The organism is Pedobacter mendelii, from assembly GCF_014635725.1.
Classification (GTDB): Bacteria; Bacteroidota; Bacteroidia; order Sphingobacteriales; family Sphingobacteriaceae; genus Pedobacter; species Pedobacter mendelii.
The window spans coordinates 57672-115342 of record NZ_BMDJ01000009.1; the positions used below are offsets into that span (position 1 = coordinate 57672).

General features: G+C 34.7%; 50 protein-coding genes and 1 riboswitch (1 of these 51 only partly in view). Of the genes, 26 read left to right on the plus strand and 24 right to left on the minus strand.

The genetic code is table 11. From position 1 onward, the window contains the following. The 4 genes from IEV50_RS14735 to IEV50_RS14750 form a co-directional block, all read left to right on the plus strand. On the plus strand, nt 1-1456 hold the 3' portion of the coding sequence (locus tag IEV50_RS14735; RefSeq protein ID WP_188415745.1) for a M56 family metallopeptidase. It extends 71 nt beyond the left edge of the window; only the last 1456 of its 1527 coding nucleotides appear in the window; its start codon lies off the left edge, out of view; its stop codon occupies nt 1454-1456. Further along, nucleotides 1441-1932, plus strand: coding sequence for an energy transducer TonB (locus IEV50_RS14740; RefSeq protein WP_229746760.1), 492 nt, complete (start codon nt 1441-1443; stop codon nt 1930-1932). Before IEV50_RS14735 ends, IEV50_RS14740 begins: the two co-directional genes overlap by 16 nt. A gap of 2 nt (nt 1933-1934) precedes the next feature. Continuing rightward, on the plus strand, nt 1935-2597 hold the full coding sequence (locus IEV50_RS14745; RefSeq protein ID WP_188415747.1) for a SusC/RagA family TonB-linked outer membrane protein: 663 nt from the start codon (nt 1935-1937) through the stop codon (nt 2595-2597). A gap of 123 nt (nt 2598-2720) precedes the next feature. After that, nucleotides 2721-3113 (plus strand): energy transducer TonB, encoded by a 393-nt coding sequence (locus IEV50_RS14750; RefSeq protein ID WP_188415749.1) that lies wholly within the window; start codon nt 2721-2723, stop codon nt 3111-3113. 295 nt (nt 3114-3408) lie between these two features. Here the strand turns inward: IEV50_RS14750 and IEV50_RS14755 are convergent, their stop codons facing one another. Continuing rightward, nucleotides 3409-4005 carry a short chain dehydrogenase gene (locus IEV50_RS14755; protein ID WP_188415751.1) on the minus strand — a complete coding sequence of 199 codons (597 nt, stop codon included), beginning with the start codon at nt 4003-4005 and terminating at the stop codon, nt 3409-3411. A gap of 13 nt (nt 4006-4018) precedes the next feature. Then, nucleotides 4019-5623 carry a S41 family peptidase gene (locus tag IEV50_RS14760; RefSeq protein ID WP_188415752.1) on the minus strand — a complete coding sequence of 535 codons (1605 nt, stop codon included), beginning with the start codon at nt 5621-5623 and terminating at the stop codon, nt 4019-4021. 188 nt (nt 5624-5811) lie between these two features. Between IEV50_RS14760 and murQ the strand changes: the two genes are divergently transcribed. The 10 genes from murQ to IEV50_RS14810 all read left to right on the plus strand — a co-directional run bounded on the left by murQ (nt 5812) and on the right by IEV50_RS14810 (nt 17612). After that, a complete protein-coding gene (gene murQ / locus IEV50_RS14765; RefSeq protein WP_188415754.1) occupies nt 5812-6621 on the plus strand; it encodes an N-acetylmuramic acid 6-phosphate etherase in 810 nt (269 codons plus the stop codon). 187 nt (nt 6622-6808) lie between these two features. Continuing rightward, entirely contained in the window at nt 6809-7375 is a 567-nt protein-coding gene (locus IEV50_RS14770; protein WP_188415756.1) for a hypothetical protein, read from the plus strand. A 237-nt stretch (nt 7376-7612) separates the two neighbouring features. After that, the gene (locus IEV50_RS14775; RefSeq protein ID WP_188415758.1) at nt 7613-8368 is read left to right on the plus strand and encodes a Bax inhibitor-1/YccA family protein; all 756 of its coding nucleotides are present in this window, start codon (nt 7613-7615) and stop codon (nt 8366-8368) included. 117 nt (nt 8369-8485) lie between these two features. Beyond that, nucleotides 8486-8587: riboswitch (SAM riboswitch) on the plus strand. 159 nt (nt 8588-8746) lie between these two features. Then, nucleotides 8747-12592 carry a methionine synthase gene (gene metH, locus IEV50_RS14780; protein WP_188415767.1) on the plus strand — a complete coding sequence of 1282 codons (3846 nt, stop codon included), beginning with the start codon at nt 8747-8749 and terminating at the stop codon, nt 12590-12592. A 193-nt stretch (nt 12593-12785) separates the two neighbouring features. After that, on the plus strand, nt 12786-13160 hold the full coding sequence (locus IEV50_RS14785; protein WP_188415769.1) for a four helix bundle protein: 375 nt from the start codon (nt 12786-12788) through the stop codon (nt 13158-13160). Nucleotides 13161-13253: 93 nt separating this feature from the next. Then, nucleotides 13254-14207: a methylenetetrahydrofolate reductase gene (locus tag IEV50_RS14790; protein WP_188415771.1), complete on the plus strand. Its 954-nt coding sequence runs from the start codon at nt 13254-13256 to the stop codon at nt 14205-14207. Between the two features lie 6 nt (nt 14208-14213). Next, nucleotides 14214-15029: a DUF2971 domain-containing protein gene (locus tag IEV50_RS14795; RefSeq protein ID WP_188415773.1), complete on the plus strand. Its 816-nt coding sequence runs from the start codon at nt 14214-14216 to the stop codon at nt 15027-15029. A 117-nt stretch (nt 15030-15146) separates the two neighbouring features. After that, a complete protein-coding gene (locus tag IEV50_RS14800; protein WP_188415775.1) occupies nt 15147-15452 on the plus strand; it encodes a hypothetical protein in 306 nt (101 codons plus the stop codon). A gap of 82 nt (nt 15453-15534) precedes the next feature. After that, nucleotides 15535-15954, plus strand: coding sequence for a tail fiber domain-containing protein (locus IEV50_RS14805; protein WP_188415777.1), 420 nt, complete (start codon nt 15535-15537; stop codon nt 15952-15954). A 134-nt stretch (nt 15955-16088) separates the two neighbouring features. After that, a complete protein-coding gene (locus IEV50_RS14810; RefSeq protein ID WP_188415779.1) occupies nt 16089-17612 on the plus strand; it encodes a glycoside hydrolase family 10-like protein in 1524 nt (507 codons plus the stop codon). On the opposite strand, the gene IEV50_RS14815 is transcribed toward IEV50_RS14810, so the two are convergent. After that, a complete protein-coding gene (locus IEV50_RS14815; protein ID WP_188415780.1) occupies nt 17602-18336 on the minus strand; it encodes an NUDIX hydrolase in 735 nt (244 codons plus the stop codon). The two genes, IEV50_RS14810 and IEV50_RS14815, sit on opposite strands and share 11 nt — an antisense overlap. 162 nt (nt 18337-18498) lie before the next feature. On the opposite strand from IEV50_RS14815, the gene IEV50_RS14820 reads away from it, so the two are divergent. Continuing rightward, nucleotides 18499-20832: a glycoside hydrolase family 3 protein gene (locus IEV50_RS14820; protein WP_229746750.1), complete on the plus strand. Its 2334-nt coding sequence runs from the start codon at nt 18499-18501 to the stop codon at nt 20830-20832. A gap of 203 nt (nt 20833-21035) precedes the next feature. Here IEV50_RS14820 and thrC read toward each other — a convergent pair whose 3' ends face one another. The 6 genes from thrC to IEV50_RS14850 all read right to left on the minus strand — a co-directional run bounded on the left by thrC (nt 21036) and on the right by IEV50_RS14850 (nt 28644). Then, on the minus strand, nt 21036-22349 hold the full coding sequence (gene thrC, locus IEV50_RS14825; protein WP_188415782.1) for a threonine synthase: 1314 nt from the start codon (nt 22347-22349) through the stop codon (nt 21036-21038). An 83-nt stretch (nt 22350-22432) separates the two neighbouring features. Then, nucleotides 22433-23434, minus strand: coding sequence for a homoserine kinase (locus IEV50_RS14830; RefSeq protein ID WP_229746751.1), 1002 nt, complete (start codon nt 23432-23434; stop codon nt 22433-22435). An 88-nt stretch (nt 23435-23522) separates the two neighbouring features. Next, entirely contained in the window at nt 23523-25973 is a 2451-nt protein-coding gene (gene thrA / locus IEV50_RS14835; RefSeq protein ID WP_188415784.1) for a bifunctional aspartate kinase/homoserine dehydrogenase I, read from the minus strand. Between the two features lie 796 nt (nt 25974-26769). Further along, nucleotides 26770-27138 carry a hypothetical protein gene (locus IEV50_RS14840; protein ID WP_188415786.1) on the minus strand — a complete coding sequence of 123 codons (369 nt, stop codon included), beginning with the start codon at nt 27136-27138 and terminating at the stop codon, nt 26770-26772. Between the two features lie 373 nt (nt 27139-27511). After that, complete coding sequence (locus IEV50_RS14845) at nt 27512-28084, minus strand: hypothetical protein (protein ID WP_188415788.1); 573 nt, start codon at nt 28082-28084, stop codon at nt 27512-27514. Between the two features lie 110 nt (nt 28085-28194). Further along, nucleotides 28195-28644, minus strand: coding sequence for a GyrI-like domain-containing protein (locus IEV50_RS14850; protein WP_188415790.1), 450 nt, complete (start codon nt 28642-28644; stop codon nt 28195-28197). A gap of 179 nt (nt 28645-28823) precedes the next feature. Here IEV50_RS14850 and IEV50_RS14855 point away from each other — a divergent pair, with 179 nt between their 5' ends. Together IEV50_RS14855 and rsgA are read left to right on the plus strand one after the other, a co-directional pair. Further along, a complete protein-coding gene (locus IEV50_RS14855; protein WP_188415792.1) occupies nt 28824-29012 on the plus strand; it encodes a hypothetical protein in 189 nt (62 codons plus the stop codon). A 91-nt stretch (nt 29013-29103) separates the two neighbouring features. Beyond that, nucleotides 29104-30024, plus strand: coding sequence for a ribosome small subunit-dependent GTPase A (gene rsgA / locus IEV50_RS14860; RefSeq protein WP_188415794.1), 921 nt, complete (start codon nt 29104-29106; stop codon nt 30022-30024). 101 nt (nt 30025-30125) lie between these two features. Here rsgA and IEV50_RS14865 read toward each other — a convergent pair whose 3' ends face one another. Next, entirely contained in the window at nt 30126-32585 is a 2460-nt protein-coding gene (locus IEV50_RS14865; protein WP_188415796.1) for a hypothetical protein, read from the minus strand. Beyond that, nucleotides 32551-33576, minus strand: a complete 1026-nt coding sequence (locus tag IEV50_RS14870; RefSeq protein ID WP_188415798.1) for a hypothetical protein — start codon at nt 33574-33576, stop codon at nt 32551-32553. Before IEV50_RS14870 ends, IEV50_RS14865 begins: the two co-directional genes overlap by 35 nt. Nucleotides 33577-33605: 29 nt before the next feature. Between IEV50_RS14870 and dtd the strand changes: the two genes are divergently transcribed. The 3 genes from dtd to IEV50_RS14885 are packed head-to-tail and all read left to right on the plus strand — an operon-like array spanning nt 33606 to nt 35913. Beyond that, nucleotides 33606-34058 carry a D-aminoacyl-tRNA deacylase gene (gene dtd / locus IEV50_RS14875; RefSeq protein ID WP_188415800.1) on the plus strand — a complete coding sequence of 151 codons (453 nt, stop codon included), beginning with the start codon at nt 33606-33608 and terminating at the stop codon, nt 34056-34058. Next, nucleotides 34059-35597 carry an ArnT family glycosyltransferase gene (locus IEV50_RS14880; protein ID WP_188415802.1) on the plus strand — a complete coding sequence of 513 codons (1539 nt, stop codon included), beginning with the start codon at nt 34059-34061 and terminating at the stop codon, nt 35595-35597. Next, on the plus strand, nt 35587-35913 hold the full coding sequence (locus IEV50_RS14885) for a nucleotide pyrophosphohydrolase (RefSeq protein WP_188415804.1): 327 nt from the start codon (nt 35587-35589) through the stop codon (nt 35911-35913). The genes IEV50_RS14880 and IEV50_RS14885 overlap by 11 nt, the downstream gene beginning before the upstream one ends. Before the next feature lie 25 nt (nt 35914-35938). Here the strand turns inward: IEV50_RS14885 and IEV50_RS14890 are convergent, their stop codons facing one another. Further along, a complete protein-coding gene (locus IEV50_RS14890) occupies nt 35939-36241 on the minus strand; it encodes a DUF4286 family protein (RefSeq protein ID WP_188415806.1) in 303 nt (100 codons plus the stop codon). 543 nt (nt 36242-36784) lie between these two features. Next, nucleotides 36785-38608, minus strand: coding sequence for a tetratricopeptide repeat protein (locus IEV50_RS14895; protein WP_188415808.1), 1824 nt, complete (start codon nt 38606-38608; stop codon nt 36785-36787). A gap of 222 nt (nt 38609-38830) precedes the next feature. Here IEV50_RS14895 and IEV50_RS14900 point away from each other — a divergent pair, with 222 nt between their 5' ends. The 3 genes from IEV50_RS14900 (at nt 38831) to IEV50_RS14910 (ending at nt 43163) form a co-directional block, all read left to right on the plus strand. Further along, the gene (locus tag IEV50_RS14900; RefSeq protein WP_188415810.1) at nt 38831-40717 is read left to right on the plus strand and encodes a S9 family peptidase; all 1887 of its coding nucleotides are present in this window, start codon (nt 38831-38833) and stop codon (nt 40715-40717) included. Between the two features lie 3 nt (nt 40718-40720). Beyond that, entirely contained in the window at nt 40721-42394 is a 1674-nt protein-coding gene (locus IEV50_RS14905; RefSeq protein ID WP_188415812.1) for a sensor histidine kinase, read from the plus strand. 79 nt (nt 42395-42473) lie between these two features. Continuing rightward, nucleotides 42474-43163 (plus strand): response regulator transcription factor, encoded by a 690-nt coding sequence (locus IEV50_RS14910; RefSeq protein WP_188415814.1) that lies wholly within the window; start codon nt 42474-42476, stop codon nt 43161-43163. Nucleotides 43164-43266: 103 nt separating this feature from the next. On the opposite strand, the gene IEV50_RS14915 is transcribed toward IEV50_RS14910, so the two are convergent. From IEV50_RS14915 to IEV50_RS14935, 5 genes are all read right to left on the minus strand, one after another. Continuing rightward, nucleotides 43267-44511 (minus strand): metallophosphoesterase, encoded by a 1245-nt coding sequence (locus tag IEV50_RS14915; protein WP_188415816.1) that lies wholly within the window; start codon nt 44509-44511, stop codon nt 43267-43269. Between the two features lie 60 nt (nt 44512-44571). Then, entirely contained in the window at nt 44572-45321 is a 750-nt protein-coding gene (locus tag IEV50_RS14920) for an AAA family ATPase (RefSeq protein WP_188415818.1), read from the minus strand. Between the two features lie 40 nt (nt 45322-45361). Next, nucleotides 45362-46849, minus strand: coding sequence for a magnesium chelatase ATPase subunit I (locus tag IEV50_RS14925; protein ID WP_188415819.1), 1488 nt, complete (start codon nt 46847-46849; stop codon nt 45362-45364). 97 nt (nt 46850-46946) lie between these two features. Further along, complete coding sequence (locus IEV50_RS14930; protein WP_188415820.1) at nt 46947-48044, minus strand: vWA domain-containing protein; 1098 nt, start codon at nt 48042-48044, stop codon at nt 46947-46949. A 454-nt stretch (nt 48045-48498) separates the two neighbouring features. Continuing rightward, the gene (locus IEV50_RS14935) at nt 48499-49380 is read right to left on the minus strand and encodes a carbohydrate kinase family protein (protein ID WP_188415821.1); all 882 of its coding nucleotides are present in this window, start codon (nt 49378-49380) and stop codon (nt 48499-48501) included. 86 nt (nt 49381-49466) lie between these two features. Here IEV50_RS14935 and IEV50_RS14940 point away from each other — a divergent pair, with 86 nt between their 5' ends. After that, a complete protein-coding gene (locus IEV50_RS14940) occupies nt 49467-49892 on the plus strand; it encodes a YybH family protein (RefSeq protein ID WP_188415822.1) in 426 nt (141 codons plus the stop codon). A 196-nt stretch (nt 49893-50088) separates the two neighbouring features. Here IEV50_RS14940 and IEV50_RS14945 read toward each other — a convergent pair whose 3' ends face one another. From IEV50_RS14945 to hemW, 6 genes are all read right to left on the minus strand, one after another. Further along, nucleotides 50089-50703 carry a sugar O-acetyltransferase gene (locus IEV50_RS14945; protein ID WP_188415823.1) on the minus strand — a complete coding sequence of 205 codons (615 nt, stop codon included), beginning with the start codon at nt 50701-50703 and terminating at the stop codon, nt 50089-50091. A 153-nt stretch (nt 50704-50856) separates the two neighbouring features. Continuing rightward, nucleotides 50857-51735, minus strand: coding sequence for a cupin-like domain-containing protein (locus IEV50_RS14950; RefSeq protein ID WP_188415824.1), 879 nt, complete (start codon nt 51733-51735; stop codon nt 50857-50859). A gap of 211 nt (nt 51736-51946) precedes the next feature. Then, on the minus strand, nt 51947-52738 hold the full coding sequence (locus IEV50_RS14955) for a DUF3050 domain-containing protein (RefSeq protein ID WP_188415826.1): 792 nt from the start codon (nt 52736-52738) through the stop codon (nt 51947-51949). A gap of 218 nt (nt 52739-52956) precedes the next feature. Continuing rightward, nucleotides 52957-53508, minus strand: a complete 552-nt coding sequence (locus IEV50_RS14960; protein ID WP_188415828.1) for a fasciclin domain-containing protein — start codon at nt 53506-53508, stop codon at nt 52957-52959. 308 nt (nt 53509-53816) lie between these two features. Then, entirely contained in the window at nt 53817-54599 is a 783-nt protein-coding gene (locus IEV50_RS14965) for an SDR family oxidoreductase (RefSeq protein ID WP_188415830.1), read from the minus strand. 68 nt (nt 54600-54667) lie between these two features. Further along, nucleotides 54668-55804, minus strand: a complete 1137-nt coding sequence (gene hemW, locus IEV50_RS14970; protein ID WP_188415839.1) for a radical SAM family heme chaperone HemW — start codon at nt 55802-55804, stop codon at nt 54668-54670. Nucleotides 55805-55900: 96 nt separating this feature from the next. On the opposite strand from hemW, the gene IEV50_RS14975 reads away from it, so the two are divergent. Further along, nucleotides 55901-56878, plus strand: coding sequence for a DUF4271 domain-containing protein (locus IEV50_RS14975; RefSeq protein WP_188415840.1), 978 nt, complete (start codon nt 55901-55903; stop codon nt 56876-56878). A 13-nt stretch (nt 56879-56891) separates the two neighbouring features. Further along, the gene (locus IEV50_RS14980) at nt 56892-57662 is read left to right on the plus strand and encodes a uroporphyrinogen-III synthase (RefSeq protein WP_188415841.1); all 771 of its coding nucleotides are present in this window, start codon (nt 56892-56894) and stop codon (nt 57660-57662) included. Nucleotides 57663-57671: the final 9 nt, after the last annotated feature.

A 57671-nucleotide genomic window follows, 5' to 3' on the forward strand; every position in this document is an offset into this window, starting at 1 on the left:
TTTAGATAAGGAAACCTATTTTACTTTAAACCGTTTTTACCTGGTTTCCGCTGGCTTTTTATCGCTGTGCATACCTTTTATCCGTTTGGAATGGTTAATGGAACAGAAGGCTGCACAACAAGTTTATACAACTGTTAAGTGGGATGCGGTGTTGCAACAGGCTACTATTGTAACTGAAACGCAAGAAGGGATTAATTGGGCAAATTTATTGGTTTACATTTACTGTAGCGGTATTTTGTTCTTTACCTGCAGGCTAATATTTAATTTATTGGCCGTAAATAAATTGATTAAAAATGCAAAAGATGGCTCGGCTTTTTCTTTTTTTGGTAAGAAAATAATCGATGCAGAATTACCTCAAAGCAATATAATCGATGTTCATGAAGAGGCGCACATTAAGCAATGGCACACTTTGGACATCCTTTTTTTCGAAATCATTGGCATCATAACATGGCTTAATCCGGTAATTTATTTTTATAAGAAGGCCATAAAAAATATTCATGAATTTTTGGCTGATGAGCATGCTGCAGCGTATCAAGGTGATAAAACTGAATATGCAATGTTAATTTTGAGTAAGTCGTTTGGCATAAGCCCGAATGCACTTACCAGTAATTTCTTTGAAAAATCATTAGTAAAGAAAAGGATTTACATGCTTCATAAAGAGCGTTCTAAGAAGATTGCAGTAATGAAGTATGGAATTTTTATCCCGCTATTTGCACTGTTAATTGTTTTCTCTTCGGCAACGATACGTAAGAATGAAAAATTGCTATCCATTTCAGAACAAATTCCATTAGAAAAACCAATTGATTTGGTTCAGGAAATTGTAACTAAACCACTTGAGGTTGAGAATAATGCAAAACCTGAAATAAAGGAAATTGCTAAAAACATTCCGGTAGAAAAGGACTGGAAAGCATTTTACGAATTCATCAGTAAAGAAATTAAATATCCTAAAGAAGCACAGGAAAATGGCTTACAAGGTAATAGTCAGATTAAATTTACCATCAAAAACGGGCGTGTAAACAATTTAATTAACAATATTGATTTAGGTGGCGGCTGCGATGAGGAAGTAATGAAAGCAATTGTTTCTTATAATGGCTTTAAAAATGTGGATAATGGAAAATATGCAATAAAAGTAGGTTTCCGCTTGCCACAATTAGAAACCACAATCAACAATCAAAACATCCCAATTGCAAAAGGTTACAAAGAATTATCTCAATTAAATATTACTGGTCAAAGTTTAGCTCCTTCAAATACAGATGATAAGAAAATTTATGATTTTGTATCTATAGAAAAGCAACCCGAATTTGAAGGCGGAATGAAGAAGTTTTACGAATACTTGGGGAAAACAATTAAGTATCCGGCATTAGCACAAGAAAACAATATACAAGGTAAAGTTTACTTATCATTTACAGTAGAAAAGATGGCGCGCTTACTGATATTCAAATTACTAGAGGCTTAGGTAGCGGCACCGATGAAGAAGCAAAACGTGTGCTTGAAAGCTCACCAAAATGGCAACCAGGTATCCAAAATGGCAAACCTGTTCGTGTTAAATACAACATCAACATCAATTTTACATTAAATGATTTAACGGAGCCTACTAAAGCTATCGACAATGCCTCGAGTAGTCAGGGAAAGGTTACCACCAAATTAACTTATAGTGGTATTGGTAATTTGAATGGCACAAAAAACCCGCTAATTGTGTTGGATGGTGTTATTCAAGGTAGTGATGTGATAACAAATATTAAGTCAGAGTCTATAGCTTCAATTTCTGTATTAAAAGATCGTGCTGCTATAACTTCTTATGGAGCTAAAGGCAAAAATGGTGTGTTGATTGTAACCACTAAGGCTGCTGGAGGTCAAATTTTTAGAAATTTAAATGCTCATGAGTTGTTAGTTGATAAGACTTCACAAAATGAATTAAAATTAAAGTTTTAGGTATGAAAAATATATTTATTACAGTCGCCTTAATATTGGTGATGGTCAGCAATAATTTTGCTCAGCAAGCTTCTGAAACAACAAAAACAGTAAATTCAAACGCTACTAAAAAGCCAATTTATGCTGTTAATGGAATAGTGCAAAATCCAAATACAGATTTCTCAATTGCAAGCTTAAATCCCGAAACAATTGCAGAAGTTATTATATTGAAAGGTGAAAACGCAGTTATTCTATTTGGACCAGAAGCTACTTTTGGTGCTGTAGTTATAAGCACAATTTCGGGCAAAGGAAATGTAGCGAATAAATTACTTGAAAGCAAAATTGCTCTTTTAAATAATGTAAGCAAATTGAGTAATCTCGCTTATACGCCTAAAATTGATAAAGTTGAAGATACAATAAAGTCAAATAAAGATTTAAGTTTAGTATTTCGAAGTTTGAATCGCCCATTAGCAGCTAATGAAGTTTTATATATCCTGAATGGAAATAGGATAGAAAAAAAAGAAATGGATGCTCTTGATAATAAAAATATACAAGCCGTATCCATAATAAAAGATAAAACTGCAATTGAACTTTATGGTCCGTTGGCAAGTAATGGTGTAATTCTAATTACAACAAAGCCCAAACTTATATTGAAAGCTACAGAAAAGGCTTTGGATAAATACTAATCACAACAATCTACCTAATATATTTATTGTTTTATCAAAATTGACTTCGTTAAAATTCGAAGCTGAAAATGTTTTTGCCAAAAATTTAGAAATTAACATAGGTAATTTAACAAAATTAAAAAAATGAAAAGATTATTGATTTTGCCTGTCATGCTTATCGTCATGACAATATGCAACTTAGAAAGTAGAGCACAGAAGATTTATGATTTTGTTTCTGTTGATAAAGTACCTGAATATCCTGGTGGGATGAAAGCTTTCTATGAATATTTAGGAAAGAACATTAAATTTCCAGAGAGAGCTAAGAAAGAAAATGTGCAAGGAAAGGTTTGGCTTTCGTTTATTGTTGAAAATACAGGAAAATTAACAGACATTTCTGTAACAAGAGGATTGACAAAAGAAACAAACGCGGAGGCCTTGAGGGTATTAACTCAATCTCCTAAATGGAATGCGGGAATTGTTAAAGGTAAACCTGTTAGGGTAAAATATAATATTAACATAAACTTTAAACAGTCCTAAAATAACATAATTACAGAAAACACAAAGCCCCGACAAATTGCCGGGGTTTTATGTTTTCTCTCCTGTCTCGGAGCAATAAATTTATAAAATCTTTAATGTATATACAAATTTTACAGAATAAAATTTTTATTTACTCAAATATTTGATATGCTGACATATTATTTTTTCCATTTTAGCAAATTATTGTTTGCTTACTAAGTTTTTTAAGCTTTCATTTAATTTACATTTGCTTTCGATACTTTTCTACAAATTACTTCTAATTTCTTTATTTAAAAACTGGGAAATATTAGAGAAATTAAAAAACTTTAATTACCTGGCCTGTAATAATTCCCAATACGCTTTTTTCAAAAGCTTTAACTACCTTATCCATCGATACGGGAATTTCACCTGGAAAAGAATCAAAATAAGATGGAGAATCCTCTACAACATTTGGGCTTACTGCATTGATCCGGATGCCATTAGAAAACTCAGCCGATGCTGCATAAATAAAAGAATTTAGGCCTCCATTTATTGTGCTTAAAGCAGATCCAGCAGCTACAGGATGATCGGAAAGAATGCCAGAGGTTAAGGTAAATGAACCATTTTTATTAATATAATGCTGACCAATGAGAACCAGGTTGATTTGTCCTAAAAGCTTGTCCAGTAAGCCATTTTTGAAATTTTCTCCTGTCATCTTATTTAAAGGTGCGAAAGGACCTTGCCCCGCGGTACTAATCAAAGCATCAAAACTTCCAATTTTATCAAACATTTGTTTAATGGATGCTTCGTCTGTAATATCTGCCTGAATATCACCACTTGATTTACCAACGCGAATAATTTCATGTTTTTGAGAAAAAGCGAACGAAACTTTTTTGCCTAAAGTTCCTGTAGCGCCAATTATGACGATTTTCATAAAATAAATATTTTTATTGTAGGTTATTCAATGCCTGTTTAACTGCATTGTCATTTTGATTCGCAGCTTTGTAATAGCCAATATCACCGAGATAATATCGGCAAAGTAAAGCCTTCAAATCGTTAAGAATAACTGTTTTAGAATTATATAATTGGAACCTATCTATTTGTACATTTTTGCGTTGCAAAAAGCCAATGAAATCCTTAAAATCCAGGTCGTTTAAATTGAATACATTTATATTCTGTTCAATGTAACCAGAACTGTATTTATTAGTAAGTACATTAAAGACGTAATCGGATAATATCTTTTTGCTTACCAATCCGCTATAAAATTTGTTATAACCTATAGTATCTAATTTTACAAAAATATCGGGTTGTATGCCTCCACTAGTTTTTGGTTTTTTAATCTGAGATAAATTTACACCATCATTTTTATCGATAGAGTCTTTAAAAGAAGTTAAATCGCCTGTTAATTCACCATCACTCATGCGTTCATCCAATTCATGCTTGTAAGCATCATAACCCTTTTTATACGATTTTTGAATACTTTTTCCCGAAGGTGTGTAGTATCTGGCAATAGTTAAATTTAAGGCAGAGCCATCATTAAAAGAAAATTGTTCCTGTACCAACCCTTTACCAAAAGAACGGCGGCCAATAATAATTCCCCTGCCTAAATCCTGGATTGCGCCTGCCACAATTTCACTGGCCGATGCCGTATTTTCATTGATTAAAATGGCAAGTTTACCCTGTTGAAAGGTTCCGGTTCCTGTAGAAAAATAATCTGTTCGTGGTTCATGCTTACCTTGTGTGTAAACAATTAATTTATTTTCGGGTAAAAACTGATCTGCTAATCCCGTTGCTGCACTAAAATAACCACCTCCGTTATCACGTAAGTCTAAAATCAGTTTTTTCATTCCTTTCAATTTTAGGTTACCTGCAGCTTTAGTAAAATCATCATCGGTATTGGCACCAAACTTACTAATTCGAACATAACCTGTTTCAGGATTTATCATGTAAGCGGCATCAATGCTGCTGATGTTAACCTTACCTCTGGTTACCATAACACGGTTGGGTAGCTGACCACCATTGTGCATCAAAAGTACATTTACTCCGCTTCCGGCTTTACCCCTAAAACGACCACTTAATTGGTCTTTAGGTAAATTTCTTCCACTTACTATTGTTGTATCTATGCTTAAAATTTTATCACCAAGCTTAATTCCAGCTTGGTATGCTGGTCCGTCTTTTATTACACCGGTAACCATCATGGTATCATTAAGCATATAATATTCTATGCCAACTCCTTCGAAATTTCCTTCTAAATCATCCTGCATGTCTTGCGCATTTAATGGAGGTAGGTAAACGCTGTGAGGATCTAATTGATGCAAAACACTATCTATTGGTAAATTTTGTAAAGAATCTGTATTGATGTCGTCTACGTAATTTCCATTAATGATGTGTAGAATTTCATCGAGTTTATCGGAATTTTCGGCCAATCTTGTTGGCTTTTGAATGCCATAACCCTGATCTTTAATAAATTTTATACCCAAAAACATCCCGACTATTAAAATTACAGAATAGCTCAAAGCAATCAGGGCATTATTACGGGTATTCTTTTTCATGGACGTTGTGCAAATTTATGAAAATTAGCGCGTTGATTAAATTTTTAAGTTCGTTATATAGTCTTTTGTTTCTAATATTTAACAATAATTACTATCTAAAAAAGGATATTAGAATTTAGGACATATATTTTTGGGATTTTAGCGCAGTTTTTAAAAAGAAATTACCGAATTTTATCAAAATTAAATTTATGGATAGAGTTACCGAGCATGAATCCAATTACAACCACATTGAAAAAATGTCGGTTTTGGAAGTTTTGCAGGGCATTAATAATGAAGATAAAACTGTTGCTTATGCAGTTGAAAAATCTTTGCCTCAGATAGAAAAATTAACTTCAGCTGTTACGGAAAGAATGAAAAAAGGCGGGCGTCTTTTTTATATTGGCGCAGGAACCAGTGGCCGTTTGGGTGTTGTAGATGCATCTGAATGCCCACCAACTTATGGTGTACCCTTTGATTGGGTTGTTGGAATAATTGCAGGTGGCGATACGGCGATAAGAAAAGCTGTAGAATTTGCCGAAGATGATGCTGAACAAGCCTGGAAAGATTTGCTAGAGTTTAATATCAACGAAAAAGATTGCCTGGTTGGTTTAGCCGCTTCTGGAACTACACCTTATGTAATTGGTGGATTAAATACAGCAAGGAAAATTGGTGTTTTAACAGGATGTATTGTTTGTAATACGGGCGGGCCAATTGCGGCTGAATCTGATTTTCCTGTTGAAGTGGTTGTTGGGCCAGAATTTATTACTGGTTCTACAAGAATGAAATCAGGAACAGCACAAAAACTTGTTTTAAATATGCTTAGCACGACCGTAATGGTTCAGTTAGGACGTGTTGTTGGAAATAAAATGGTTGATATGCAATTAACCAATAATAAATTGGTTGATAGAGGAATACAAATGGTGGCCGACGAATTGAATATTGGGTACGATGAAGCTGCAGAACTTTTGACAACTCATGGAAGTGTACGTAGAGCCGTAGAGGCAAAGCAAATTCATTAGAAAAAATGATTGAATAGAGGAATTATAGAAAGTGAGACTGTGGCGATAGGTTTAGACAATTATTAATTCAGAATTCAATCATTCATCATTTTAAATTATAGCTTGATTGAATTAGAGAATTTAGAATGGCGCAATCGCTCGAAAACATTCACTCATTCAAAAATCATTCATTCAAAATTAAAGTTACATGCACGAAATAGAGCCTTATTACCAGTGGAGAGATGATTATATTTCGGCAGAAGATGAGCGTTCTCCTTTTTACAATACCGAATATTCAGAAATATATTTTGATAAGCAGATTTATAACTTTCTGTTACATCCTCAGTGGGATGAATTTGGCTCGAATACGCTTTATATGAAAGTGCTTTATGCCGATTACGACAGAAGTTATGCAATTATAGAATTTATTGGCGAATGGAATGATGCCATAAACAATGATATTATGCTTATGAAGCGAGATATTTTGGAACTAATGATGAATGAAGGCTTGAATAAATTCATCTTAATAGGTGAAAATGTATTAAACTTCCATGCATCCGACGATAGTTATTACGAAGAATGGTTTCAGGAAGTTGAAGATGGCTGGATAGTCGGCGTTAATTTTCAGGAACATGTTATCAGAGAATTTAAAGATAACAGTATCGATTATTACATTAACTTTGGAGGTGCTTTTGATAACATGCCTTGGAGAACGCTAAAACCACTACAATTCTTTAAAAAAGTTGAAGAGCAGTTGACAAAAAGATTAAATTAAATAATTAGATTTAAAGAAGTAGACTTGATTTCTGGTAATTATTGTTTAAATCACAATCGATTAATATTCATGTCAAAAATGCAGTTGGAAAATCAAATATTGAGATGTTAATATAACATTGGCAGGAATAACGTATTTGAAATGAAACTTATTAATCTTGCACAATTTTTGATAGAAGAAAATATATCTATTATCAACCATACGAAAAAATTAGATTATTAAATACACAAAAATAAAATGGAACAACAAAATTATAATTATCAAACAAATAGTGTTTTTGTACAAGAAGGCTCTGTTTCTAAAAAGTTCTTCGCAAATGTTTTCTTATGGATGTTTGTGGCATTAAGTTTATCAACTATTGCAGCATACTTATTTGGAACAAATGAACAATTAATGCAATACTTAATGACAATCAATCCAAATACAGGTAAAGTTGGTATGTCGATATTTGGTTACATAGCGATGTTTGCACCACTTGGCTTAGTTTTGCTAATGGGATTTGGTCTTAGCAAATTATCGCTACCTGCATTAATTGGTGTTTTTGTACTCTATTCAGTATTAACTGGAATAAGTTTGAGCTTTATTCTTTTAGCATATACTTCCGGTTCGGTAGTAAGCTGTTTTGCTGGTGCCGCCGGTATATTTGGAATTATGGCCGTTATGGGTTATACCACAAATGTCGATTTAAGTAAATTTGGACCAATTTTAATGGTTGGTGTAATTGGTTTAGTTATTGCAACTATAATCAACATGTTCATCCAAAGTGAAGGTTTTAGTTTATTTATGGCATACATTGGTATTGCAATTTTTACTGCATTAACTGCTTATGATGTACAAAAAATTAAACGCATTGGCGAAGGTATTGAAGCAAGTGGCGAGCAAGTTTTAGCTGTAGAATCTAAAAAAATGGCTATTGTCGCAGCATTATCTTTATACCTGGATTTCTTAAACATCTTTCTTTTCTTACTTCGTATATTCGGAAGTAGAAAATAATCGAACAAAACAGAACAATATTCTTAAGGCCATGCATTATTGCGTGGCCTTTGTAATTTTATTTGGTAGCAAAGCGATAAATTTTGGAATTGATAATGCTTTGTTGCATTTTTGTATCGCTTATAAAGAAAGACGGAGGGATTAGACCCAACGATGTCTTAGCAACCTGTGCCAACAAGGTGCTAAATTCTATCCCGATTTATCGGGAAAAGATAAGTTTAGGATTACAATCATTTTCCAACTTTTTAATAAGCTTTTAAGAATCAGGTATAAAGTATAATATATCGAGACAGATTTGTCTTATATTTTTTGCTAATCACCTACAGTTAGGTCGTTTAAGGGAAAATCTTGATACTGACCACTTGCTACTACAAACAAATGAGCATAAGAGAAGAATTAGAAAAACGTATTTTAGTGATTGATGGTGCGATGGGTACCATGATTCAGCGTTATACATTAACGGAAGAAGATTTTAGAGGGGAAAGATTTAAGGACCATCCCTGCGATGTTAAAGGCAACAACGATTTGCTAAACATTACTCGTCCTGATATTATAAAAGCCATACACCTTGAATATCTTACTTCTGGAGCAGATATTATTGAAACCAATACCTTCAGTACACAAAGAATTTCCATGGCCGATTACCAGATGGAAGATCTTTCGTATGAGATGAGTTTTGAAGGTGCCCGTGTTGCCAAAGAAGCTGTAACCGAATTTATGGTTGCAAATCCGGATAGAAAATGCTTTGTTGCAGGTGCAATTGGTCCCACAAATCGTACCTTATCTATGTCGCCAAATGTAAACGACCCTGGTTATCGGGCGGTTTATTTTGATGAACTGGAAGCGGCTTATTACGAACAGGTTCGTGGCTTGGTAGATGGAGGCTCGGATGTACTTTTAATCGAAACAATTTTCGATACGCTAAATGCTAAGGTTGCCATTGTAGCCATAAAAAAATATGAAGAAGTAATCGGGCGGAAGTTAGAAATTATGATTTCTGGCACCATAACCGATGCTTCGGGAAGAACATTATCCGGACAAACCGCTGAAGCTTTTTTAAATTCTGTTATGCATGCTAAGCCATTAAGTATTGGTTTTAACTGCGCTTTAGGTGCTAAAGAAATGCGCCCGCATATCGAAGAATTGGCTGCAAAAGCGGGTTGTTATGTATCGGCTTATCCAAATGCGGGTTTGCCAAATGAGTTTGGTGCTTATGATGAACAACCGCATGAAACTGCACACTTAGTAGATGATTTTCTTGAATCTGGTTTTGTGAATATAGTAGGTGGTTGCTGCGGTACCACACCAGAACACATTAGCTGTATCGCTAAAAACGCTAGAAAAACATCGCCAAGAAAAATCCCTAAAATTGAGCCATTTATGCGCTTAAGCGGATTAGAGCCTGTTACCATTACGCCTGAAAGCATTTTTGTAAATATTGGTGAAAGAACAAATATTACGGGCTCGCCTAAATTTTCTAAATTAATTTTAGGTGGCGATTACGAAGCCGCTTTAGCTGTTGCTTTGCAGCAGGTAGAAGGTGGCGCACAAGTAATCGATGTAAATATGGATGAAGGTATGCTTGATTCTGAGGCAGCCATGACCAAATTTTTGAATCTTATTGCTTCAGAACCTGATATTGCAAAACTCCCAATCATGGTCGATTCATCTAAATGGTCGGTGATAGAAAATGGTTTGAAATGTTTGCAGGGGAAAGGAATTGTAAACTCAATTTCTCTTAAAGAAGGCGAAGATAAATTTAGAGAAAGTGCACGTAAAATTATGCAATACGGCGCTGCGGTTGTCGTAATGGCTTTTGATGAGCAGGGACAAGCGGATAATTTCGAGCGTAGAAAAGAAATTTGTAAAAGAAGTTATGATATTTTAGTAAATGAAATTGGCTTCCCGGCAGAAGATATCATTTTCGACCCGAACATTTTAACCGTTGCAACGGGATTAGAAGAGCATAATAACTACGCAGTAGATTTTATAAATGCCACAAGGTGGATAAAAGAAAACCTTCCTTACGCAAAAGTAAGTGGTGGTGTTTCAAACATATCATTCTCTTTTAGAGGAAATAATACCGTACGTGAGGCCATGCACTCTGCATTTTTGTACCATGCCATTCAGGCAGGGTTAGATATGGGCATTGTAAACGCCGGCATGTTGGAGGTTTATCAGGAAATTCCACCTGAGCTTTTGGAGAGGGTTGAAGACGTTTTGCTTAACCGAAGAGATGATGCTACCGAACGTTTGGTAGAATATGCTGATACCATAAAAAGTAAAGGCAAAGAAATTGTTCGGGATGAAGAGTGGAGAAAAGGAACTGTTGAGGAAAGGCTATCTCACTCCCTAGTGAAGGGAATTGTAGAATATTTGGATGATGATGTTGAAGAAGCCCGACAGAAATATGCCCGTCCAATTCAGGTTATCGAAGGTCCGTTGATGGATGGAATGAACATTGTTGGTGATTTATTTGGTGCCGGAAAAATGTTTCTTCCGCAGGTTGTAAAATCGGCAAGGGTTATGAAAAAGGCTGTAGCCTATTTATTGCCTTTCATCGAGCAGGAAAAATTAGATAATCCAGACCAAAATCAAAGTTCATCGGCAGGGCGGGTTTTAATGGCAACTGTAAAAGGCGATGTACACGATATTGGGAAAAATATTGTCGGTGTAGTTTTGGCTTGTAATAATTTCGAAATTGTAGATATGGGCGTGATGGTTCCTGCTCAGGAAATCATCAAAAAAGCCAAAGAAATTAATGCAGACATTATTGGTTTAAGCGGATTAATTACGCCTTCATTAGATGAAATGGTTCACTTTGCCAAAGAAATGGAACGTGAAGGTTTTACCATTCCATTAATTATCGGCGGTGCAACAACTTCTCGCATTCATGCCGCTGTTAAGGTTGCGCCAAACTATTCAGGGCCAGCAATTCATGTTTTGGATGCTTCCCGTAGTGTTACCGTTTGCAGCACTTTAATGAATCCTGAAACGAAGGGTGATTATGTTGCAGGCATTCGAGCCGAATATGATAAAGCCCGTGAAGCACATTTAAACAAACGTTCTGATAAGCGTTTTAAAACAATTGGCGAAGCGCGGGAAAATAAATTTAAAATAGATTTTCAGCAAAACCTTCCCGTTCCTGAATTTACTGGAACAAGGGTTTTTAATAATTATCCTTTGGAAGAATTGGTTCCTTATATTGATTGGACACCATTTTTTCATACCTGGGAACTTCGTGGAAGTTATCCTAAAATATTTGATGACAAAAATGTAGGCGATGAGGCTAAAAAACTTTTCAATGATGCGCAAACATTGTTGAAACGTATTCTGGATGAAAAATTATTAACAGCCAGAGGTGTAATCGGTTTTTGGCCAGCAAATGCAGTTGGAGATGATATTGTTTTGGATGTTTCAGATGTTGTTGATGGAAAAGGGAAGATGGAAGATGGAACTGAAAACCCATTATCCAATTCACAAGTTTTGGACGTAAAAGGTAAAATGGGAAGTGGACTTGAAAATCCATTATCCGATGCTAAAGTTTTGGATGTAAGAGGTAAAATGGAAAATGGAATTGAAAACCCATTATCCATTTCACATCTTCCATCTTCCATCACCATTCATACCCTTCGCCAGCAAGCAGAAAAAGTAGATGGTCAGCCATATTATGCATTATCTGATTTTATCGCCCCGAAAGAAAGTGGTATTCAGGATTATTTTGGTGGATTTGCTGTAACTACAGGGATTGGAATAGATGCACTCGTTGAAGAATTTGAAAGCAACTACGATGATTATAACAGCATTATGGCTAAAGCACTTGCCGATAGGTTGGCAGAGGCATTTGCAGAGCGTATGCATGAGCGGGTGCGTAAAGAATATTGGGGTTATGCAAAAGATGAAAACCTATCCAATACCGAATTAATTAAAGAAGAATACGCAGGTATTCGTCCGGCACCAGGCTATCCGGCTTGTCCTGAACATACTGAGAAAGGTACTTTGTTTAATTTGCTTGATGCCGAAAATCAAATTGGCTTACGCTTAACCGAAAGTTACGCCATGTATCCAACAGCTGCGGTTAGCGGGTTTTATTTTGCCCATCCCGAATCAAGATATTTTGGTTTAGGAAAAATCACAAAAGACCAGATTGATGACTATGCAACCAGAAAAGGAATGACAATAGAAGAAGCGGAAAGATGGCTTAGTCCGAATTTGGCGTATTAGTTTGTTGTCGGTTTTCTGTTGTCAGTTACTGGTTTGGAAGTTTAGGAAGGTGTATTAGTTTGTTGTCGGTTTTCTGTTGTCAGTTACCGGTTTGGAAGTTTAGCAAATCGTATTAATTTGTTGCCTGTGATTGGTGAATTTTTAAGACTACATAAACGACCAAAACATAGTTAGATGCTGTGAAATTAAAATAATGGAAAAAGAAAAGAAGGCATATACAGATTTAGACGTTTGGAAAGAAGCGAGAGTTTTTGCCAATGAAGTTTATAATGCCACGAAATTATTTCCTAAAGAAGAAATGTTCGGCTTAATAAGTCAAATGAGAAGATGTGCTGTATCCATCGCGTCGAATATTGCAGAGGGCTGCGGAAGAAACCATTCTAAAGATAGCATTCAATTCTTTTTTGTTTCCAGAGGCTCTTTATATGAATTGGAAACTCAGATTTATATCCCATCTGACCAGAATTATATAAATGAAACATTGGGGAAAGCTTTGCTATCGAAAGTAGAAATCACAAGAAAATTATTGAGTGGCTTCATCAAATATTATCAAAATCTTGCTAAATAATTTTTTTATTAGCATCTATAAAAGAAATAAAAATCCATAACAGTGTAACTAAGCATCCTGACAGGCAACTAAAAACTGGCAACCCACAACAGAATGAAAATCACCGAACATATAAAAAACGCAAAGGGTAAAACCTTATTCTCTTTCGAGTTATTACCACCAATAAAAGGCCAAAGCATTCAATGGATATATGATGCTATTGATCCGCTTTTGGAATTTGAACCACCATTTATTGATGTAACATCATTAAGAGAAGATTACATTTATAAAGAACAGGAAAATGGCTTACTGCAAAAAGTTTCTTACCGAAAACGCCCTGGAACCATTGCCATTTGCGCCGCAATTATTCATAAATACAAAATCGACGCCGTACCGCATTTAATTTGTGGTGGATTTACTAAAGAAGAAACCGAAAATGCTTTAATCGATTTGCAGTTTCTAGGCATTGATAACGTTTTGGCTTTGCGTGGAGATGCACGTGCTGCCGACAATTCTTTTGTGCCAACTAAAGGCGGTCATTGTTATGCTACCGATTTAATTGAACATATAAAAAACCATAATGAAGGTAAGTTTCTGCATGAAGATATAGAAACCTTTAAAAGCGATTTCTGTATCGGCGTTGCCGGATATCCCGAAAAACATTTTGAAGCACCAAACCTAAACACAGACTTCAAGTTCTTGAAGAAAAAGGTTGAAATGGGTGCCGAATTTATTGTAACGCAAATGTTTTTTGATAATCAGAAATATTTCGATTTTGTAAAAAAATGTAGGGAGAATGATATCAATGTGCCTATTATACCAGGTTTGAAACCCATAAGTACACTTTCTCAATTAAATGTATTGCCAAAAATTTTCCATATCGATTTACCTGAGCCATTATGTGATGCATTATCTCATGCAAAAAACAATAGCGAAGCTAAAGAAATCGGTACCGAAGCCATGATAAAGCAATGTAAAGAACTTATGGATTTTGGCGTTCCGGTGCTGCATTTTTACACTATGGGCCGACCAGAACAAACCAAACAAATTGCAAAAGCTATATTCTAGCTAATTATGGAACGAGATGAAATTACGATAATATCAGATGATGGAAATAGTGTTATTATAAATAGAAATTTAAGTAGGTACTCTCGAATAGATGAACATTTATTAGATAGTTTAAGTAATAATTATTTATGGTTCTCCAATCCTCTAGATTTTAATGATCCATATGATTGTAATTTAGGTTTACAAAGCGATTGTTCATTTATTGATTTATTCAGGTATCTAATTTCTGAAAATATATCAAATAATTGGAATAAAAGTATTGCTTTTATAGCCAATAGATCACAAGAACTTTTCGAAAATCCACTAAAGAGATTAGCGTTATTAAAGGAAACGGATAAAAATACAGTATCAAAAATTGGAATATGTTGCTTTTCTGAACGTGCTGACTCATTATTAATGTGGTCTCATTACGGATCTAAACATACTGGAATTTGTCTATCTTTTGATATAACAAAAGATCCCGATTTATTTTCAAGACTCTTGTATAAAGTAGAGTATCCAAATAGATACCCAATTTATAATTGGCCGAATGATAAAGGTAAATTTCAATTATTCAGATTGTTGGTAGCAACAAAGTCTAAAGAATGGGAATATGAATCGGAAATCAGACTAGTAAGGGAAAATTTAGTATTTCCTTGGAGAGGAAAGGTAAATTTTAAAAGAAAGGCGCTCGTTTCAATAAAATTTGGGTATAATAGTTCTGAACCTGACCGACATAAAGTTCAACAACTTGTTAGAAAAATTGATGGCTATGACAATGTTAAATTTTATGTTGCCAAGTTAAAGGAGAAGGAATTTGGAGTTGAGTATGAAGAGATTTGAAAATTAATTAATCCATGTTTATTAGTTTCAAATGAGCAAACTATTTTGCATAAAAACCTGACACAACTTTAACGAATTTTTTTTTGCTTACAGGAAGTTGATGTTATATTTGTTGGAATGAAATCAGATTTTAAATATGTTTTAATATGTTTTTTTGTAGCAATGCTGCTGCTTAAAATAACTGGCATAGTATCTGCTTTTATTGTCTCTATTAAAAATACGGAATACAATATCGCTAATCAGGATAGCGGAGAGAAAGAGGAGAAGAAAATTGAACCCGAATATTTCGATAACCAATCGTTTTCTGTTCAGCATATCAAAATACCTGTTGTATTAAAAGATAAAGAGGCTTTTCAAACCAATAATGATCTATTATCTTATTTCCCAGAGGTTTTAACACCTCCACCATCTCGCATTTCCTAGCAATCTACTCAAAAAGATTTCTATATCGGAGAATTATCCCGATAGGTATTTCTATTCACATTTCAATAATTTATATAAACTTATGAAACGAGCAATTTCATTATCTTTTGCTGTATTTTTAATATCAGCATCTTTAAAAATTAGTGCACAAGAAATTGGGCAAACCAATATTCAACCATTAAATAATTCTGTTTCTATTGTTTCTCAACTGCAGCCGGTTAGCTTCAATTATGATTCAAAATGGGCAGAGAAATTAAAGTTATCAGGTAAATCTCAAATTGGATTTGTAGCTAGCGATGTTCAGAAAATTCTACCCTTTTTAGTTAAAAAGCAAGCTAAAGATTATCTTTCAGGTAAAAATGCTTTTAAAACAGCAACGGTTTCTACGGTAGATTATGAAAGCTTAATACCGCTTTTAGTTGGTAGTATTAAAGAGCAGCAACAACAAATTGAGCAATTACGAGCCGAGGTTGATTCCTTAAAATCAAAAAATACAAAGTAGATTTTTAATTTTAATATGTGGTTTGGCCTGGGGTTTTATTACCTCGGCTTTTTTTATTTCTAAATGTGTAAAAATTTTAAAATATTAGCTTGGTTGCAGCTTAAATGGCTTATGTTTATAATTCATTCAATATTATGAGAAATAAATTAACTGTCTTAATTTTACTTTTTTGGGTTGCCTTTAATGTTAATGCTCAGCAAACAAATTTAGCTGAATTACCAAAACCACAACGCGAATTTAGGGCAGCCTGGATTGCAACGGTGGCAAACATTAACTGGCCAAGCAAGCCCGGTTTATCTACTCAACAACAACAAGATGAAGCAATTGCTTTATTAGATATGTTAAAGAAAAATAATTTTAATGCAGTAATTTTTCAGGTTCGTCCGCAGGCTGACGCTTTGTATAAAAGTAACTTAGAACCATGGTCGTATTTTTTAACTGGAGTTCAAGGTGAGGCCCCAAAGCCATATTACGATCCGTTAGAATTCTGGATTGAAGCAGCACATGACCGAGGCTTAGAACTGCATGTTTGGTTAAATCCTTACCGGGCACATCATATTTCTGGCGGTCAACCTTCTGAATCTTCAGTCGTTAAAAAACATCCAGAGTTGGTTTATAAATTAAAACAAGGCTATTGGTGGCTAGATCCATCAAAAAAGGGAACTCAAGATTTATCCGCTGAAGTGGTTAAAGACATTGTAAAAAGATATGATATCGATGGAGTTCATTTCGATGATTATTTTTATCCATATGCCGAATATAACGGCGGGGAAGATTTTCCTGATGCGGAAAGCTATGCCGAGTACCAGAAAAATGGAGGTCAACTTGCTCGTGGCGATTGGCGACGGGAACAAGTAAATGTTTTTATTCAGAGGGTTTACAAGATTATAAAAGAGGAAAAGAAATATGTCAAATTTGGTATCAGTCCGTTTGGTATATGGAGACCAGGCTTTCCCGAATCTATTAAAGGCTTTGATCAATATGATAAGCTTTATGCCGATGCGAAACTATGGTTAAACGAAGGTTGGATAGATTATTTTATGCCTCAATTGTACTGGCAGATTAATAATATACCACAAAGTTTCCCTGTTTTATTAGGTTGGTGGCAATCTGAAAATACTAAACAGCGGCATTTATGGCCGGGTTTGAATAGCGGTATTGGTGGTGGAGAAAAAAATAGCGATGAAATCATAAATCAAATTATGATAAGCCGGGGTATGTTGCCAAAATCTCCAGGTGTTGCTCATTGGAGCATTGCTGCTTTAACCAAAAATGAAATGCTTCGTAATGATTTACTCAAGGGTCCTTATAAAACGGAAGCTTTGGTTCCTGCATCGCCTTGGTTGGATGATGAAAAACCACTAAAACCTAAAGTAACTCTAGCAGATAGAAATACAGATGTTTACATCGATTGGAAACCAGCCGATAAGCATGATGATTTCAAATACATCGTTTATACTAATTATGGCGGTAAGTGGTCTTACACCATTCTAAATTATAAAAGTAGGTTTTTGTTAGTGCCTAAAGTTAGCTATGCTGATGCAGCAAAATTGATTCAACAACGTTTGCAAAGCATTTCGGTAACGGCTATAGATAGAACTGGTAATGAAAGTGCTGTAGAAATTATAAATATTGATGATAGAAGTTCTACCAATTAAAATCGTTTAGGGCTTTTTTGTAATTTTCTTCATCAAAACGATATAAATTTGGTGCTTTGTGTGCGCCACCTTTTCTTGGTTCATCAAGTTTTACCAAAATATTATAGCGCATTATTTTACGGTAAAAGTTGCCTCTATTTAATTTCTGACCTAAAATTGTTTCGTACAAACTTTGCAGTTCCGGCATTGTAAAAGTTTCTGGAAGCAAATTGTAACCAATTGGTTTATAGCTTAATTGCTCTCTTAAGGTTGCAAGTGCTTTATTTAGTATTTCTTGATGGTCCATCACCATCGTTGGTAAATTATCAATCGGCATCCATTCACATTTATCAGAATACGAATCGGTAACAGGCGTTACCTGTGTATGATCTACAAGCGCATAATAACCCACAGTTACAAAACGTTGCTTGTGCCATAAATCATCAGGATAATTTTTAAAAAAATCCTCAGAACGATTTAGCGTACCAAAAACGCCAAAAACATTTAAGAAAATTTTATCTGCTCCACTACGTTCAAATAAAACTCTTTTTGCAGCATCATTTATTGCTTCATTCTTGTTTACGTAACCACCGGGTAACATCCAGTTATCTGCGCTTTTAAGTTTTAGCATTAAAACATTTAAGCTGTTGGCATGAAAACCAAAAACCACACAATCTATCGAAATATGTGGTAATGATTTTTTCCAAAATTCTGCACTTGCATCTAATATATCAGGAACGATCATTTACAAAAGGTAAAGTTTAAAGACTTCTAAATTAATGATTTGTTTTTTTAAACTAAAGTTAATACATTGCTTCTTTATGAAGCAATGAAATTTAGCCAGATATTTCTAATCAATTATCTTGTTAAAAAGCTTTTATGCTTCGACAATTAAAAATCTCCCATTATGGCTGAGACTTTACTAAATTCTAACCAAATGCAAAAAATTACATCAACATTAATCATTAGCCTCCTAGGCGGTTTAAGCCTTAGTGCACAGCAATTCACTACGGTAAAAAATAACAACGGTGCAACGCTTGGCTATTCATCAGCCTCTGGCGTAAAAATTTTAACAGTTGGCGGTTTAAAATTTAAAGATTTAAACAAAAACGGCAAGCTTGATAAATATGAGGATTGGCGTTTAACGCCTGATGAAAGAGCTAAAGATTTAGCTTCGAAAATGACAGTTGAGCAAATTGCAGGATTAATGCTTTATAGCAGACATCAGGCTTTGCCTGCAGGTCTTTTTGGTTACAATATGGGCACATATGATGGAAAGGTTTTTCCTGAAAGTAAGGCAAAAGCATCTGATTTAAGCGATCAGCAAAAAGACTTTTTTAAAGATGATAACCTTCGACATGTTTTATTAACAAGTGTACAAACGCCAGAAATTGCAGCCATTTGGAATAACAATGCGCAAGCTTTTGTAGAAGGTATTGGCTTAGGCATTCCGGCAAATAACAGTACCGACCCACGTCATACGGCCATTGCAACCAGCGAATTTAATGCAGGTGCAGGTGGTAAAATTTCGATGTGGCCAGATGGTTTAGGAATGGCCGCAACATTCGACCCGAAAATTGTTGAGCAGTTTGGGCAAATTGCTGCAAAAGAATATAGAGCATTAGGTATTTCAACGGCTTTATCGCCTCAAATAGATTTAGGTAGCGAGCCGCGTTGGTATCGTATTTCGATGACATTTGGCGAAAGCCCGCTGTTAACCACGGATATGGCCAGAGCTTACATTGATGGTTTTCAAACATCATACGGGAAAGATGAAATTAAAGATGGTTGGGGTTATAAAAGTGTAAATGCAATGGTAAAACATTGGCCAAGTGGCGGCGCAGAAGAAGGTGGGAGAGATGGGCATTGGGCTTTTGGGAAATTTACTGTTTATCCTGGCAATAATTTACAACAGCACATCGACCCGTTTGTGAATGGTGCTTTCAAATTGAAGGGCAAAACTAGCAAAGCCTCAGCGGTAATGCCTTATTATACCATTACGTTCGACCAAGATAAAAAGTATAAGGAAAATGTGGCCAATGGCTATAGTAAATACATTATTACCGATTTACTTCGCGATAAATATGGTTACGATGGTGTGGTTTGTACCGATTGGTCTGTTACTGGAGATGAAGGTAAAACACCAAACCTGTTTGCAGGTAAGCCGTGGGGAGCCGAGGCTTTAACTATTGCCGAGAGACACTACAAAGTTTTAATGGCAGGAGTGGATCAATTTGGTGGAAATAATGATAAAAAACCTGTTTTGGAAGCCTACCAGATGGGCGTAAAAGAATATGGAGAAAAGTTCATGCGTGATCGTTTCGAGCGTTCGGCCGTTCGTTTACTTAAAAATATTTTCCGTGTTGGTCTTTTCGAAAATCCTTACTTAGATGTTGAAGAAACCAAAGCTGTTGTTGGTAATGCCGAGTTTATGAAAGCGGGGTATGATGCACAGTTAAAATCGATAGTGTTATTAAAAAACAAAGCAAATGTTCTTCCGCTGAAAGAAAAGCAAACCGTTTATATACCCAAAATATATTCTGCACCTACAAAGGATTGGTGGGGTTTTTATACCGCTGCAAAGTTAGATTATCCGGTAAATATCGATTTGGTTAAAAAATATTATAACGTTACGGATGCCCCAGAAAAGGCAGATTTTGCAATCGTTTTTGTTTCAAGTCCGCAGAGTGCAGAAGGTGGTTACGATATCAACGACAGAACAGCGGGAAGTAATGGTTATGTGCCAATTTCTTTGCAGTATGGAACTTATACAGCTGAATATGCCAGAGCGAAAAGTATTGCAGCTGGCGACCCGGTAATCGACCCAACGATAAAAGATAGAGGATATAAAGGCAAAACGGTTACGGTATCAAACACAATGGATTTGAGAACCATTTTAGATACTAAAGAAATGATGAATGGCAAACCAGTAATTGTTTCAGTTACGGCATCAAAACCAATGGTTTTTAATGAATTTGAGAAAAACGTTAACGGTATAGTTTTAAATTTTGGTGTTTCTACTCAGGCAGTTTTAGATGTAATTTCGGGCAGAACAGAACCATCTGGCTTGCTGCCATTGCAAATGCCGGCGAACATGAAAACTGTAGAAGAGCAGAAAGAAGATGTTCCTTTTGATTTAATTACACATAAAGATACTGAGGGTAACAGCTACGATTTTGGCTATGGCTTAAGCTGGAAAGGCATTATTAAAGATGCACGAACAGAGAAGTATAAAAAATAGTCGCTGCAAGTTTTATTTAGCAACAATTATTATTCACTAAAATAAATAAAGCAGGCATTGTTTTTATCAAGTAAAAAGGATGCCTGCTTTTAATTTGAAGGATATGAGCAATTTCAAAACTGCTTTTATTTCAGGCTTTTTTGATTTTAAAGATAAACAACTCAACTGAACCTAATCCTTTGCTGAAATTAATGGGATGATTGTTAATTGACCCTACTTAACAAATAGTTTTTAAAGCCTTCAAAATCTACACCTAACTTGTCAGCATGGTGTGATTTGCTTTCTAAAGCTTTTACTTGTTCTGGAATTTCAATTTTAGCAGCAATATCTGATGGAAAAATATCTGGAAACTTACAAGCATGTGCTGTTGATAAAAATACTGCAGCGCTTTTATCTTCAGGTTTTTCTTTTCTATATTTTTCTATTGCCAAATATGCAATTGCAGTATGCGGACAAGCAACATAATCAAATTTAACATCAATATCTATAATGCCAGCGAGTGTTTCTTCATCATTAAAACGATAAGAAGTAACTACTTTTTTTAAAGCTTCTACATCCTGATTAAACAAATCCATTATGCGAATCCAGTTGCTTGGCGCACCCACATCCATTGCATTGGAGTAAGTTTGGGTTGATGGTTTCGTTTCATAAATGCCACTTTCAAGAAAACGTGGAACGGTATCGTTGATGTTTGTTGCAGCGATAAATTTTTTAACTGGTAAGCCTAATTTATAAGCCAATAAACCCGCACCAATGTTTCCGAAATTTCCACTTGGAACAGAAAAAATCACTTCATCAAACCCCTGTTTTTTCAACTGGGCAAAGGTGTTAAAGTAATAAAATGTTTGAGGAATTAACCTCGAAATATTAATGGAATTAGCAGAAGTTAACCTAAATTTTGCGTTTAATTCTTCATCTGCAAAAGCTTGTTTAACCAAAGCCTGGCAATCATCAAAAGTACCTTTAACTTCAATAGCCCTAATGTTTTGTCCGTTGGTGGTTAACTGTAATTCCTGTATCGGACTAACCTTTCCTTCTGGATATAGAATGGTAACCCTTGTATTCGGAACACCTAGAAAACCTAGTGCAACCGCACCGCCAGTATCACCAGAGGTGGCTACTAAAACATCAAGTAGTTGTTCGCCATCTTTTAAGAAATAAGCCATCACACGGCTCATGAAGCGAGCGCCAAAATCTTTAAAAGCTAATGATGGTCCGTGGAAGAGTTCCAGCACGTAGGTATCCTCATCAAGCTTTAAAGCAGGTGCTTCAAAGTTTATGGCATCTTCAATTAAAGCTTTTAAATCTTCATCCGGAATTTCATCCCTTAATAATGCAGAGGCTACTTTATAAGCAATTTCAGGTAAAGAATACTGCTCAATGTTCTTGATGAAATCAGGGTCCAATTGTGGAATTTCTACAGGCATGTATAAACCTTTATCTTGCGGCATGCTGTTAAAAACAGCTTCTTTAAAGGAAATACGTAAGTTTTTATTATTGGTTGAATATAGTTTCATTGGTGGTTTAAGGTTTAGGGTTTAAGGTTTAGGGTTTGGGCGCTTTAACCTTTACGCCTTTAACCTTAAACCTCCTGCCTTTCTTACATTACTCTCGGTCCTTCAGCGTTAACCGAAGAAACAAAAGCTTTGCTGTTAATATTTAGTTTATGTAAATGTTGTTGTTGTGCTTTAGTAATTTTTTTAGCTGTTTCTTCATCTTTGGTTAAGGCAAAAACAGATGGGCCAGAGCCAGAAATTCCGAAACCAATAGCACCGTTTTCCGTGGCCAGGTTCCTCATTTCTTCAAAACCCGGAATTAAAATGGAGCGGGTTGGTTCTACCAGAACATCTTTCATACTTCTGCCGATTAAATCGAAATCATTCATGAATAAACCACTCACCAAGCCGGCAACATTTCCCCATTGGGTTACAGCGTCCTTTAAAAAAACCTTGCTACGAATCATCTGTCGGGCATCTTTTGTTGGTACATCAACCTGTGGATACACAATCGCAGCGAACATACCTGCAGGAGTTGGAAGAGAAATCACATCTAGCGGCTCGTAACTTCTAACCAAAACAAAGCCACCCATAATGGCAGGAGCAACATTGTCGGCATGCCCATAACCGCAAGCCAGTTCTTCACCTTTCATGGCGAATGGAACCAATTCTTTTGCGGTTAATAAATCGCCCATCAATTTGTTTATGGCAAATAAGCCCGCAACAGTACTGGCAGAACTCGAGCCTAATCCGCTACCGATTGGCATTTTTTTATGCAGTTCAATCTCAACACCAACATCTAACCGATTAATGTGTTGCAAATAATGCTGAACACTTGCGCTAACCGTATTCTTTGCAGCATCTAATGGTAACTTACCATCATCACCAGTAATTCTTTTTATGATTACACCAGGCGTATCGGTTAAGCGCATCTCAACCTCATCTCCAGGTTCGTTTACAGCGAAACCAAGTACATCGAAACCGCAAACTACGTTAGCAACGGTCGCAGGGGCGAAAACTCTAACCCCCCGGCCCACTAATGGGGAACTTGCCTTTCCATCGGTTATATCTAATGTTTCGGTGGAGCTTAAATTGTTATTCGACATTATCTATTTATTTTTTTGTTGCCAGGGGTTGAAACCTTAGGCTATCCTATTAATTATTTAATTGGGTTATTGCTTAGTCTTTCTACTTTTAGCTTAAAGAACCCACATTAATAATATCTGCAAAAACCCCAGCGGCTGTAACCTCTGCACCAGCACCCGGACCTTTTACTACTAACGGACGAGCATGATACCTATCCGTTGTAAATGAGATGATGTTATCACTTCCCGAAAGCATATAGAACGGATGACTATCATCAACCATTTGCAAGCTGATTTCTACATTCCCATTTTCCAGTTTACCAATATAGCGGAGAACTTTTTTATCATTAGCCGCTCTGGTTTTTAAATCTTCAAAATACGCAGCGTTTTTCTGTAATTCTGAGTAGAAATCTTCAACAGAAGTTGCATTTAAACAAGCCTCAGGTAAAATATTATCAATTTTTACATCAATTGCCTCTAAAGGGTAACCTGCATCACGAGCAAGAATTAGCATTTTACGCATAAAATCTTTTCCATTCAAATCATCACGTGGGTCTGGTTCTGTGTAACCCAATTCCTGTGCTTCTTTTACGGTTTCGTAAAAACCAGCATCGCCTTTAAAATTATTGAAGATGTAAGAAATTGTTCCAGATAAAATCGCCTCGATGCAAGCAACCTTATCGCCACTCATCATCAACTCTCTTAATGTACGGATGATAGGCAAACCGGCACCAACATTGGTTTCGTAATAAAAATCGACACCGAACTTACGGGCAGTATCTTTGAAAGATTTGTATTGAGCGAAATCTGCAGAGTTCCCTTTTTTATTACAGGTAACTACCGAAATACTACTCTCAAAAATTCCCTGATAAAATTCGATAGGTGTTTCTGCTGCGGTATTATCTACAAAAACACAGTTTGGTAGGTTTAGCGCTTTCATACGTTCCACAAAACCAGCTAAATCAGCCTGTTCGCCGTTGGTATTTAAATTGCTTTCCCAATCTTCAAGCGATAAACCCTCGGCACTAAAAATCATTTTTCTGGTGTTGCTGATGCCCGCAACTTTAACTTGTAAATCGTTATTGGCAGATAGGAAAGGCATTTGTTCTCTGAGTTGTTTAAACAAGGTTTTGCCGATATTTCCGGTGCCTAAACAGAAAATATTTAGTGTACGTTTCAAATCGGTAAAGAATGCATCGTGAACGGCATTTACTGCTTTCGATAAATCTGCTGCGCTAATAATTACCGAAATGTTATACTCCGATGAACCTTGAGCAATCGCTCTAACATTAATGCCGTTTCTACCCAAAGCGTTGAACAATCTTCCGCTCATGCCCGGGGTACGTTTCATGTTCTCGCCAACAATGGCTAGAACGGCTAAGTTATTTTCAACTTCCGGTAAAGCCAGTTTATTGGCATCTAGTTCCAGTTCAAATTCCTTCTTTATTAAGGCAATTGCCTGTCCGGCATCGGTTGGTTTTACTGCGAAAGTGATGCTGTGCTCTGATGAAGATTGCGTAATCAACACCACGTTAATCTGTTCGCGAGAAAGTAAAGAGAATAATCTACCGCTGAAACCAGCCTTACCCACCATGCCACTTCCGGTTAAGTTAATGATGCTGATATGGTCGATAGAAGAAATGCCTTTTATTGGTAATCTCGATGCTTTTACATCACTTTTTATATAAGTTCCGGCAAAATCAGGCTCAAAAGTATTTTTAATAACAATTGGAATTTTCTTCATAAAAGCCGGAATCATCGTTGGAGGATAAATCACTTTCGCCCCGAAATAACTTAATTCCATTGCCTCGGTATAACTCAATTCAGGCAACGAGAAAGCCTTTTTTACGATGCGTGGGTCAGCAGTCATCATGCCGTTTACATCCGTCCAAATTTCGATTTCTTCTGCATTTAAAGCTGATCCCCAAACTGCGGCGGTATAATCAGAACCACCGCGACCTAATGTTGTCACTCTACCTGCCGCATTGCTGGCGATGAAACCCGTAACAAACAAAACTTTACCTTTATTTGCCTGGTAGAAATCATTAATCAAGATTTCAGTAAGTTCGGTATCAACCCTTGCCTGTCCGAAATTGCTATCGGTTTTAATGAGTTCTGAACCATTAACATAAAGTGCTTCCTCAAATTGTTGCGATGCGATGTGTGCAATCATGAAAGATGAGCAGCGTTCGCCATAACTTAAAATCTGGTCTTTGGTTTGCAAACTCAATTCTCGAAGATTGGTTACGGCTTGCAATAAATCTTCCAGTTCGTTAAAGAAGATTTTTAAACGCGTAAACACCGGGTTTTGTGCCGCTGCTGGCAAAAGCGAGCGAATAACTGCGAAATGTTTTGCTTCAATTTCTTTTAAAGAAGTATCGTAATCTTCGCCCCGTTCGGCGCTTTCGGCCATATCGGTTAGCAAATTGGTTACGCCACTCATTGCCGATAATACAACTACCGGATTGCTCTGTAATTTTTCTTTGGCCACTATGCTTAGCAGCGTTTTAATGTTCTCGGCCGAACCTACGGATGTGCCGCCGAATTTTAATACTTTCATTTTTCTGGGTTTTAATGAATCATGCACACTTGCTTGTCAATTATCTTTTTGTGCAGTTTTCAATTGTTTTGGTTTAAAAAAAAAGCGTCCCGACTTGGGTCGGGACGCTTTCTGTGTTTTTTATGTTTTTAATTTACAACAACTTAGCCTCCCAGTTTTTCTCCGGTGGTAATAATAATCGTTGTAATAATTGATGTGTTAAAATTCATGTTGCTTTGTGTACTTTGTACACCGTAAAGTAGAAGATAATTTTTTTAAAATGCAACTATTTTTTGAATTTTCTTTCAGACTTTTTAATAAAACGTTTAATCAGATGAAATAACTGCATTTTTTGAACTCGAAACCAATTTGGGTTTTATTAATTATTTGTCAGTCTGAGCTTGTCGAAGACTTTTTATTTTATAGCTTGAAATTGTCGTTCGTCAACTTGTCCGTATTTTTCGGGAAGCTCAGGATGATATTTCGATTGAGAATAGAACAAAAAATAATTAGAAAAGCAAGGTTCTGTACATTTCGGTTGCAGCAGCCCTGCCATTTACTACAATCTTTTTGATTTCTGCAGTGCCATCCATAAGCGTCGTTGCGAGGAGGAACGACGCGGCAATCTATTTATTAGTGTAGTGCAGTAAAAAGTATTTTCGTGGCTGTCAGGTTTATTGAAATTCAGGTTGAGGTACTATTTGAGTTTGGTGCCGATATGGTGGGTTAGGAAATTTTAAATTCCCCTCTTGAGGGGTGCCCGCAGGGTGGGTTGGTTATTGTTCAAAAAATTTTTAGGTTACATCAAAAATCAAAGTTACTCAAGATTAAAAATTATTTCTCCTTTTGTATAACCACTATTAGAAGTAACTAAGAGAATTACATCATCTCTTGTCGCATATTCATGGCAATACTTTGTTTTTATATAAATGTCTTTTCCATCCACCTTATATAAATTATCATCAATTTTAGATACTGATATTGAATATTTACCTAATCTTAGGTCAAATTCTTGAAGTTCTGTTTTTATATCGTCTGCAATATCATCTGATGAATTTAAAAATATAGATGTTGCTTCAACCTCTTTTCCAGAGTAAAATTCCTCAATATCATATTTGTCCGATTTAGTCTTTGAGTTGAAGAATATGCCAATAAAAAATAGTGAAATAATAATTAGACGACACATAAGCGTTATATAATAAGTTTAGGTAATTAATCATTTAAATCGTTTTCAACATCATCGATATCTGAACTCAAATCATCTGCTTCACTTTCAGCATCTTCGATGCTTTCTGATGACCTGTTTTCATACAAATCTGTATTGAGCTCTGTAAATCTGAAACTCTCGATTGTATATTTTCTAATTTATCGTCGAGAACCTCAAGTTTAGATTCTGAATCTGCTAAATTATCTTTTGCAAAAATTAACTCCTTTTTAAGTTTTTTAACTTGAATCATTTGGGATGTACTAAAACATAATAGTAGTAACATTCCAATATAGGGTAGATAAATTTTTAATAATTTCATGAGTGAGAGATTTAATTTGGTAATTAGCTAAGCTTATAATTTAATCAAATCATTTATAATTTGATTGGGAGAATCTACTGCAGATTTAATTGAAAGGCCATTGGCTAAATAGCCAGTACTCAATAAAGAGTAAGCTTCAATTATATTTCTCTTATTTTGAGAAGATACAGCTTCCCATGCAAATTTGAATACATGATAAACAATTGAAGAAATTGGGTCAACAATTACAGGTTTCATGTCAAGATAAAAATTGCCATTTTTAACCTTTCTCATTCTAATTTCACGAGATTTTGTAAAAATACGTTCTGGATAAATTATTGCTTTTCCATAAGTGTTTAACATTAAATTAATGAATGTTTCATCAAAATTTTTCTCCTCAAAGGCTAAATACCAAATATTAAAATTTTTAATTAACTCCTCCTTTTCTTTTTTAGATGATGAGACTCTTAAAATTCTGGCATAAAATAGTAAAGAAAAAAGTATTAAATCCTTATCATTTGACTTATCTGTTCTGCTAAGTATTTCAAATTCAGATTGCCTTTCTATAATAATTTTTATATTTAGAACAACCTCGGATTTCTGGAAAAAAGCTTTAAGGAAAAACATATTAAAATTGTTATATATGAAAATGAATAGCAATAAAAAACTATTGGTAAATTTAAATTAATCAATTAATTTAGCTTACGGTTTCCCGTAAGCTAAATGAAAATGTAACGCTAACTCCTAATCCCAATATAAATCTCTACTTCCGATTCTGCACCTTGCTGAGATTTTGCGCCATAAACCTCAAAATCTGCAACATAAGTTCTTTTTAAAGTAACGTCATTAGCCCATATTTCCTGCCACGTTTCTACAACGGCATTTGGCATTTCACCTTTTGCAAAATATCTTAAAATCCTTTCGTTGTTAATCTCTCTGCCCACTAAACCATCGGGGATATTATCTAAAGAGCTTACTCGTTGCCCGATAATGGTTGTATATTTTTCGGTGTAATCACTTTCATAATCAGTATAAATGGCATAAACATCTTCGCTTTCTTTATTTGGTATTTTATTAAAGATTTGTTCATTGTAAAACCTGCCCCAAAGTAGGCCTAAATCTGTTGCCGCCTGATTATTTTGATTGGTGGTTACTACCGAAATGCCGATAATTTTAAAATTTTCCATGGTTTAGATTTTAAACGAAGATATTGCTTGTAAAAGGCATTTTGAGTTTATGTTTTCCACAACGCTGTTTTAAATATTTTGGCTAAAGCCAACTGAATCTTTATAATATATCCGTTGGTTGAAACCGGCAATGAATTTGCGAAACTAACATATTGGGCACTATTTCTAAATCAAAAAAGATGGCATTTAATAAATCTGTTCATTCTTCATTGCCATCTGCTTTAGCTGATGAAATTAAATTAGTAGAAAGGGGCTTTAGCCAAAACTCAAATTTTATTGCAGTTTCTTTTGTCTTTAAACCCGATGGGAGCGAGCATCCCCGATTTTTCATCGGAATAAAGCGCACAGCGGGATTAACACTAAAATGAAAAACAGGTTTTGCTTTCCAAATCAATTTCAATTTCATCTTCCATTTTTACCTCCAACATCTTCCATCCTTTTCATACCTTTGTTACAAATATGCAGGGCTTAGTTATTAAATCTACAGGGAGTTGGTACAACGTTTTGGCCGATAATGGCGAACGTTACAATTGCCGTATTGTGGGCAAATTTAGGATTAAAGGGATTAAAACAACAAACCCAATTGCGGTTGGCGACCGTGTGAAATTCGATTTGGAGAAAGATAGTAATCAGGGTTTGATTAACGAAATGCTACCCCGGAAAAACTATATCATCCGTAAGTCGATTAACTTAAGTAAGCAAGCTCAAATTCTGGCTGCTAATCTGGATATGGCCATTTTGGTTGTAACGCTTGCATCGCCTAGAACTTCTTTAGGGTTTATAGATAGGTTTTTGGTTACGGCCGAGGCTTATGATGTGCCTGCAGTTTTGGTGTTTAATAAACTTGATTTATTTAGTAAGGAAGGTTTAGAAATTCTGCAAGATTTTAAGGAAATTTATCAATCCATCGGCTATCCTTGTTATGAGGTTTCGGCCTTAAAAGGTATTAATATTCCAATTATTCAGGAGTTAATTACAAATAAAATTACATTAATTTCAGGTCATTCAGGAGTTGGAAAATCGAGTTTAATTAATGCTTTATTACCTGATAGAGATTTACGAACTGGCGAGGTTTCTGATTGGAGCGATAAAGGCCAGCATACTACCACTTTTGCCGAAATGTTTGAGCTGCCTCAAGGTGGTTTTATTGTAGATACACCAGGAATTAGAGAATTAGGGGTTATTGATATTGAAAAAGAAGAACTCGGTCATTTTTTTAGGGAAATTTTTAAAACTTCGCATAATTGTCGGTTTAATAATTGTCGCCATATAAATGAACCTGGCTGTGCAGTGATTGAAGCCGTAAACGAAGGCGATATTGCCGTTTCGAGATACGAAAGTTACCTGAGTATTTATCATAATAACGATACAAGGCATTAAGCTTAAAGACCAAAGACTAAAGCGAAAATGACGATGTTTATAACAGCACGGTCGACTTGGTTTTTAGTTTCTAATTCTTTGGTCTTTCAGCTTTAGTCTTTTTACTTTGTGGTAATAAAATCTCTCATATAACTACATTCACCAGAGACTGTTGTGTAAAACGGCGTTTTAGCATACTTAAGTTTTAACTCCTTAAAATAAGGATTATGGTAATTTGCCGTTAAAAAATTCTGATATTTCACATCCTTTGTATCATAGTAACTGAAAGAAACCGTATTATAATTCATAATAATTTGCTTTTGCGCACATTTTGCCAGCATAAAAGTACATTTTGCTTTGAAATTTGTATTGGTGGATAAAGCCCTTGCTTTTAAATACCAGGCTTTAGCAGTTTGCGCTTTTTTATAATCAACATCGTAACCAAATTTTGGGGAACTGCTGTTATCGTAAGAAGACCAGTCGTAGCTGATTAAAAACCAACTATTCCCATAATAACCTGTTTGGTAAGCAGCATTTGCCATTTTATAATAGTATAATGATACATTTTTCTTATCGCTTACTATTAATTTTTGCAAACGAAGCATTTCTGCAGCAAATGTTTTTTTAGTAATCGATGTTTTTGCTGAGACATATTTTTTTGGAAAATCATTAATAGTTTCTATGAAAGGGTTGGCATAAAGCTTGGTTTCACCCTCGCTGGCATACCAATTCTCAGGACTAAAATAATTATATTTTGGAGAAACTTTATTGAACATTTGAACGGCTTTGTCATACTGATGCGTACGTAAATAGGTAGTTCCGTAAAGCTCATAGAAATCATCATCTTTCAATTGATTTAGTGCTTTAGAAAGTAAGCCGCTAACATTATCAGCCGGGTTTGCATTTTTTAAACCTGCAAGGTTCTGCATGCTTTTCGGACTCAAATATTTTTGCCAAAATGATGTGGTTTCATAACTTATATTTTTAAATAATGAGTTTTCATTTAATGTTTTATATTTCAAATCTCCTTTAACCATTGCGAGTGCTGCTTTTGCGGTATCACCCATTTTCATGTAAGCCGGCGCTAAAATTTGCTGATAAAAATTTCTAGTGGTTAAAGTAAAACGACTATTTGCACTTCCTGCCCAATTGTAATAATAGTTTTGGTTTTTAAGTTGCTCTTTATTTTCTTCAAAGCGTTTTTCATCCAGCCACTTTAGCGTTGGCAACAAATCGTTTTCGTTAAAAGGATTTCCTTTTTGTATGTTTTTAGATTTGATTAATAAATCTACAATTCGATATTGATCGCGTAATCTTTCCGTTAGCTTTTCGGGATTTAAACGCTTTAGATAACTGGATGCAAGAGCATCTTTATTTTCCATCCACGATAAATAGGCTGCAGTTAAGTTGCCTAATTCGGGTTGAGGATATTTTTTTTCGGTTGCCAGTTTTATAGAAAAATCTCTGATTTGGTTGAGGTGTTTCAGGTTTAGGTTTTGTATGCTATCTCGGTATCGCTTACTGTTTTCACTTCCTGAGAAATAATAACTATAGCTAATTTTAGCAATATCGTTATCTTTAATAAGGTCTTTTTCAAGCTTGTTTACCTCCCGAACTAACAAGGCCCCAGTTAATAAACTTTCTGGATTATATTGATATACCTTTTGCAAACTCTCCATGTCCGATTCTGAATTTCCGAATCCATTTATTGCCCAGATATTTGTTTTTTCACTATTATTTTTGGCGTATTTTAAGGCTCCATTTGCAGGAGAACTTGTATAATAATAATTCTTGTAGGCTTGTACCCTGCGTTCAGGATTACTAGCAAAAACTTTAGAAAAAATGTAAGCTGCTTCTTCAGGGTTACCCAATTTTCGTACAGAACCTGCATACAGCGCCTCGCCCCAACCTTTAACAGCGCTTGTACTTTTTGTAGGTTTTATAAATTTTTCATAAACCATTTTGCAATCTGTATAATTACCCGAATAGTGAAACATTCTTGCTGATTGATAGGCGTAACGCAACTTCAAAAAATCATTTTTTTCAGCTGTTGTTAATGTCAAAGCCTCTTTGGCTTTAACTTCCATAGCTGTAGAGTCTCTTGGTTCTGGGTTCCATTCATTCCAGGTAGAATTTGCCAGTGGTTCACAGCTTTTTGCAAAAGAATAATAATTTAAAGCCGCTTTGTTTTTCGTTAATGCAAGTAAAAAAGAATTTTTGTGCAAACTGTCAGGTAATTCAGTAATCGATTTTCCGCTATATCCAGATAGTTTAATGCTTGTTGCACTATCAACATTATACATTACTTTGTAAACATCAGCTTCCTTTGCATCAAGGAATTTTGCCCATTCCTTGCTATTTATATCTGCTTCATTTTCAACATTGTCTTCGCTATATAGATAAGCCATTTCGGTAAAAGCGAAAGAAGAATATTCATCACCTTGTGTGTTATTATGGAAATAAGAAACGTAATAATCGTACGGATCTACTTCGCCACCACAAGCAATGTTTACAGCAATTTCGCCAAAATAGGCTAAAAAAAATGCGCTAAAAATTATCGATAACTTTCTGAAGGTTGTCATGTTTAAACGTTTTTAAAAGGTCGGTGTCGAGATGATAGAAGACGAGATTTCGATCTTCCGGGTTTAAATATCGGGATAAAAATTTGGATGTTGCAAGCAAATCTTTCAAAGAAATTTCTTCCCATCGTATTACATCACTTTTTCTTAATCCTGCTTGCGGATAATCTGTCTGCAAATCGTATAGAATAGAATTTCCTCTTCTTTTGAAAAGTTTCTTATCATTGAGTTTTTCTTTGCTTAATCGCTTTGAAATGCCTGCATATTTTTCTTTTCTGAACACAACAGCCCAGCTAAAGAGGGGTAAGGCAATATCCATTTTTAGTGGATAAGTTTCTAACTTATTTTTGAGATAAGTTTCCATCTCCTGCATGTCTAAAATAGAATTTTGTTTCCCGTATTTTCGAAGATTACCCATATTGTAACACATCAGCATAACTTTTCGTACAGGCGGAATACCGCTTGAAACCAAGTTTTTAACTTGATGCAGCCTTAATGTAACGGAGATCTCTTTACCTTTTAACAAGGGATTTGTTTTAAGTTGGTTTAAAAAATTAAAGTATTTGTCACGTGTACTTCTGGTCCAGTCGCAATCTATTTGTAGTTCTTTAAAGCTTAGCTTTCCAGCTTGTTTAACCTTTGCAGCTACAAATTTCGAAACGCGATTTGCCAACAGCAAGCTTTGGGACTCAGTTAGATTATTAAAAATATGGTTAACTAAATACACTACCGGGATAATATCAATTTGTTTCGGCAGCACATCATTAAAACTTATCGGCGAAATAGGAACGGGTTCTTGAATATTGGGATTTATATCCACGTCCATAATGCGAACGTATAAAAAATTCGATTTTAGACTTGCCAAAGCTGCTGTTTCTGGTTTTTGATTTTTATAAACTGTTTTCCAGAAATAGAAAGTAGTGTGCACAGTAGATTTCGGTTTACAAGCGGTAAACAGAAGTGCAATAATTACTAAAATACTTATCTTGCGCATATTTATAAGATTCTCAAAAGTAGTATAAAATGCGTGCAGTTTTACAAAGAGTTACACAAGCAAGTTGTGTTGTCGATAAAAATATAACGGGACAAATCGAAATAGGATTTTTGGTTCTTTTAGGAATTGAAGATGCCGATACAGCCGAAGATTTAGATTGGCTTGCACAAAAAATTATAGGTATGCGTGTATTTGCTGATGAAAATGATTTGATGAATAAAGCTTTAGCAGATGTAGGAGGAAGCATTCTTTTAATCAGTCAGTTTACATTATTTGCTGCAACTAAAAAAGGAAACCGGCCGGGTTTTACAAGAGCTGCAAGGCCAGGTATTGCCATTCCAATTTATGAGAAAATGATTGAAAAATTATCGGCGCTACTCGGGAAAAAAATTGAAACTGGGATTTTTGGCGCTGACATGAAAATAAGTTTGTTAAACGACGGGCCGGTAACTATTTTAATCGACACAAAAAATAAGGAATAAATGAAAAACAGGAATTTTGATTTAATTGAGCTAATATCCCTAGCCGGATTTATTCTGATTAAATTTGTCCTAAGCTATGTTTTGGTTAACAATATTTACGAACTTCATAGGGATGAATTTTTACATCTTGATCAGGCAAATCACCTTGCAGCAGGTTTTACCTCTGTTCCGCCTTTAACATCGCTATTTTCATTAATTATCAAATTTCTTGGAAATGGTATTTTCTGGGTGAAGTTTTTTCCTGCCTTTTTTGGCGCTGCAACTATGGTATTTGCCTGGCTAATTGTAGATAGGCTAAAGGGTAGTTTTTACGCAAAATGTTTGGTTGCTGTTGCTTTTATCTGTTCGGTTTACATCAGACTTAATATTCTCTACCAACCAAATTCTTTTGATGTTTTATCCTGGACGGCCATGTTTTACTATCTGTTAAGGTATTTCGAAAATAATAAATCCCACTTTCTTTATTATTTTGCTATTTGGACAGCCTTTGGGTTTCTAAATAAATACAATGTGCTGTTTCTTGTAATGGGGTTCTTACCCGCGATTTTGCTTACGCCTAAAAGAAACGTTTTTATCAACAAACATTTTTATTTTGCAACAGTACTTGCTTTGTTAATTATTGCCCCAAATGTTATCTGGCAAATCACGCATAATTTCCCTGTAATAAGCCACATGAAAAAACTTGCCGAAACGCAGTTGGTAAATGTAAAGCGAGCTGATTTTTTTAAAGAACAAATTCTTTTTTTTATTAATGATGTTTTTTTACTTCTGGCAGCCTTTTTAGGTTTCGCTATTTACAAACCCTTTAGAAAACATCTTTGGGTTATATTAACTTTCATTTTTACCTTATTTATTTTTAGCTATTTTAAAGCTAAATCGTATTATGCTTTAGGTTTATATCCTGTTTTACTAGCTTTTGGAAGCGTTTATATCAGCCAGGTTATGGGTAAAAAGTATTTGGTTCCTTCCTTGTTAATGATTTTTATTATTGGCTCTTTTGCTTACATCGTTCCGATCATGATGCCTGTTTATGCACCTGAAGGTATTATAGCAAACCATAAAAGATACGAACGCGTTGGTGCATTACGCTGGGAAGACGGAAAAGATCATGATTTACCACAGGATTATGCCGATATGCAAGGTTGGAAGGAATTATCAGCAATTGTCGATTCTGCTTATGTAAAAGTTAAAGATAAATCTGCTTTAATTGTTCGGGCAGATAATTACGGTCAGGCTGGGGCAATTAACTATTACTCGAAATATAAGAACATTAATGCAGTTGCTTACAATGCCGATTACCTGTATTGGTTTAAAATTGAAAAGCCAATTAAAGATTTGATTTTGATTAGAGGAGCCAACGAGAAAGATCCTGAGCGAAAAAAAGAACAGCCATTTTTTGATAAAATTACTAAGATTGGTGAATTGAAAAACCCTTATGCCAGAGAAAAAGGTGCAACGGTTTTCTTGTTAGAAGGTGCTAAAATAGATATTAACAGTAGATTAAAATCAGAAATAGAAGAAGAAAAACATGACCATTAACGAAGCGCAGGAAACTGTAGATAAATGGATTAAAACCACCGGAATAAGGTATTTTAATGAATTAACCAATACTGCCATACTAATGGAAGAAGTTGGGGAGGTTGCTAGAATTATGGCAAGAAAATACGGTGAGCAATCTTTTAAAAAAAGTGATGAAGATGTAAATCTAGCCGATGAAATGGCTGATGTACTATTTGTTTTAATCTGTTTAGCCAATCAAACAGGCATTAATTTAACTGATGCTTTAGAAAAGAATCTGCATAAGAAAACCATCCGCGATGCAGACAGGCATAAAAATAATGAGAAATTAAAATAGCTTTCAGCAAGAAGTTACCAGTTGCCTAACCCACAAACTCCATTAATGTTCGGTATGCTACAAAGCGGTTATTAAATTTATCATTCAAATTTTGCTGTAAAGCTGGTGCATAAACTTCTTGATATTGATTGTAACTTTCTAACGTTTCTGCAACATATTGTGCACAATATGTAACACCCTCATTAGGCGAATCCAAAACTTTTAATAATCTGTGTGATACAAACATGCCCGTTGCCATTACTTCAGGAATATGAACTTCCTGCATCCATTGCAACCACTCTTCGGCAACCGCATCTTCTAAAATTAAAGTAACATTATATAATAACATGCTGTAAAGATAATAAATAAGGTAATATGGGTTTAAAACAATAACGCACACAAAAAAATAAGCTTTACCGAAATTTGCATAACAAAAGATAAAGCTTAATTAGAACGGAGCATAGTATATTTGGATAGTAAAAAATAAATCGTGTCTAAAAAGCTTTTTATTGTTTAGATAATCATAAATTTTTCGAACTTAGGGGTTTAAGCAGTATTTATCTTTTTACCCCTCAATGAAACATTTTCGTATCTATAGATTTTTTAAGGCCTTTATTATTATTGCTTTTTTAACAATGGTATGTTTTTTTGCATTTGCATCAGAAGACAGACATGTTTTTGCAAGCAATTTATTCCTGCGAACACTTGCAGATTTGTATTCCTTTTTCCAATTTCCTACTCATACATTTCTATTTAATTTTTTAGGAGCGCACCTTTGGTTGTACTTTTTCGGGCTTGTATTTAATTCGGCTTTTTACGCATTTCTAGTAGAGCTTGGTCTGTCCACTGAAACTACTTACCGACAAAATAAAAAGAAAAAAGAAACTGAGAGTTAAACACCATCTCCACGTAAATTTCTAAACCTTTTTCTTGCCTCAGCACTAAACATACTGCCTGGATAATCAGTAATCAATCTTTGGAAATATATTTTTGCTTCGGCAATATTGTTAAGTTTTTTCTCATATAAATCGGCAAGGGTAAATAAAGCATCATCTGTCCAAATGCCATCTTTAAAATCATCTGTTAATTTTTTTAATATCACAGCAGCTTGTTCAAAATCTTCAGATTTTATTAAAATCCTGGCTTTGCTCATTAAAATTGCATCTGCTAAACTGTTTTGCGGATATTTTAGTGATATGCTATCTAGTTTTTTTACAGCCTGAGCTGTCAAATTCATGAAAACAAGCATTTCCGCATCGGCATATATTTTCAATGCGCTGCTGTCTGTTGGTGTTTGAATGTTATCAGAAATTAATAGGCTTAAATTCAAGGCATCATTTGCAATAAGCTGCGAGGTTGCTGCTTTTAAAACCAAACACTGGCCATTACTGTAATCAAAGTTACCCTGATAAAAAGATAGTTTTGCACTCCTGTACCGAGCTTCATTGCCTATTGCCTGTCCTTCAAATTGCTTGCTAACCTGTTCGTAAACTAAAAATGCTTCCCAAGGTTGATTTGTTAGTATGTAAATATCACCTAAATCCAATTTTAGCTGACCAATTTCCAATGCATTTATTCCAGGAATTTTAATGGCATCTTCCAATGCTATTTCGGCTTTGGCAGGTTCATTTAAATAATATGACTGAAGCGTTGCTAATTTTTTTATTGCAAATAGCGTGTTTTTGTTTTTACCACTTTCATCAATCAAAGTTTGATAATCTTTTGCCAATAATTCCAGATCATGTATATTATATTTTCCTTTGGTTTGGATGCTATACTTTGTATTAAGCATCTCAATTTTTGAAGGCAAGTAATATTGATTTTCTTTTCCCTTAGTTAACAGATATTCGTAAGCCTTTATCGCTGTTTCGTACGCACTGTTATCAACAAATGTATATATGGCATTAAATAATGTGCCGCCATCTGCTTTGGTTCTTTTGTCAAATGCAATTAATTGTCGCAGGGCCATATCGTAATCCTGTTGCTGAATGTAATTCCATGTTAAAAGTTGTATATAGATTTCAACATCAGGTTCTTTTTGAATTTTTTTTAAAATACCTGCCTGAAAGGCTTGATAATCTGTCTTATCTTCAAAAAGTATTGCAAGCACAGCTTCTGCTTGTGGTAGTAATTGTGGAGTGCTTGGCAGAATATCAAGATATTCCTGCATTAGCATAAGTTTGTCTTTTTTAAACTTATAAATATTCAGCAATTCGAAAGTAAACGCTTTATCATCATTCATTAATTTACGACCCTGTTTAAAAGTTTGAATCGCATATTCATAATTTTCAAAACGATAAAAACTATTGGCAAGCATCCTGATTTTAAATTCATCTTTGGGAAGCTTGCTAATAACGTCTGTAAAGATTTTATTTGCGGCGTTTGGATCTCCTTTTTCTTGATAAAGTTTACCTAAAGCAATAGAATATATTTCCGATTGAGGAGATTGCCTGATTTGTTTTCTTACAATTTTTTCAGCAACATCATACTTCTTTAATTTTAGTAGTGTATTGAAATAAATATCGAAATAGCCTTCGTTATTAGGGCTCGAAAATAGTTTCTCGAAAATAACTGCCGCTTTATCGTAATCGCCTTCCTGATAATATTGTATGGCTAAAGAACTTTCATCAGGTACAACCTGCCTGTTCTGGCGAAAATTTTGAGCCTTTGCCGAGTAACAGAAAAATAAAATGATGATGAAAATAACACGTTTCATAATCCTAAATTATAAGATTTAAATTTAACATTTTAATACATCTTTATTTAAATCCTTTAAATGTATAAAACGTATTTTAAATGTTACTTGTATTTTATGTGTTTATTTTAAATACTAAATTGGAACCAACCTATATTTGATAAGGTAAGTAACATTGTTACTGTATTTCGCATTTAAGCTGCTATGTTATTATATTTTTGTTGTCCAGTAAGGAAATTATATATGTTAAAGAATATTATTTTATTGGCTTTAGTTGCTTTTATTTGGGCTTGCAAAGGTACCAAGGAGGAGAAAATTATACCAGTAGATAATTTTTTTAGAACGCAGGATAAGGCGTATTATCATGTATCTCCAGATGGGAAGAGTCTTTCTTACCTAAAGTTACAAGATAAAAAACTAGATTTATTTATTGAAGATATTGAAACTGGTAGCGTAAAGCAGCTTACTCATTTGGATGAAAAAAGTATCAGCTTTTACTTTTGGACAAGTAATAATGAATTGATTTATTATACTGAAGATGAATCAAAAGAGCGGAAATCGGATTTATTCGTTGTAAGTAAAGATGGGAGCAGGCGAAAGCAGTTGAGCTCTAACGAAAAAACAAAAGTTAGGGTTATTGAAGACCAGCTGATTGATGACAAATACATAATTTTAGCTTCTAACAAACGTGATTCTACAGTTTTTGATGTTTATCGCCTAAATGTTCGTACAGGTAAAATGGATATTGCTGCAAAAAACCCTGGTAACGTTACAGAATGGGTTACTGATAACAAGGGTATTTTGAAAATTGCGGTGGCAAGCGATGGAGTTAATGAAACTTTACTATACCGGGAGAATGAAACTTTACCTTTTAAACCGGTTATTACCAATAATTTTGAAACAACGCTTCAGCCGGTTGCATTTGCAGAAAATGAAAAAGATGTGCTTTTTGCTATATCTAATGTAAATCGTGATAAAAATGCATTGGTTGCTTTAGATTTAAAAACCGGCAGAGAGAAGAAAGTACTTTTTGGTAACGATACTTTAAATGTTGTAGATGCTAAATATTCGAAGGCTAAAAAGAAGATGATTTTTGTAACCTGCGAAACCTGGAAGAAAGAAAAATTCTATCTTGATGATAGTACAAAGGTAAAGTATGCTCAAATAGATAAACTCTTACCTGGTACTGAATGGCGTATTATGGATAAAGACAAGGGCGACAATACATTTGTTGTTAGAACATATACTGATAGAAATCCTGGTTCTTATTATTTATATATTGCCGGACAGAATAAACTAAAAAAACTTGCAGACATAAATCCTTCTATTAATGAAAAGGATATGAGCGAAATGAAACCCATTAGCTATAAAAGTAGCGATGGGTTAACGATTAATGGGTATTTGACATTACCGAAGGGTAAAAACGCAACAAATCTACCTCTAGTTGTTCTGCCTCATAGCGGTCCGGGTGGGCGTAATATCTGGGGTTATAATGCCGATGTGCAATTTTTTGCCAATAGGGGTTATGCTGTTTTGCAAGTAAATTATCGTGGTTCAACAGGTTATGGTAAATCTTTTTATGCCGCAGGCTTTAAACAATGGAGCGATAAAATACAGGAAGATGTTAACGACGGCGTTAAATGGTTAATTAAAGAAAAAATTGCTAATCCTAAAAAAATTGCGATTTATGGTAATGGTTTAGGTGGCTTTGTAGCATTGAATTGTTTATATAAAAATCCCGATATTTATGCTTGTGGCGGATCTAATTCAGGCGTAATTAGCTTGTTTAGTTATCTTACAACAATACCTCCATTTCTAAAATCGAATTTACAGATGTATTATGAGATTTTTGGAAATCCGGAAACTGATACAGATTATACCCGTTTTGCATCGCCAGTTTTTCATGCAGATAGATTTAAAGCACCAGTTTTTATAGCACAAAATCCAAAAGATCCTCGTGTAAATGTTGCGCAGGGTGTTCAGTTTGTAAAAGAACTTAAAAAGCGGAATGTGCCTGTAACTTATATCGAAAAAGAGGAAGGTTCTAACCCTGTGCTGCGCCAGCAAGGACGAACAGCTCTGTACAAAGCACTTGAAGGTTTTCTGCAAGAAAATCTTAAACAAAGGTAGGTTATGGCTCTGGATAAAAAGAGTGGCTATCGAAAAAATTTTTCTTTGAGTGTTACGTTTATTGCACTCATTTCTATATTATTTATACTTTCTTTATTTCTGGCATTTAATTATAGTAAAAAGTCAATAGAAAATGAGTTTGTATCAGAAAAGGTTAATGTTTTAGAAGAAAGTATAAAGCCGTATAATGAATTTTTTCAAAATAAAATGCCCGAGGTATCTTACTACAATGGGTTTTTAGATTCGGCAACGGCATCAAAGTTTGTCGATACGGTTGTGCATAAGTTTCCATTCGTAGATAAAGTGATGTTCTACGATTCGGAAGTTAAAAACGTTCCTGTTAGAGATGGCGTTAATGTCGGTCATCTTTCCATCGGTCCAAAATCAATATTTCAATTCGGTAAAAAAGTTAATCCCGATTCTGTGAAATTATTTTCCGAACAATATAGTCGGTCATTTAGAATTGATGATGATTTTAACAGTATGGCGCTTAAGTTAGTACGTTTTATTGATCAAATCGATACAGCCTCCGTGCCTACTCAAGAAGAGTTATTTACCAATTTTTCTGTAGTTCTTTCTAACAAAATTACCTATCTAAATATTCCAAGGCGAGAAGATTTAAAAGTTTATAAAGAGATGCTGCAAAGTAAACTAAATCCTGCTCCGGTTTATCAGCAGGATATACTTGTCTTTGATCTCGACCCGAAAAAAATAAAAATAATCAATACACGGCCACTGCTGTATCAAATTATACGCGTTGAACCTTTAACTTACGATCCGATTGATACATCTGATGAAAATATTACGACCGAAATTGCGCTACCTGGTGCATTTTCAGACTTTAAACTTTATTTTACATCTTCAAAATCTTATATAAAGAAAGAGATATTTATTTATTTCATGCCGATTGCTTTAGTACTTTTATTAGTCTATGGAGTACTTTTACTGGTTGCGTTTTTAATTTATCGTAACTTAAACATAAACAGTAAAATGTTTAAGCTCCAGTATGATTTCGTTAATAATTTAACTCATGAATTTAAAACGCCTGTAAGCGTAATAAAAATCGCCGGAAACAACATTAAAAGTGCAACAGCATTAACTCAAAAAGAGCAGCAACTTTACGGCAAAATATTGGATGAAGAGGCTGATAAATTAAACGGATTGATGAACAAATTACTTGCTTTTACCCAAATTGAAAATAAAGCAATCATACTTAATCAGGAAGAGGTTAATATCGAAGATTTTATTGAAAGCACAATTGAATCGCATACGCTTAAACACCCAGATTTTATAATGACTTATGAAGTTGTTGGCTTTAAAACTTTTATAACCGACCCGGTTTTATTGGGTAGTTTATTTGATAATCTTGCTGAGAATGCCTACAAGTATTCGAACCCGGGAAATAAGAAATTAAATGTAAGCGCTAAGCTGATAAAAGGTGTTTTGGTTTTTCGCTTTGCAGATAAAGGAATTGGCATTCCTTCTTCAGAATTAAATAATATATTTAAAAAGTTTTTTAGAATACAGAATGAATATAATCAAATGGGAAGTGTGGGCTTGGGTTTGGCATTCTGCAAAGAACTGGTTAACTTTATGCAGGGCGAAATTACTGTAAAAAGCAAAATAGGAATGGGTACAGAGTTTAAGGTTGTACTGCCTTATAATATTAAAAATTGAAATATTTAAAAAATTGAAATGTTGCTTTTCAATGGTAAAACTCTGCAACCTTTTAACTTTATAACCTAACAACACACAAATGTCTAAAGAAGTAAAAATATTAATTGTTGAGGATGATGAAAATCTTCGCTTTTTGGTAGCACATCGTTTAAAAGCTGAAGGCTATAATGTGCTTGAAGCTAACGATGGGGAAGCGGGCGAAAGAATGATTTTGGCCGACCAACCTGATATTGTTTTATTGGATTGGATGATGCCGGAAAAACAAGGTGCCGAAGTATGTGAGAGTGTTCGCAAACAGGGTTTCGAGAATTTAATTATCATGATGACTGCGAAGGCACAGGATGTAGATAAAATTGATGCTTACAATTTCGGTGCATCTGACTATATCACAAAGCCATTTAATATGGATGTTTTGGTGGCCATGCTTGAAAGTAAAGTGAAGTTCATTGTAAATAAAGATATGGCTGAAATTCATCGTTTCGGTAATATGGAACACCATCCAAATATCCATACTTTATTTAGAGATGGTAAAAAAATTGAGCTTACAATATTAGAGAACCGTATTCTACTTTATTTCTTGCGTAATCCTGGTAAAGTAATTAATAGAGATGAATTAATGCTTGTGGTTTGGGGCTACAACTCTGATGTAAATACACGTACACTAGATATGCACATCGTGCGCTTACGTAAAAAAATTGAATTAAATCCGGATAACCCACAATTGTTGCAAACTGTTCGTGGTGTTGGATATCGCTTCAACGCAGGATAAATATTGATTGAATGAGAGATTGATTGAATGAGAGAATGATTGAATGAGAGAATTTATGTTAAAAGGTCAAAAATTCACTCATTCAAAGTTCTTTGATGTCTAATTAAGTGCTTTTAAGGGTAAAAATCGTTATCTCTGGTAAAACACCAACCCTCCCAGGGTAACCTAAGAAACCATATCCTACATTAACATAAAGTTGCTGTTTCTGCTCACGGTATAATCCTGCCCATTCTTTGTAAATATATTGTACTGGACTCCATTGGTTTTCTTTTAAACGAACACCAAACTGCATTCCATGTGTATGCCCGCTGAACATGGCATCAATTTGGGGATATTTCTGTAAAACTTCGCCACGCCAATGAGACGGGTCGTGACTCAACAAAAGCTTAACCGGTAAATCATCTGTATTTTGAACAGCCAGCTCCATTTTTCCGTATTTTGGAAAACGACCCATTCCCCAGTTTTCGATGCCTAAAATCCCTATTTCCTCACCATCAACCTTTAATCTTCGGTTTTGGTTCATTAATAAATCGTAACCCATAACCTTATGTACATCGATAATATCCTGAAGGTTTTTTATTTTGGCTGGAGATGAATCTTTTCCAAAGTAATAATCACCATAATCATGATTTCCTAAAGTAGAATAAACACCAAGCGGAGCTTTAACTTTTGCGAAAATATCCTGATATTCCCTTACCTCATTTGTTAAATTGTTAACTAAATCGCCAGTGAAGAAAACAAAGTCAGGTTTTTCCGCTAAAAGCATATCAACACCACCTTTTACCGCAGTTTTATTATAAAAACTACCAGAATGTATATCAGAAATTTGACCCATTGTTATTCCATCAAAGGCTTTTGGAAGATTAGGAAGAATTAGATTAACTCTTCTAATCTGGTAATCGTAAGCACCAGAAATTATACCCCAACTTAAAGAAGTTAAGGGGACAGCCGCAGCAACCAAACCTGCCTTAACTAAAAATTCTGATCGAGAAATTGGCTCAGCTTCTCTAACTGGTTGGTCTTTTATAACTTGTTTTTTTCTGAAAATTTTGATCAACAATCTTCGCAAATCATCTAAAATTAGGAAAGGTAGCATCGCCATTTTACAGGCAACAGTTAAAAAGAATGCGACTAATATAATGGCTCTTAAAGTGAGAAAAAGATTTAAATAAATTCCCGCAAAAACCCCAATGATTAATAGAATACTAAATAACCAATATAAAACACCAAAGATTTTTTTAGTTTTAGGTTTCCAGTTTTTAAATACAGCGATAATTGCCTTGAAGCAATAAATATCAAAGGCAATAATGAATATGCAGGCGGCAATAATGAATGGTAATCTTCCCATAAAATCGGGTTATTCGAGTTAAATTAAAAAAATAAAGCAGGTTTTTATAACTCGCCTAAATTAAGTATTTGAAGTAAATAAATTATCTAAAATTCGTTTAGGGTTATCTAAAAAAGATTTGTAAACCCTGTAAATTTCAGATTCCTCATATTTTACTTTAGTAATTTTAGCATCAGCCATTTCGTAAATAGACGCATTTGGATAAGCTAAGAGAATAGGGGAATGCGTTGTAATGATGAATTGCGCATTTTTATCAACCAAGTTATTAATTTTTGACAACATGGCAATTTGCCTTGTAGCTGAAAGTGCCGATTCAGGTTCATCTAAAATGTAAATCCCATTTCCACTAAATCGATTCATAAATAACGCCCAAAATGATTGCCCGTGAGATTGTGCGTGTAAGGAAACACCGCCGTATGATTCTATAATTTTTATTTGTCCGCCAGGTTCTTTATCAAGTTTATCAATCTCACTTGCAACATTATAAAAACTTTCACCCCTTAAGAAAAAACCATCTTTAGGTTTTCTGAAACTTTTGCTAATGGTTAAATAGTTATGTAACTCTGAGTGTGTCGCCTTACTGGAAAAATTGAAATTTTTACTTCCGCCCTCGGCATTGAAACCCAAACTTACTGCAAGAGCTTCTATCAATGTGGATTTTCCAACGCCGTTTTCGCCTGTAAAGAAAGTGACATTTGGATGAAATGCCAGTTCCTTAAATGATTTTAAACAAGGAATGTTAAATGGATATCTATCAGGAAGGTTCTCCTGATTCAATCTCAAAGATAAAAGATATCCTTTAAACTCCATTCTAATTTAATCCCTGATTCACTAATTTTTTCATTCAGTTCTATCTAAAATCGTCTTCATCTTCTTCCTCATCAAATTCAGCGTTAAATAAACTGCCGAACATATCAGTAAATCCGAAACCGCCATTTAAGAAGTTTTTACTCAGTTGAGAATATTCAGCCAGGCCATGTAAAACGAATTCCATTAACAGCAAAGTTTGGTTTTCGCTTAATTTTGGGTGGAATTTCTTAACCAATTCATAAAGACTAGGAACAGACATCAACGCTTTTTTATATTGCGAATTTGTCAAGGTATCGGTAACATCTAAATTATTCCCCTCTGTAAACCATTCGGTAATTTCAGTATAAGGATTAGCCGTTTTCGATTTCTTCGCTTTCTCAGGGTCTGGGAAATAACGAGCGAATAAGGTTTTAACTGCTTTGCCAATTAAGGTTGTAGCTACGTGGGCTGGTCCTTCCAGTTCTCCCTCATAAACCAATTCTATTTTTCCTGTTATAGCAGGAATAATGCCAGCCAAATCCGCTAAACGAACTACAGTATTCTTCTCTCCAGAAATTAACATTCTACGTTCGGCAGTACTGATTAAATTTTCGTATGCTGAAATGGTTAGCCTTGCCGATACACCCGATTTTTGGTCGATGTATTCACTTTTACGAGCCTCGAATGCAATTTGTTCAATTAAGTCTTTTACCAAACCATCTGCTTCAATATTTGCTTTTTGCTCTGCAGTAAGTTTTGCCTCCTGAAATGTAATTTTACGGGATATTTCGATGCTTTTTGGATAGTGGGTTAAAATCTGACTTTCAATTCTATCTTTCAGCGGCGTTACGATACTGCCACGATTGGTGTAATCTTCTGGATTTGCAGTAAATACAAACTGAATATCAAGAGGTAATCGCAATTTGAAACCTCGGATTTGGATATCTTTTTCTTGCAACATGTTAAACAAAGCAACCTGAATTCTAGCTTGCAAATCAGGCAATTCGTTAATTACGAAGATGCTTCGGTGTGCTCTGGGGATTAAACCAAAGTGGATTACACGCTCATCATTATAAGTTAATTTTAAAGTGGCGGCCTTAATCGGATCAACATCGCCAATTAAATCGGCTACGGTAACATCTGGCGTAGCCAGTTTTTCGGTATAACGCTCGCTGCGGTGCAGCCAGGCAATTTCTGTCGCATCTCCATTAGTGGCAATTTCATTTTTAGCATACCAGGAAATCGGATTCAATGGATCATCAAAAATTTCGCTGCCAGCAACATAAGGGACATATTCATCCAATAAATTAACCATTAAACGAGCGATACGTGTTTTGGCTTGTCCCCGTAAACCTAAAAGTAAAATGTTATGACGAGATAAAATTGCAGTTTGCAACTCTGGAATTACCGTTTCATCATAACCAATAATACCTTCAAACTCTGCCTTATTACCCTTAAGTTGTTTAATCAGATTTTCTCTAAGTTCTTCTTTAACAGACCTTGATTTATATCCTGTTGTTTTTAATTCGCCTAATGTAGTATTTTGCATATTGATTTGTTACGTGTTGTAAGTTACGTGTCAGCAGGGTTTATTTAAGAGCATAAAAAGATATTTGCACTTAAACAAGCAACCCATAACTTTTAACTTATTTTACTGTTTTTCTTCTATTCTTAATGTAATCCTCAAAAATATATTCTCCCAATCCGTTTAGCGAGCTATAAAAAGCTCTGCCTCCATTAATTTCAGTAAACTGGCGGACGAATTGTTGTAAATAAGGATCCTTAGCAATCATAAATGTTGTAATTGGTATTTTCAATCGCTTGCATTGAGCTGCCATATTTAAGGTCTTGTTGATTACCTTTCTATCCAAACCCATACTATTTTTATAATACTTGCCATTTTCTTTCAAACAGGTTGGTTTCCCATCTGTAATCATAAAAATCTGTTTATTGTGCGTTTTACGGCGGCGAAGTAAATCTGCTGCCAACTCTAAACCCGCGTAAGTATTTGTATGGTATGGGCCAACCTGTAAATAAGGCAAATCCTTAACACTAATAGGCCAAGCGTCATTGCCGAAAACAACAATATCCAAAGTATCTTTCGGATATTTTGTTTTAATTAATTCGGCTAAAGCCATTGCAACCTTTTTGGCAGGTGTAATTCTATCTTCGCCATATAAAATCATGGAATGTGAAATATCAATCATCAAAACCGTAGAAGTCAAAGTTTTAAAATCCTTTTCCTCTACTTCTAAATCTCTGTCAGTTAAGGTGAAATCGCCAATACCATGGTTAATCTGTGCATTTTGAATAGAGGCCGTCATGTCGATTTGGTCTAAACTATCGCCAAAACTATATTCGCGTCTATCCGCATTTTTCTCTTCGCCAATGCCCGATTGGTTACTGTTATGGTTCCCTCTACCCGATTTTTTTAGCTTTCCGAAAATTTCATCTAACGCCGATTTACGAATCGTTTGCTCAGTTTTGGCCGTAATTTTAAACTCACCCGATTGATTATCCTCGGTCAGGTAGCCTTTATCTTTCAGGTCGTCAATAAAATTCCCAATGCCGTAATCGTTATTAGTCAGCTTGTATTGTTTATCGAGTTCATTCAGCCAGCTTAGCGCTTCAGCTGCATCGCCCGAAGTATAATTTAGCAGTTCGCTAAATAATTTTAGTAACTCATCGAACCCACCCTTTGGCGTATCGCCAGGCTTATAATCAGAAAAACGAAAACCTCTCATGTGCTTGTATTAACGAATTATCGAAGATAAAAGTTTCGATTTGCATTAATTTAAGCGGTGTGTCATATTTGGGTTATCAGCAAAAAGACTAAAGCTGAAATATCGAAGTTAAACCCCAGGCCAACAGCTTAGAATGGAAAACGCCCAACTGAAAACTCATTTGGGCGTTCTCCAAGCTACGCAAGGGTCGGGCTTTTCAGGGCTTCGCTGTGCTACGGTACCAATGAAAAATTGGTACTGAACCCTTACAATCCTTAACGGAAGCCCCACAGTAATAAGGTGGATGCCAAAAAAGCACGTGAAATAATATGGTCTTCATTGCGAGGCATGAAGCAACTTTAATACTTTTGGTTGGCAGCGATAGTTGTAGGATTGTTTCGTGCCTCGCAATTAAGATGAGCTAAATTTGCTTGTCAATCCGTGTTTCCAAAAAAAGTAATCTATGAATTTGAAGTTAGCTCAACGCCATATGATAAATCTTCTTGTTATATTCAGGATTTGCTCCAGCTTGAGATGCTACAAAAGCACCAACCTTGCAAGCATTATCTAAAATGGTTTCCATGGTATAGCCCTGCAAATAACAAGCAATAAAAGTAGCTAAGAAAGCATCGCCGGCACCAACAGTATCTACAACCTGAACTTGATAGCCAGAATGTTTAAAAAACTTACCATCTTTTAAAACACAAGCACCTTTATCGCCAAGTGTTAAGCAAATAATTTCGATGTTAAATTGAGTAGAAAGTTGTTTTAAAATCTGTTCATCGGTATTACCTGTTAAACCAAATGATTCCCTTACCCAAACAATTTCATCTTCATTAATTTTTAAAATATCGGCTTGTTTTAAAAGTGAATAAATTAACTCTTTTTCGTAAAATGGTGCTCTAAGATTGATGTCAAATATTTTAATTTTAGCATTCTCTAAAAGGGAAAAGATGGTTTTTCTAGATTTTTCATCTCTACAAGTTAAACTGCAATAAACAAAAGCATCAGCTTGCTTTACCGCTTCTAAATTTTCATCAGTTACTTTAGTATCATCCCAGGCAACAGGTTGTTTTATGGTATAGGTTGCCTGATGCTTTTCATCCAATTGCACCACAACTGTGCTGGTTGGTAATTCGTTATTTACCTGAATTAGATTCGTAGGAAAATGGCTTGCAGCAAGAAAATTTAATAGTTCTTTGCCATTATCATCATTTCCGACAGCACTAATGAAATTGCTTTCTATGTTTTGTTTATGAAGATTTAATGCAACATTCATACTTGAACCGCCTGCTTTTTTACCTTCTGGAAATACATCCCATAGTATTTCCCCAATTGTGATAACTTTATTTTGCATAAGTAATATTAGAACTGTAAAGAAACAATTTTAAACTGTGCAACGGAATAATTTGTTTTATATCTTTACAATAAGACCAAAAAATTATGAAAAGAATTTTAATTGCTGCTATCATGTTAGTTTCATTAGGAACGTTTGCACAAACTGCTAATAACAAGCAAGCCATTTTGAATGTGTTGGAGAAACAACGCCAAAACTGGAATAATGGTGATTTAGAAGCTTTTATGCAAGGTTATGTAAAAAGTGATAGCTTGCTTTTTGTGGGTAAAAGTGGTCCAACCTATGGCTGGCAGAAAACTTTAGATAATTATAAAAAAAGTTATCCTGGTAAAGCAGGGATGGGTACATTAACTTTTGGAATTAAAAAAGTTGATTTTTTTAATAAAGATGTGGCATTCGTTTTAGGAAGCTGGCATCTAAAGCGTGAGAAAGATGAGCCTCAAGGTTATTTTACTTTGCTTTTTAAAAAGATTAAAGGCGAGTGGAAGATTTTCGTAGACCATTCGAGCTAAAATAGATGTGAATGTAAGGCGGGAAATGTGTGAGGGAAGAATATTAATCTATATGTTTACAACATCTGTGCAGCTGAGGTTCCTCTTCGGGAATCAATCTTTGTTCCAGTGAACACTAACTATTGAGATAAATATAAAGGGCTTATTCGAATACTATGTTAGCCGTTAAAAAAACTCAAAGATGACTATCCGGTAGCTACTCTCCCAACTTAAAATCCTTATAGTAAAAATCTTTATCCTCATCAGTAATCGTGCGAATTATTCGGCAAGGGTTTCCGGCTGCAAAAACATTATCCGGAACATCTCTTGTTACTACACTTCCCGAGCCAATAACCACATTTGAACCAATTTTTACGCCTGGATTGATAACTACATTCCCACCAATCCAAACACTATTGCCGATGGTAATTTCTTGTGCCCACTCGTGTTCCTGGTCGCGAAGGTGTGCGTGTATTGGGTGACCAGCGGTGTAGATTGCCACATTAGGTGCAATAAACACACTATTGCCAATGCTGACTTTAGCGCAATCTAAAATAACCAGATTAAAGTTGGCGTAAAAATTATCTCCTATCTCAATGTTATACCCGTAATCGCAACGAAATGGAGGTTCTATATAAAACATCTTTTCGGTTTTCCCGAATAATCTTTTTAATAATTCTTTTCGCTGTTTAATAAATTTTGGAGCCAGATTATTAAATTCAAAAATTACCTCACGGGCTTTTAATCGCTCTTTTGATAGTTCTGCATCGCCAGCTTGATAAGCTTTTCCCGCAAGCATTTTTTGCTTTTCTGTAAGTATAATAGGTTCCATATAATGCGTTAATAATTACCGAATTTATAAAAGATTATGAAACTCTATCTATTATTTTAAAGGTTATTTCATAATGGCGAATCAACCATCAGCTAAAAACAAAAACGGGGCTACCGTTATCGATGCCCCGTTTTTATTATATGTAAAAATAGATTACGGTCTTCCCTTTGCTAATGCGTTTTCAGCAATTTTAACTGCTTTTTTTTCTCTCCAATTGGCATATTTCTCTTTGAAAGTCATTTTGATTAAACTATCAATGGCGCCGTGGGTAAATAAACTCCATACGCTAGCAACTTTTCTGGAAATTGACTGATCCCAGGCACGTAAGCTTAATGAAAATGAGCCGTCTAAATATTTCATCCAATGCCACATTCCTGTTGGCATAAATAAAGTATCGCCATGTTCTAAGAAAACTTCGTAACCTTCAATACCATTAAGGGCAGGGAATTTTTTAAAATCAGGATTGGCAACATCATAATCTTCTAAAGCATAAGTTGCATTGGGTAAGCAATAAAGCCTATCTTTCCATTTATTGTCAAATAGAACAATGTGTTTTCTGCCGCCAAAATGAGTATGGAAAATATGAGGTAAGTCGATATCGTAATGTAAAAATGTTACCGAATTAGAGCCGCCAAAAAACATTGCTGGCATGCTTTCTATAAAGCCGCCCATTAAATCTTTCGGTATCTTAATATCGTTAATTAAACTTGGCACTTTTTTAAATAAATTGAAGAAGAAAATCCTCAATTCAGTAGGTTCGCGTTTAATTAAATCAAGGTAATCACCAAACTTCATATGTGCCGTAGCAGCATTTATTGGTTTTGATGGGTCTGCTTTAGAGTTATCGTATAGTGGAACTTCTAAATCGCCACCAATTTCCTTTAAATATCCCGTTGTCCATTTTTCTCTAGCAGGCCAATCTTTTGTTAAGCCCCGAATAACTAATGGTTTTTTAGTTTTCAGGTATTTTTTCTTGAAATCTTCTGGAGTGATATTCTCGACGATGTCTACAGGTTTTAAAATGAAACTCATGCTTTTAAAATTGGTTATTTGTTGCCGAAAAGCAAATGTGTAAATTTTATTTTACAAATTGGATAGCTTTAAAGAAATGTGACGCAAATTATTTAATTCTGAATTTTTATTAAGTTAACAATTAAAAGTTTTTAGTTTGTAATTATCATTAGTTTGTTGGTTATTAATAAACCAGCAATTTAATCGCTTCTACAATTATAAATTTCAATAATTAACCTTCAGCTAAAACTTTTCTTCCAACAATTTCAGTATAAGCTGCATCCCATAAATCGATGCGTTTTTGTAAGGCATTTTTTGTTGTTTCTTCAGCCTCTGCCCAAAAGGTTTCATCTTTTTGGCAAAGCTTTTCTGTCATTGATAAAGCCAAATGACTATGATGATCGCCGTCTACTTCAATGTGGCGTTCTAAATAATATTTAAAAATGGAAACCTTTTCTGGTTGAGTACTATTTAAATCATTAACCATACTAAAGAACATGTTCGGAATTAAATCCTCTCGGCCAAATGTAAAACTAGCTGCCTGGAGATGGCTTTTTCTACTATTAATAGTCTCAAAAGTTGAACGAACGAAATTTCTTGCTGCTTCTGGCACCAAAGCCAATTCAAAAGCCATGTCGAAATCTCTGCCATTATTTATAGAAACTAAAAAATTATTAATTGGTGCAATATTAGCTCCACATTGTTGCATTGCATCTAAATATAATTCGAAATGACTTTTAATATCTCCTTTCGCATCAAAATCACTTTCTTCTCCGGCTACAATTTCGTTAATTAATTGTCTGGTTACAGCATCGCCAACAGGAAACCAAGGCAAGGTTGTACAGGTTAAATTTATCTGGAGCGATTTTAGTAGCGACATAAAATCCCACACAGCATAAATATGGTGTTCCATGAAAATTTGCAAATCCTCCAATTCACTAATTTCTGCATATACTTTATGGTTAATAATCTGCTGCCTTAATGGCTCAATATTTTCTTGAATTTTTATAATTTTGGGATGCATCTTATCCTAGTTATTAAGTTTTATTTATTGAATTAAAGGAAGTTATTACTCTCATTCTGTTTCTCTTGCCAAAATTAATTAGTTATTAGCACCAATTACTACAAAATCTAAAACCTGAAAAACAGCTGACAAATAAATATTCAACTGATTAATTATTGACAATAAAAAAAACGCTTCTGCAGAGCAGAAACGTTTTTATGTAAATTGGGATGTGAATATTATTTTGGCATTAAAACAGTATCCACTACATGGATAACACCATTTTTTTGATTAACATCTGCAATGGTTACTGTACTCATTCCACCTTTTGCATCAGTTAACATTAATTTTTTACCCATCATTTGAGCAGTAAGTTTTTCACCTTCTACAGTTGTAAGTTCTGCTTTACCACCTCCAGCTTTAATTGCTTTAGCAATTGCTTTGCTATCCATTTTACCAGCAACAACGTGATAAGTTAAAATTTTTGTTAAAGTTGCTTTATTTTCTGGTTTTACTAATGTTTCAACAGTTCCTGCAGGTAATTTTGCAAAAGCTTCGTTTGTAGGTGCGAATACTGTGAACGGACCAGCACTTTTTAAAGTTTCTACCAATTCTGCTGCTTTAACTGCTGCAACTAGTGTAGTGTGGTCTTTTGAATTTACTGCATTGTCAACAATGTCTTTAGTTGCATACATTTCTGCACCACCAACCATTGGGTTTTTTTGAGCGTAAACTTGACTTGTAAATGCCATAGTAACAACGGCAATTGCTGATAAGATTAATTTTTTCATTATTTCTAATTTTTAAGTTCTGTTATTTGCACTCATTTACGACGAGTAACAGCTACTTGGATTTTTACAAAGAATAAAAATTTATAATTAATTAATAATGAGGCTCTTAAAATTTTTTGAAAAGATACTGTGGTAATTCTTCGGATAAACTAGTCCGTCTTTTCGCTAAATCTTTTTTGGCAATGCACTACTATTAAGGCACGTTTATGCACCAAAAAAGTATATCGCTGCAATACGGTTTAAATAAATAAGCTTGTTCAAAACACTAACTTTCGATATCAGCTGCATATAAAAAGTTTGTGCATTATTTAAGTAACATTGGCAGCTCTCACTTTTTTCGAGAAATAAGCTGGGAAAAATCGTTTTAAGAATATCGCTTTAGTTTCTTTCCCACCAATGTAAACCTCTTCTTTTTTGGCTTTTACTGCTGCAACAATTTGCTTTGCGCATTCTTCGGCACTCATGCCATTAGCCTGGGCATCATCCATTACTCCTTGACTATTACCGTTAGCCGTTAAAGCATTTACAGAAACTTTTGTTTTTATAAAACCAGGACAAACAATTGAAATATCAATATTTTTATCATACGTTTCAGAACGTAAAGAATCGAAATAACCGTGAAGTGCATGTTTAGATGCGGAATAAGCTGAGCGTAATTTCGTCCCAAATTTTCCAACTAAACTGCTAATCAAAACAATATGTCCACCACCGTTTTTTATCATTAAAGGCAAAACAGCTTTACTTAAAACCACGGTTCCCCAAAAATTGGTGTCCATAATTTTTTGCTCTGTTTTTAAATCAGTTTCTAAAGCCAATCCTCGTTGACTAATTCCGCCGCAGTTAATTAGCAAATCAATCTTACCAAAAATCTTAATTGCATCTATAGCTTTATATTGAAGTGTATCTGTTTCGCTTAAATCGAAGGGCAAAACATGTATGTTAAATGAATTCTGGCAATTGCCTTTAACACGAAATAGTTCATCACGGTTACGGCCTGAGATGATTAACTTACCTCCGGCTTTGAAATATTCGTAAACCAAGGCTTCTCCAATGCCCGAAGAAGCGCCTGTAATCCATACAATTTTAGACATACTATTTAATTATTTAAGTAACTGAGTTATTGAATGACAGAATGATTGAATATCATCTAGAAATTCTTTCATTCACTGCTATTTATAATAAACAACTCTGAAGCAATATGATCGGCAAAAAATTTCCCGCTTTGGCTCAATTTAATTTTTTCTTCACCTAGTATAAGCCAATCTTTATCTTCAAAACCACGCAGATTATGTTTGGTTTCTTCTAAGAAATCTTTGCCGAATTCATCAGTTATTTTTTGTAAATCAGTTCCCCACATGGTTCTTAACGAAGTCATGATATACTCGTTAAATCTATCGTTCAAACTTAATTCTTCAATTAGCTCTGGTAATTTGTTTCGTTCTAATTGCTCCATATATAGCGAATTACTTGCCGGATTCATGTATCGATTCTGTCCGTCAAATCCATGCGCTGATGGACCAATACCAATATAATTAACGCCTTTCCAATAATTGGTATTGTGAATGGCATAGCGATTAGGCTTGGCAAAATTTGAGATTTCATACTGTTCAAAACCGGCTTCTAACAGTTTATCCATCAAAATAACAAATTGCCCGGCGCTCTGATTATCACTAATAGGATTTTGTTGTTTGTTTTTAATGGCATGTGCAAGTGCAGTTCTTGGTTCAACGGTAAGTGCATATGCAGAAACATGCGGCACTTGTAGTTCTACAGCTTTTTCAATGTTGCTAAGCCATTTGGTATCAGTTAAAAGTGGATAGCCGTAAATCAAGTCCAAAGTCAGGTTTTCAAAACCAGCATCCTGACTTCTCCTAATACAATTTTCGGCTTCACTGGCGTTGTGCACCCTGTTCATCCAAACCAAATCTTCATTAAAAAAAGATTGAATACCAACGCTGAACCGGTTAACAGGAAGTTGCCTCAACTCTTTTATTTTCTGTGAGGTTAAATCATCTGGATTGGTTTCGATAGTAATTTCTGCATTTGTATCAACTGAAAAAGTGCTGTTTATGGCATCAAAAATTTTTTGCAAAGAAGATTGAGATAGGATAGAAGGTGTACCTCCACCGAAATATATACTGCCTACCTGCCCAGAAATTCTATCCTTTTTCATTTTAATTTCTTTGCAAATGGCTTCAACCATTTCATCAGCATATTTTAAAGAAGTGCTAAAATGAAAATCGCAATAGTGACAAGCTTTTTTGCAAAAAGGAATATGAATATATATACCGGACATCGCCGTAAAGATACAGCATATTATTATTTCAATTATTTTCTTTAGGTAAACAGTGATTAATCGACTACTTTTGCAATCTTATTTCTGATTGACAGCATGCCGAAATACATTTTAATTCTACTCGCGTTTTTATTGTCTGCACATTTTCTTGAAGCACAACAAATTCCGGCTAAGGTTGATTCAAATTCGGTGATTAAATATCAATACAAAAGATTTCGGCCCGATTCGGCAACACTTGCCAGACAAGTTTTTGTAACTGATTCCATTATAACGCAAACCTGGGTTTTGCCAGATAGCCTAATTAACAAAAATGCATTATTGGATAGTGTTGAGAAAGAGTATATGTTTCCAACCTTGGATTTGCTCGGCTGGCAGAAGAAATATAAAGACTATAAAAAGAAAGAAAACCCTTATCAGTTAGGTCGTTCTATACCTAAAGGAAATGTATGGCTTTTAGGTTTTATATTTATTATGCTTGTTGTGTTTGCAATTTTAAAGAATGCGTTTTCTAAACAGCTTTCAGCAATTGTAGAATCTTTTTTTAGTAATCGAATTTTAAATAATATTAATAAAGAAGATAATTTATTTAGTTCTTGGCCATTTTTACTATTATTTATACAATTCGGATTCATTTTAGGAATGTTTTTCTTTCTTGTAGCACAATATTATGATATGTACCAGGCTAAAGATGGCTTTAAATTTTTCTTTAGCATTTCGATTATTATCATTGTATTTTATGCTTTGAAACTAATTATTTTAAGATTTTTAGGCTTTCTTTTTAACATTCAAAAGCCTGTAAATGAGTATATTTCAATATTGTATTTAAGTTATTTCAATGCATCATTGCTATTTATACCATTGGTTATTGCATTTGCATTATCGCCTTTAAAATATGGTGTAATATATATAGGATTAGCCATCTTACTTTTAGTAGTTATATTTGCCTTTCAATTGCTGCGTGCCGGAATTACAATACTTTCTAATAATAAGTTTTCCAAAATGCATTTATTTTTGTACTTTTGCGCCCTCGAAATATGTCCCGTTTTAATACTAATTAAAACGATAGGATTGTAGCAGAAAAAGGAAAATGCAAGAAAAGAACGACTCTAGAATCCGTAAAGTAAAAAGTATTTTAGTTACTTTGCCGAAACCTGAAACAGAAAAATCTCCCTATTACGATTTAGCTAAAAAGCATAACCTTAAAGTAGATTTTAGATCATTTATTCACGTGGAAGGTGTGCCTGCGAGGGATTTTAGAAAGGATAAAATTAGCCTTGGTGATTTTACAGCAGTAATTTTTACCAGTCGTAATGCTGCAGATCATTTCTTTAGAATTTGCGAAGAAATGCGTTATGATGTACCTGCTGAATTAAAATATTTCTGCCTGTCTGAGACAATTGCTTTGTATCTTCAGAAATACATTCAGTATCGGAAACGTAAAATTTTCTTTGGAAAACAAACGGCTTCAGATTTAGCTGAAGTATTAAAAAAACATGCTAACGAAAAATTTTTGTATCCATGTTCTGATATGGCAACCGAAGATACAATGAAATTTTTAGAAAAGAGCGGTTATGATTTTACGCCTGCAGTTCTGTTTAAAACAGTTGTAAGTGATCTTTCTGATTTAGCCGAGGTTTTTTATGACGTTATTGCGTTCTTCAGTCCATCAAGTATTCAGTCGTTATTTAAAAATTTTCCTGACTTCAAACAAAATAATACTAGGATTGCAGCGTTTGGAGTAAATACAAGTAAAGCAGTAACAGACCTAGGCCTTATTGTTGATATCGCAGCTCCATTACCGGGTGTGCCTTCAATGACTATGGCTATTGAGAATTATATCAAAGTATCTAATAAATAAAGATTCCCT

Coding starts and splice junctions, on each gene's coding strand:
- IEV50_RS14745 (WP_188415747.1), top strand. CDS start 1,935: ATGAAAAATATATTTATTACAGTCGCCTTAATATTGGTGATGGTCAGC.
- IEV50_RS14750 (WP_188415749.1), top strand. CDS start 2,721: ATGAAAAGATTATTGATTTTGCCTGTCATGCTTATCGTCATGACAATA.
- IEV50_RS14755 (WP_188415751.1), bottom strand. CDS start 4,005: ATGAAAATCGTCATAATTGGCGCTACAGGAACTTTAGGCAAAAAAGTT.
- IEV50_RS14760 (WP_188415752.1), bottom strand. CDS start 5,623: ATGAAAAAGAATACCCGTAATAATGCCCTGATTGCTTTGAGCTATTCT.
- murQ (WP_188415754.1), top strand. CDS start 5,812: ATGGATAGAGTTACCGAGCATGAATCCAATTACAACCACATTGAAAAA.
- IEV50_RS14770 (WP_188415756.1), top strand. CDS start 6,809: ATGCACGAAATAGAGCCTTATTACCAGTGGAGAGATGATTATATTTCG.
- IEV50_RS14775 (WP_188415758.1), top strand. CDS start 7,613: ATGGAACAACAAAATTATAATTATCAAACAAATAGTGTTTTTGTACAA.
- metH (WP_188415767.1), top strand. CDS start 8,747: ATGAGCATAAGAGAAGAATTAGAAAAACGTATTTTAGTGATTGATGGT.
- IEV50_RS14785 (WP_188415769.1), top strand. CDS start 12,786: ATGGAAAAAGAAAAGAAGGCATATACAGATTTAGACGTTTGGAAAGAA.
- IEV50_RS14790 (WP_188415771.1), top strand. CDS start 13,254: ATGAAAATCACCGAACATATAAAAAACGCAAAGGGTAAAACCTTATTC.
- IEV50_RS14795 (WP_188415773.1), top strand. CDS start 14,214: ATGGAACGAGATGAAATTACGATAATATCAGATGATGGAAATAGTGTT.
- IEV50_RS14800 (WP_188415775.1), top strand. CDS start 15,147: ATGAAATCAGATTTTAAATATGTTTTAATATGTTTTTTTGTAGCAATG.
- IEV50_RS14805 (WP_188415777.1), top strand. CDS start 15,535: ATGAAACGAGCAATTTCATTATCTTTTGCTGTATTTTTAATATCAGCA.
- IEV50_RS14810 (WP_188415779.1), top strand. CDS start 16,089: ATGAGAAATAAATTAACTGTCTTAATTTTACTTTTTTGGGTTGCCTTT.
- IEV50_RS14815 (WP_188415780.1), bottom strand. CDS start 18,336: ATGATCGTTCCTGATATATTAGATGCAAGTGCAGAATTTTGGAAAAAA.
- IEV50_RS14820 (WP_229746750.1), top strand. CDS start 18,499: ATGGCTGAGACTTTACTAAATTCTAACCAAATGCAAAAAATTACATCA.
- thrC (WP_188415782.1), bottom strand. CDS start 22,349: ATGAAACTATATTCAACCAATAATAAAAACTTACGTATTTCCTTTAAA.
- IEV50_RS14830 (WP_229746751.1), bottom strand. CDS start 23,434: ATGTCGAATAACAATTTAAGCTCCACCGAAACATTAGATATAACCGAT.
- thrA (WP_188415784.1), bottom strand. CDS start 25,973: ATGAAAGTATTAAAATTCGGCGGCACATCCGTAGGTTCGGCCGAGAAC.
- IEV50_RS14840 (WP_188415786.1), bottom strand. CDS start 27,138: ATGTGTCGTCTAATTATTATTTCACTATTTTTTATTGGCATATTCTTC.
- IEV50_RS14845 (WP_188415788.1), bottom strand. CDS start 28,084: ATGTTTTTCCTTAAAGCTTTTTTCCAGAAATCCGAGGTTGTTCTAAAT.
- IEV50_RS14850 (WP_188415790.1), bottom strand. CDS start 28,644: ATGGAAAATTTTAAAATTATCGGCATTTCGGTAGTAACCACCAATCAA.
- IEV50_RS14855 (WP_188415792.1), top strand. CDS start 28,824: ATGGCATTTAATAAATCTGTTCATTCTTCATTGCCATCTGCTTTAGCT.
- rsgA (WP_188415794.1), top strand. CDS start 29,104: ATGCAGGGCTTAGTTATTAAATCTACAGGGAGTTGGTACAACGTTTTG.
- IEV50_RS14865 (WP_188415796.1), bottom strand. CDS start 32,585: ATGACAACCTTCAGAAAGTTATCGATAATTTTTAGCGCATTTTTTTTA.
- IEV50_RS14870 (WP_188415798.1), bottom strand. CDS start 33,576: ATGCGCAAGATAAGTATTTTAGTAATTATTGCACTTCTGTTTACCGCT.
- dtd (WP_188415800.1), top strand. CDS start 33,606: ATGCGTGCAGTTTTACAAAGAGTTACACAAGCAAGTTGTGTTGTCGAT.
- IEV50_RS14880 (WP_188415802.1), top strand. CDS start 34,059: ATGAAAAACAGGAATTTTGATTTAATTGAGCTAATATCCCTAGCCGGA.
- IEV50_RS14885 (WP_188415804.1), top strand. CDS start 35,587: ATGACCATTAACGAAGCGCAGGAAACTGTAGATAAATGGATTAAAACC.
- IEV50_RS14890 (WP_188415806.1), bottom strand. CDS start 36,241: ATGTTATTATATAATGTTACTTTAATTTTAGAAGATGCGGTTGCCGAA.
- IEV50_RS14895 (WP_188415808.1), bottom strand. CDS start 38,608: ATGAAACGTGTTATTTTCATCATCATTTTATTTTTCTGTTACTCGGCA.
- IEV50_RS14900 (WP_188415810.1), top strand. CDS start 38,831: ATGTTAAAGAATATTATTTTATTGGCTTTAGTTGCTTTTATTTGGGCT.
- IEV50_RS14905 (WP_188415812.1), top strand. CDS start 40,721: ATGGCTCTGGATAAAAAGAGTGGCTATCGAAAAAATTTTTCTTTGAGT.
- IEV50_RS14910 (WP_188415814.1), top strand. CDS start 42,474: ATGTCTAAAGAAGTAAAAATATTAATTGTTGAGGATGATGAAAATCTT.
- IEV50_RS14915 (WP_188415816.1), bottom strand. CDS start 44,511: ATGGGAAGATTACCATTCATTATTGCCGCCTGCATATTCATTATTGCC.
- IEV50_RS14920 (WP_188415818.1), bottom strand. CDS start 45,321: ATGGAGTTTAAAGGATATCTTTTATCTTTGAGATTGAATCAGGAGAAC.
- IEV50_RS14925 (WP_188415819.1), bottom strand. CDS start 46,849: ATGCAAAATACTACATTAGGCGAATTAAAAACAACAGGATATAAATCA.
- IEV50_RS14930 (WP_188415820.1), bottom strand. CDS start 48,044: ATGAGAGGTTTTCGTTTTTCTGATTATAAGCCTGGCGATACGCCAAAG.
- IEV50_RS14935 (WP_188415821.1), bottom strand. CDS start 49,380: ATGCAAAATAAAGTTATCACAATTGGGGAAATACTATGGGATGTATTT.
- IEV50_RS14940 (WP_188415822.1), top strand. CDS start 49,467: ATGAAAAGAATTTTAATTGCTGCTATCATGTTAGTTTCATTAGGAACG.
- IEV50_RS14945 (WP_188415823.1), bottom strand. CDS start 50,703: ATGGAACCTATTATACTTACAGAAAAGCAAAAAATGCTTGCGGGAAAA.
- IEV50_RS14950 (WP_188415824.1), bottom strand. CDS start 51,735: ATGAGTTTCATTTTAAAACCTGTAGACATCGTCGAGAATATCACTCCA.
- IEV50_RS14955 (WP_188415826.1), bottom strand. CDS start 52,738: ATGCATCCCAAAATTATAAAAATTCAAGAAAATATTGAGCCATTAAGG.
- IEV50_RS14960 (WP_188415828.1), bottom strand. CDS start 53,508: ATGAAAAAATTAATCTTATCAGCAATTGCCGTTGTTACTATGGCATTT.
- IEV50_RS14965 (WP_188415830.1), bottom strand. CDS start 54,599: ATGTCTAAAATTGTATGGATTACAGGCGCTTCTTCGGGCATTGGAGAA.
- hemW (WP_188415839.1), bottom strand. CDS start 55,804: ATGTCCGGTATATATATTCATATTCCTTTTTGCAAAAAAGCTTGTCAC.
- IEV50_RS14975 (WP_188415840.1), top strand. CDS start 55,901: ATGCCGAAATACATTTTAATTCTACTCGCGTTTTTATTGTCTGCACAT.
- IEV50_RS14980 (WP_188415841.1), top strand. CDS start 56,892: ATGCAAGAAAAGAACGACTCTAGAATCCGTAAAGTAAAAAGTATTTTA.